This window comes from Bacillus sp. RC251 (genome assembly GCF_044908765.1).
Classification (GTDB): domain Bacteria; phylum Bacillota; class Bacilli; order Bacillales; family Bacillaceae_G; genus Bacillus_A; species Bacillus_A wiedmannii.
In genome coordinates this window covers 1-56,967 of the sequence record NZ_JBIYDP010000006.1, presented here as the reverse complement: position 1 = coordinate 56,967, position 56,967 = coordinate 1, and the positions used below count along the sequence as shown (strand labels likewise).

Below are 56,967 nucleotides of genomic sequence, written 5' to 3'. Positions count from 1 at the left end.
ATCTTTGTACTAAAGAAAAAGGAGGCTCGTTTTTGAATAGCCTCCTTTTATTTATAGCTTGCTATTATTGTCGGTTTCTGTCGGTAAGTCGATATATTTTGATAATCGCTGATATATTTCAAGAATCGCTGATATATTTTAATAACCGCCGATATATTTCAAAAATCGCTGATATATTTTATTTCATAATTAAATGGTCCAACTTTTATGAGAAAAGGTCGTTATATTATGTGGACACAACAAATAATCAACACGAAACGTGGCACATTTGAAATCTTTACAAAAGGAAGTGGCGAACCGCTTTGCATTACACATCACTATTCACAATTTAATGAAACTGGTGATTACTTTGCGAATGTTTTCACTGCTACGCATCGTGTATTGCTCATTAATTTACGAAACGCTGGTAACTCTGCAAAAGCCAAGGCAGAAAACGAATTAAGTATGATTGAAACAGTTCACGACTTAGAAGCAATACGGGAAGCTTTACAACTCCCAACATGGCATTTCGCTGGCCACTCAACAGGCGGTATGCTTGGACTTTTATATACGATTACATATCCAAATTCCTTACAATCATTAGTCATCGTCGGAGCCGCAGCAAGCAACTACACCGAAACACCTTTTTGTATTTATCCATCCAGAACATCCACAATTTCATTATATGCAACATCTCATCGAAAATTTAAAAAGCCCTCACCTTACAAGTGAAGAACGGAAAGAACTATCTACTGAGAGAACAAAATTATCATTGTATAAACCTGAAAACTACAACTCTTATTTTTGTAAACCAATCAAAAAAACAATGTCTGCTAGCCGGATGAACGCTTTCTCTCACGAATATCCAACATTTAATTTACGAGAACATTTACCTTCTATGAAAACAAAGACGCTTATTATATGCGGAAGACACGATGTGCAGTGCCCGATTCAGTATTCTATCGAGATGCATGAGGGCATACGCAATTCTATTTTTGTGACATTTGAAGAGAGTAACCATTATCCCTTTTTGGAAGAAGCTGCTCAGTTTACTTCTACTACTCGAACATTTTATAAATTGCTACATTAGTACCGTTATTATTAAGGAAAGCTCACAGTCTCTATAAGACTATGAGCTTTTTTCAAAAGAAGTATTTCACACTAGAAACAACAAGAAGAACAAAAAAATCATCAAACCTACATCAATGAATATCGACTTTTTATCTCCTTCTTTTATACTCATCATAAAATTAGAAATTATTTTAATTCCAAAAAAGACCATTATAAATAACCCACCGAAATGATCATTTGTATAATCTTTATCATAAAACATTTGTACTGCACCTATTAGTAATAAAACAAGTATGATATTAGTTCCAACCTTTAAAGCCTTGTTTGATTTATTATCCTTTAATTCAGCCCCAAAAATCTAGCACTCCCTCTCAAACTATCGTGCGTTTTGACACAGACGCTTTATCAATTTTTATATTTTAACATAAATTACCTTATATATCTTTTTTACAGATTCCGATATGCATGACAATAATGATGTTCCCTCCATTGCAACATGCTCATAACTTTAAAGAGATAGAAAAGATTTTGCTAGAAGGATATAAGTAAAAGCTAATTTTTGCCATCCTCCCCCGCTCTATGCTACATTTAACCCGTTATATCAATATGAATAGGGTGGGAATACATATGAATAAACCTAAAATTGGGATGATTGGACTTGGAAGTATTGCGCAAAAGGCCTATCTTCCAACACTTACAAAAGAAACAGATTGGAATTTTGTAGGGGTGTTTACACCTAACGCGGAGAAAAGGAAACAAGTTTGCCAACAATACCGCATTCAAGACTTTCATTCTATTGAAACGTTAGCTTCAGAATGTGATGCAATCTTCGTCCATAGTTCAACTGCTACACATTATGAAATCGTTTCTGAACTTCTGAAAAAAGGAATTGACGTTTATGTTGATAAGCCGCTAGCAGCTACAGTGGAACAAGCTGAGCAACTAGTCGAGTTGAGCGAAAAGCATAACAGAAAGTTAATGGTCGGATTTAATCGCCGATTCGTTCCTATGTATGTTGCTGCAAAAGAGCAAGCTCATAATATTTCATGGGTTCGAATTGAAAAACACCGCACAAATAAAGTGGGGCCATATACGTATGACTTTACTATGTTAGATGATTACTTACATATTGTAGATACTGCTCGCTGGTTAGCTAATGATGATCTTAACGTCGTTCATAATATGATGCAAATAAATGAAAAGAATGAACTTCTTTACGGACATCACACATATACAACGCCAAGTGGACTGTTACTTTCTACCGCAATGCATCGCCACGCCGGTACAAATTTAGAACAAATTGAACTTGTAACGACAGGTAAAATCATTCGCGTAAAAAATATGAACACATTTGAAGTTGAGCAGGAAAATGCAGTTTCTCAGATTGGTTCACAATCATGGGATACGACGTTAAAACAACGTGGTTTTGAAGATGCTGTTCATCATTTTATTGAATGTGTACAAGGAGATACAAAGCCTGTTGTAGATGGATTAGAAGGATTAAAAACGCAGCAACTGCTGCAATCTCTATTGGAGAATGTAAACAAAAATTAAAACGGATACATTTTTCAGAATTTACTTTCATTCCCATTTCCCCTTTATTTCTCTCACAAATTTCTATAGAATATGTTGATAGGAATTATAAATTTCATATTGAATCGTGGAAAGGATGGGATTAACACATGTGGAACGAGTTTAAAAAGTTCGCATTCAAAGGGAATGTAATCGATTTAGCTGTCGGGGTTGTAATCGGTGCTGCATTTGGTAAAATCGTTAGTTCTTTAGTAAAAGATATTATCACACCATTACTTGGTATGGTATTAGGTGGCGTTAACTTTACAGATTTACATTTTGGATATGGTAAATCTGCTGTTATGTATGGTAACTTCATCCAAACTATTTTTGATTTCTTAATTATTGCAGCTTCTATCTTTATGTTCGTTAAAGTGTTCAACAAGCTAACATCTAAAAGAGAAGAAGAAGAAAAGACAGAAGAAATTCCAGAACCAACAAAAGAAGAAGTTCTTCTTAGCGAAATTCGCGACTTATTAAAACAACAAAATTCTTCTAAAGATAGAGCATAATTGAACGGATAAAAAGGCATGCCCCTCGGGACATGCCTTTTCTATATGCTATAACGTTTCCGAATTCATATGAATAAATAAAATAATACCTGCAACCATAAGTACCATAATACTACCTGCAAATAGTGTAATACCCATGAACATTAAACTTGTGCTCATGTCCACTGATACACTTTCAATAAAAATAGAAATTACATACGTGATAAGGGCAATTCCTGCAAGAATACTTCCTGGAACAAATCGCTTTAAGCCATTTTGTTTTAGCGTCATATATGCAAAAATAGCAGTCATACAAAGCGTAATTATCCAAAGAACGATCATCTCTTCTCCCCCCTCACAAGCCTTTTCTTTCTATTATACATGACATTGCACTATAATAGTTAAATTTGCACTTATGTGACATATAACAAGGAACAATGGCATTTTGGAAGGGAAATTGACCACTAGAAACAAATGGATATTTTTCGTATAAATTGATAGAATTACCATATATAAATATTCTTTATAAGGGAGTGTTCATATGATTTGGATTTCACTAATCGTATTAGCCTATTTCATCATTCTCGTCCCAATACAGTATAACTATATTAAGATGCTCAAGACAAGACAGAAAAAAATGAACATGTCACAAAACGAACTATATGACAACATGTCTTATGAAGAATCCCAAATACACTATCACTATCAAAGTAACGTATTTACAATACCTGCTTCGCTTGTCGCAAGTATTATTTATAGAGTGAAACATGCAGCATAATATGTATGCTGTAAAATTATTGTTTGAATCTGTTCATTCTGGTGAGCCTAATCCTACAAAAATGGATGAGCATTATGAAGGAAATCACGATACACTTTTTGAAGAAAGTATTATTCTTGTTAAAGCAAACAGTTTAGAAGAAGCACACAATCTAGGTGGAAAAATCGCTATGCAATCTGAGGATACGTACGATAACATGTATGATGAGCAAGTGAAATGGACATTTCGAAAAGTGTTGCATGTGTTTGAATTAGACGATACACCATTTGAAACTGGAAAAGAATTATACGCAAGATTTTTACACGTTAAGAAAAATGAAACGGTAGATACAGTCGTACAAAAATACTATCCCGAATACGAATAAAAGCTCACAGCGAATGCTGTGAGCTTTTTTATACTTACTTCGTTGAATCTCTAAATTGGATGCGGTGAGGTAAGATAACAGTGTGATCTTCCACTTTTTCTTTGTTCATATACTTTGTTAATAGACGCATTGCTACTGCACCGATATCATACATTGGTTGTACAACTGTTGAAAGTTGCGGACGAACCATTAATGCAAGGCGTGTATTATCGAAACCAAGTACTTCTACATCAGTTGGTACGTTTAATCCAGCGTCTTGTGCTGCATGGATTACACCTAGTGCCATTTCGTCAGAAGATACGAAGATTGCTGTTGGCTTTTCATCACTGCTCCAAAGCTTTTCGAATGCTTCGATACCTGAATCATATGTGTAATCTCCATCGATTATAAGATTTTCATCATATGAAATACCTGCTTCTTCTAAAGCTTTTTTATAACCTTGTAACTTCTTCGCGCTTCCCGCTTTATTAATGAAAGGACCAGAGACGAAACCGATACGCGTATGCCCTTGCTCAATAAAGTGCTTCATTGCGTCGTAAGCTGCTTGCGTATAATCAATATTTACTGATGGCGTTTCATTTTGCTCATCAAATGACGCTGCTAATACGATCGGTACTGGAGACTTTTTGAATTCTTCAATGTGAATGTCTGTAATATCTTCACCCATGAAAACAATTCCGTCCACTTGTTTTCCAAGCATCGTATTTAATAAATGGAACTCTTTCTCTTTGTTTTGGTCAGAGTTACTTAAAATGATGTTATATTTGTACATTGTTGCGATATCTTCAATTCCACGAGCAAGTTCTGCATAAAACGTATTTGAGATATCAGGAATAATAACACCTACTGTAGTTGTCTTCTTACTTGCTAGTCCACGTGCTACCGCATTTGGGCGGTACCCTAAACGATCAATTGCTTCTAATACTTTCTTTCTTGTTGTAGGCTTTACATTTGGATTACCGTTCACAACGCGTGATACGGTAGCCATTGAAACGTTTGCTTCACGCGCTACATCATAAATTGTTACGTTCATCTCATCGCACACTCCTTCTATTTTTGTTATCTATTTTTATGTATCGGTTACTTGAATGAAAAAAAGACATCAACTCTATTTGCAGATGCCACCAATCGTCCCGAGTTCTTCCTTTTACTAATGATACGATAAAAACGCAGGCTCATACAATATTTTCCCGCAAAAGTTTCGAAAAAATTCGCTTCTTTTCTCGTATTTTCGTATTTTTTATGAAAAAAAGGGCATTTTTTGTAAAAAAATAGATATCTCATGAGTACAAACTGTATATTAAGCCGTACGTTAGTAAATGAAATTTATATCGGCGATTTATATATATCGACTTACCGACAGAAACCGACAATGATATTCATTTGATACGCGCTGGATCTGGGCTGGCAATAGAAGGTCACATCACCCTGTAGAATGCGTTATATCGACAACGACAGGTAAATATGCTTCTTTCTTTAAAATCGGCACAGCAGAAACATGAAGCGTATTACGCGTCGCTCTTTCCCCTCGTACATTTTCACTTACAATAAAAAAAGACAGTTTAAACACTGTCTTTTTTTATAAGAAGGAAACAAACGGTTTTTCGCTGTTTTTCTCTTTTATAATAATTGCCTCGATTTTACTCTCAGACTTTATCTGCAATTGTACTTTCGCATCTTTAGGTAATTTTTCTAACATACTTTGAGCAGCCAGCTGGGTAAGAGCCATTAATTCTGTTTTACCGTTATATTTAATAACAATATTCATATTTAATGTATCCATTTGATTTTTCTTATAAGAAACCTTAGCATTTACTGGGATAAAGTCTCCAGTAGAAAAACCTTTCATCGCATCAGCAAAGTCAGTTATTTTTGTATTATCTTCTCCATGTGCTTGTTTAAATTCATCAGAAGGATATGAATACGCTTGTTCATCGATCGTACTCCAATTTCCAAGGTTCGTATCATTCTTTTGAACGGTAGCACTAGCAATATACGTTCCATTTTTTAAAGAACTTGTACTTTCTTGCTTAAAGATAGCAAACGTAATTGGAGACTTATTATACTTGTCATTTTTATTAATCGCTTCAATAAGTTGCTTGGCAACTTCAGTACCCTTAGACATAGCTTCTTCATTCGATACACTTGAAGACATGGCTAAACCGATCATAACACCAGATAAACTTAGTTCGTTTGAATTCTGTTTTCCGAAATAGTCTTGTTCTATAATATTCGTCAAAACTGGCGCTTCTACTTTTGCGACTAATTCATCAACTAACTTCTCTGGAATATATTGATTTAATTGCAGTACATGACTTTCTGTATCAAATTGCTCTTTTGCAATATTCATTAAACCATTTTCATACTCTGCTAAATCTAATTTAGAATTTGTTTTTATATTAGCTGTATTTATAACCTTTTGTTCTTTTAAAGGAATTACAGTTCTATAATAATCTTTCGAAACAGCAGTTCTCGGGATCATGCTTTTTTCTTTCGTATCCTTCTGTATAACTTCATCCTTCTTACTAATCGTATTATTACTACAAGCTCCCAGTAATAAACTTACGACCGCGAAGGATAATGCCATTTTCTTCATTACTTAAAACCTACTTTCAACAATCTAGTTATTTAATTTGAACTATTAACAGTGTACCATTAAATATATTTCAACAAAAACAAAAAAAAGAAGCAAGCACCTTTAGCTTGCTTCTTTTTACTTAATATTCTCTTCTAAAGCGTCTTTTTTAATGTTCCAATGAGACGTATTCCATACTACCATCCCATCTTTTATGTATAACACTTGCGGAGATTCATGTTTAATGCTGTACTGTTCTGCAACACGATTCGAAACATCTCTCGCATCTTGTACGTATAAGTAATACGCTGGCACTGCCCTTTCTTCACTACAATACGCTTGAAATTCTGTATATGCACCGTGACTAATCGGGCATGTCGTACTATGTTTAAAAAGAACATAAGGTTCGTTTTTTTCTACTAATACTTCAAGCTCTTCAATTGTTTCAACTTTTGTCATATTCATCACGATTCACCTCTCATACGAAGTCTAGAGCGCTTCTCTTTCTTTTCAGATTTTTTCTCAAGTCTTTCTAATTTACGCTCTTCTTTTTCAACCTTTTTCTCTTGTCTTGTCGCACGATAATGATTGTATACTTCAATTGCTGCGCTACTCCACTGTACAACTTGCGCTACTTTATCGGCATTATTTTCAATTTCGTCCGTAACAGAATCTGATACATTACGAAGTTTCGTATTTAAAGAATGGATTGTCGTTCCAATTCCATCTACACCCGATACTACTTTATTTAATGATTGTGACTTCTGTTGAATGTCATCAGCTAACGCATTTGTTTTATGTAATAATTGCTCCGTCTCTACGCTAATCCCTTGCATTTGCTTTTCTAAACCTTCTAACGTGCTTGCAACGTTTTCTAACGTCTTTTGAACCGATAACAACGTTCTGCATACATATACTACTAATACAGCGAAAGCAACCGCGATAATAGCCGCACTTACATATAAAAGAACTTGCATTTCATCACTTCCTTTATCTTTTTCATACTTTCTCCTATTATACAATCATTTTCCGTTTCGTTCTAATCCCTATCTTTTCATTAGAATTTTCATACTTATTCGTTAACTTTAACATAAATGATTCAACAAATTCCACTAAGTAGGTTACAATAGGAGAGGATACATAATTAGTAGGGAGGCTTTACATATGAAAGATCCACGCATTGAAAAGTTAGCATACAATTTAATTAACTACTCTATTCGCTTACAAAAAGGCGAAAAAGTATTAATTGAAAACTTTGGCTTACAAAAAGAACTTGTAACTGCACTTGTAAAAGAAGCATATGCAGCTGGTGGTTTCCCATTCGTTTCTTTAAAAGATCATCAAGTAGATCGCTCTTTATTAATGGGTGCTACTGAAGAACATTTTGAACAAATCGCTGCATATGAAGCAAGCGTAATGAAAGATATGGACGCTTATATCGGTCTTCGCTCTGGCGATAACATTAACGAACAAGCTGACGTGCCAAGTGAAAGAATGCAAATTCACGGTCAAACAGTTGGTAAGAAAGTTCATAGAGACATCCGCGTTCCGAAAACGCGCTGGGTTGTTCTTCGCTACCCAAATGCTTCTATGGCGCAGCTTGCTAAAATGAGCACAGAAGCTTTCGAAGACTTCTACTTCGAAGTTTGTAACTTAGACTACGGTAAAATGGATAAGGCGATGGATAGCCTTGTTACATTAATGAATAAAACAGATAAAGTTCGCCTAACTGGTCCTGGAACTGACTTAACATTCTCTATTAAAGACATTCCAGCTATTAAATGCTCTGGTCATTTAAACATTCCAGACGGTGAAGTATACTCTGCACCAGTTCGCGATTCTGTTAACGGTACAGTTTCTTACAACACACCATCTCCTTACAACGGTTATACATTTGAAAATGTACAACTTAAATTTGAGAACGGTCAAATCGTTGAAGCAACTGCAAACGATACAGAGCGCATTAACAAAATCTTCGATACAGACGAAGGCGCGCGTTTCGTTGGTGAGTTCGCAATCGGCGTAAACCCATACATCTTACATCCAATGGGAGATATCCTATTCGATGAAAAAATCGATGGTAGCTTCCACTTCACTCCTGGACAAGCTTACGACGATGCATGGAACGGCAACAACTCGAACATTCACTGGGATTTAGTATGTATCCAACGCCCTGAATACGGCGGCGGCGAAATTTACTTCGACGACGTACTAATACGTAAAGACGGACGCTTCGTTGTACCTGAATTAGAAGCTTTAAACCCAGAGAACTTAAAATAATAATAAAAACGCTCGGGATTTTTCCGAGCGTTTTTTTAATACTTTAATAAGTCTTTCGCCACATCTTCTGGCACTTTAAAACTCATCTTCTTATTTTTCATTTCAACTTCAACATAAGGGACATCTTTATATACTATCATCGTACCTATTTCATGTAATTCCTTTTTATCTTTACTCGACTCCGATAATTTTGTTGTATCCTCTTGGTACATTTTAAATGTTTTCCCTTGCGGAGTATCTAAAGGAGCCGACTGCATTTCCCACTTATCCATTTTCATGACTTCAAACAGCTTTTCAATTTCTTTCTTATCGGTAATTACTTTTTTATCATTTGAATCTGTAAGCGATTCAATCTCAACCTTTTGTGCCTTTTCAAAGTTCATATCAGCCTTTTCCTTCTTCGCACTACACCCTATTAAAAGAACGGATGCGGTTAGCAGAAGTAAAAATAACGTAAGGACTTTTTTCATTTCTAATCCTCCTAACTACATAGAGCTACTTTTTTCGTTTTTTGTTTGCTGAAAATGAAAATAATATAACAGCGCCACTGCGATAGTACCTATTAATATCGGTTCATATAAGGGCAGATCCCATTTCATATATACTCTAGTACAAATAGCAAGCACCAGCAAAATTTCCAAACAAAACAAAGGTTTTACATATTTCATTCCTTACCTACCATTTCTATTTTCACATGTGGATTTTCTTTCTCGATAAGCGCCAAGAATTCATTCATATGTTGCGGCATCGCAACCATATGTACTTTGTATGCGTTCGTCGTAATTTCAAGATACTTTCCAACTTGACGAACAACTCTAATATCTTTTAATACAACATCATCATTTAAAATGCCGTACTTCAATACACCATTTTCTACTTTATGCTTTTTAATAAATACTTCCCAAACGAGTGGCACATTTACAAGGAAGCATAAACCCATTCCAATTAACGCTGACATCCACTGCTCTTTATTTGCGAAAAGCATGACAAGTGGATATACGAACATAAAAACTAACGTGAGACAAACGAAAATTACTACCGACTTACTTCTTTGAATCGGAATGTTCATACACGCACCCCCTAACCTAAATTATACCACTTTTTCCATTTTAGTTCATAAAAAAAGGCCATTTTTACATGACCTTCCTAAACAATATATCTATAAAATTTCTTATCCACCTGCAACACCGGAAAACTTTTTGGCAACTCGTCTATACTCACACTTTTGAAATTATTCTTTTCATAAAAACGATGCGCTGCTAAAAATTTCACTGTCGTTCCTAAGTAAATATCTTTCAGCTTTTTATTCTCAGCCCACGAAATTGCTGTTTGGAGCAACTTATGTGATGCGCCCCATTCTTTTCCGCGAAATTCTTTTTTTACGAACATTTTTCTTAGCGCTACTTGATCGTTCCCAATATCTAATAAAGCTACTGTTCCAACTACTTTCCCATCATAAGTTGCAACCCAAAAGTTTCCATAATTCCTTTGATAAAATGTTTCTATTTCAAGTAGGTCTGGCTGCTCTTCTTTCGTAATGGGGACATTGTACTCTTTTTGCTGAATATGCACGATAAGATCTACTACTTCATCTTGAAACGTACTTTCATACGGAATAATACGTATCTTCTCGTTCATCGAATCTCCTTCCACTCTGAAGCTAGTAAACTATATACAGCGATATCGTGAAAATGATCATATAGCCATTCATCATCTCTTAAAATACCATCTAACTTAAAACCTAAACGCTCTGGAATAGCGCGGCTTTTCACATTTTCAACACCGCATCTAATTTCCATTTTATTTAATTTTAAATCCTCAAATGCATAGTGAAGTACAGCTTTCACGCTACGCGTCATAATACCTTTCCCACCAGCATCCTCTGCCAGATAATATCCGAGACTTGCCGCTTTCTTCCCCCAACTTACTGGATGAATACCTACCATCCCAACTAGCTTTCCTTTATAACGTATACCACTTTCAAAACCGTCCCCCTCCGCAAACTTCTTTAACCACATCGGACAAATTTCATCATACGCATCAGCAGATTTCGTCCCATCTACCCAAGGAAGCCATCTTCGTAAATGATTACGGTTTTGGTCTATTAATTGATATAGTTCCTCTTTATGATGCTTCTCTAATAACTGTAATTCGATTTCGTCATCTACTCGAAGTGTGAACATGCTTTTTAGCCCCTTTTAGTTTTCTTATTATTCTAACACTTATAGATACAAAATGTTAAATATTCACACTTTTTTCGATTTGATATAAGAACAACAACTATATATGATTGATATCTAGATATGAATCATATATAGTTAAAGTATGGAAAAAAATGATAATTTTATAATTCAATTACGTAAAGGTGTTTTTGATCTCGCTATTTTGTCTTTAATAAGTAAACAACCTATGTACGGATACGAAATTACAAGTGCCTTACAAGATATCCCTGTGTTTCATATCCCGAACGGTTCGATTTACCCTATATTAAATCGAATCACGAAAAACAATTGGGCTATTTCCTATTGGGAAGAGTCCGGTGATGGCCCAAAAAGAAAATACTATCGCATTACAGACGAAGGGAGAGAAATTTTACATAGTCGCTTACATGATTATGATGCGGTATATCAAGCTCTAATGTTACTAGCTAAAGAAGAGGATAAAAAATGAATAAAGAACAATTCTTTTCAAATGAACTCATTGCTTCTTTCTTACACAATCTTCATAAAGGTTTAATGAACCTACCTACGTCAGCAAGAGAACAACATGTGCTAGAGATCAAATCGGATTTATATGAAAATGCATTATGTAAAGAAAGTGGAGGGATACCATTAGCGAGCATTCCTTCACAAGTGATTGAAGAATTTCTTCCTCCAAAAGAATTAGCAAAGGAAATTGCAGGAGAATATACAGATGTTATTCAAGATGCACAGCAATCTACAAATACATTTATTAAATATTATTCCGGCCTATCTATCGGTCCACTCGGCGCTTTATCAGTGCCTATTGTACTCGGTTTTATAAATTTTTCTGCTAATTTACCATTTTTACTAGCCTTTATTGCAAGCAACATTTGGTTTATCTTTAGAGAAAACCATTGGAATATAGATTTATTAAAATACTTTAAAACAATTATTTTCATCAGTTCAAGACTGCTAATTGCTCTCCCATTCAGCTTTTTCGCTATTCGAATTATGATAACAAAACAATTCGATATGTTTTCATTCTATTATTTAATCGGATATGTACTTTTCAGTTCAATTTATATCGTTTTATTAAAACAACTATACCAAAAAAATAAACAATACCAACATATCAACGCTTTTTAAAATATATCGAACACAACAAAAAAGACGCACAGCCACCGCTATGCGTCTTTTTTCTTACTTCTCTGCAATTTGAACTTCTTTTACGTAAGCTGCTTCGAATTTTTGGATGTCTCCTGCGCCCATGAAAATGAGAACGCCGTTTTTATGTTTCTTTAATACATCCGTTGTTGTATCTGTAATTAGTTCTGCACCGTCAATACGCTTTTGCAGATCTTCGATTGTTAATTCACCTTTGTTTTCGCGCGCTGATCCAAAAATATCACATAAGTATACTTGGTCAGCTTTGCTTAAGCTTTCAGCGAACTCATCTAAGAACTTTTCTGTACGTGAGAATGTATGCGGCTGGAATACAGCGACAACTTCACGCTCTGGATGTTTTTGACGAGCTGCTTCAATCGTTGCATTAATTTCTGTCGGATGGTGTGCGTAGTCATCGATAATAACTTGCTCTCCCATTGGCTTTTCATTAAAGCGACGTTTTACGCCTTCAAAAGTTGTTAACTGATGCTTAACTGCTTCTACATCAACGTTTTCATAATGGCAAAGCGCGATTACTGCTAATGCATTTAATACGCTGTGGTTGCCGTATCCTGTAATTTTGAACGTGTCATAGTACGTATTACGAACGAATACATCGAAAATAGTACCATCTGTTCTCTTTTGAATGTTACGTGCTTGGAAATCATTATCTTCTCCAAATCCATAGAAAATAACAGGTACTTTCGCTTGAATTTTTTGAAGTTCTTCATCATCTCCACATGCAATAATACCTTTTTTCACTTGCAATGCCATCTCTTGGAATGCATTGAATACATCATTGATATCTGAGAAATAATCTGGATGATCAAAATCAATGTTTGTCATAATTGCATAGTCTGGATTGTAAGACAAGAAATGACGACGATACTCACAAGCTTCAAATACAAAATACTTACTATTTTCTACCCCATGCCCCGTTCCATCTCCAATGAGGTAAGATGTAGGGTGTGCACCTTGCATTACATGGGCTAACAAACCAGTTGTTGATGTTTTTCCATGTGCACCAGTTACAGCAACACTTGTGTATTGGTTCATAAGATCGCCTAAGAAGTGATGGTAACGATGTACTGGGATGTTTAATTCTTTTGCTACTACGATTTCTTCATGCGTATCAGGAAATGCATTTCCTGCAATAATCACTTGTCCTTCTTTTACATTATTTTTATCAAAAGGAAGGATCGAGATATTACGCTTTTCCAACGCTGTTTGTGTAAAGAAACGCTTTTCATAATCAGACCCTTGAACAGTATGCTTCATGTCATGAAGAATTTGAGCTAATGAACTCATTCCTGTTCCTTTAATTCCTACAAAATGGTAAACTGTCATCTTAAAGAACCTCCAACATTTCGAACTAATACAACGGCCTATCTATAAGACAGTATATGAATCTTTTCTTATTTTGGTAATCATCATACATTTTTGATGTAGTGAAGTTATTCTTTCCCTTCACTTATCAGGATAAACTCGTACGTACTTCTTTTTTATGTCCATAACAAATCCATTATAGCAAAAAAGAAGCCGCTATACTATGATAACAGAAAAACTGATAGGGTCAATCACCTATCAGTTTTTCTCTCTTTTACATATCTTCTCTTTTTTCTAATTGAACACGCTCTAGACGTGGGTTTGGACGATATTTACGACCAGCTTTCGCTTCTGGTTTTCCATTTAATTCTACGTTATCACCAGTAAAGCCAATATTCATTTTTAATAAGCTACTTCCTACTCCGTATATATCAACAGGTACGTTTTGAGCTTCAAATTCACGAATACGCTTCTCATCAAATCCACCAGTTACAACGATGTCTACATGCTGGAATCCTTCTTCATCAAGTGCTTTACGAAGTGCGAATACAAGCGATGGGTTTACACCACGTGGATCGAATGTTCCAAGTACTTCTGGGTGGCGAATGAAGTATTGATCAATCATCGTGCGCGACGTATCTACACGTACACCTTTTAATGTTGATCCAAATTCACGCGCTACGCGAAGTGCATCTGTAATGACATCATTATTGTAATCAATTAATACAACTAATTCATCTTCTGGGAATTTCTTATGATATGCTTTTGCCGCTTCCACAACATCACCATTAAACATTTGAATTAATGCGTGAGGCATTGTCCCCATACCACTTCTACCCCACCATTCATTCATCGCATGCGTCGCTTGTGCGCTCATACCTCCGATGTATGCTGCATAACCGTCACCAGCTTGTTGCGTATAATGATCGTCACGATCTCCCATGAAAATAACTGGTTTTTCTTTATCTACACTACGCGCAGCTTGGACAACGTTATATACGTTTGTCGCAACTGATGTACGACGGGCTAAAATCCCATCAATGACACCTTCTAAAAATCCGAAATTTTCATAAGGACCATGAATTGTTAACACTGTTTCAAACGGACTAATATTATCGCCATCTTTTAAAGAGTTAATTTCAAGTTCCTCAGGATTTTTGGCGAATGTTTGTAGCAACGCAATCACTTCATCTGTTCCGCAAAGAACTGCATTTTCCTTTTGGAAAAATTGCATCGTCACAACACTTTTCGGGCGAAATTCTTCAATGATTTCTCTAGTCTTTAAAAAGTAAACGGCAGAGAACCAACCTTCTCCAACACGTTCGTCAAATTTAAATGTTCTATTTGTTAGTCTATTTATTTCACCTTTTAATTTTAATTCAATTTCTTTCATGTCGCTTTACTCCCTACTTTACTATCCAACATTTTCTATTAGTATACAGCAAAACCGTTTACTATACATTTGTTTCCTGCATAGCAGCGAATTCATCCTCAGAAATAAGGACATCTCTCGGTTTCGTTCCTCTTCCTTCAGAAATAATCCCTTGCGATTCCATCTCTTCAATGAGACGTGCCGCGCGATTATAACCGATGCGGAATTTTCGCTGTACAGAAGATGTGGACGCTCCCCCTTGTTCTACAACAAATTGACATGCATCAAAGAACAATTCGTCTTCCGATTCAGCTTGTTCTGTTTTCGCTAATAAATCCTCTTGCTTAAATAAGTAATTCGGCTTCATTTGCTTTCTCACATGATCAACTGTTTTCTCAATCTCATCATCCGATACATATACACCTTGTACACGAACTGGTTTAGACGTACCGTTTCCTAAAAATAGCATATCACCACGGCCAAGTAATTTCTCCGCGCCCCCAATATCAATAATCGTACGCGAATCAACTTGAGATGATACAGTAAACGCAATACGCGTTGGAATGTTTGACTTAATTAAACCTGTAATAACATCTACAGACGGACGCTGCGTTGCTACTAATAAATGAATACCACAAGCACGTGCTTTTTGCGCAATACGACAAATCGCTTCCTCAACATCACCAGGTGCTACCATCATTAAATCGGCTAACTCGTCAATGACAATAACGATATAAGGTAATGTCTCTCCTGGAATTTCTCGCCCACTTACAATCGTATTATAACGAGTTAAATCACGAGCACCAGCGTGCGCAAACAATTCATAACGACGCTCCATTTCTTCAACCGCCCACTTTAATGCAGCTGTCGCTGCTTTTACATCCGTAATAACAGGTGCTACAAGATGCGGAACAGAATTGTATGGTGCAAGCTCAACCATCTTCGGATCGATTAACATTAACTTCACTTCATGCGGTTTCGCTTTATATAAAATGCTCGTTAAAATTGCGTTAATGCACACACTTTTACCAGAACCCGTTGCACCCGCAATAAGTCCATGTGGCATTTTTCGAATATCCGTTACAATTGGATCGCCTGAAATATCAAGTCCTAGCGCAACTGTAAGCGGTGATTCGCTCTTTGTAAACACAGGACTTCTTAAAATTTCACGAAGGAATACTGGCTTACTTTCTTTATTTGGAACTTCGATTCCAATCGCACTCTTCCCTGGAATCGGTGCTTCAATACGAATATCTTTCGCTGCTAAACTCAGTTTAATATCATCACTTAAGTTTGTAATTTTATTTACTTTCACACCTGGATCTGGCTGTACTTCAAAACGAGTTACCGCTGGACCTTGCGATACGTTAATAACATGTGCACCAACGTGGAAATTATTAAATGTTGTATCTAATAATTCTTTCTGTTCATCCAACCATTCCGTATTATCTAACGCTGCCTGCTGCGGAATTGACAACAATGTTAATGGCGGAATTGCATATGTCGGTGGTGTTTGCAATACATTTCGCATATCGTTCTCTCTTTGATTTACAACATATGCTTTCTCTTGTACTTCCGTACTTGAAGTTGGCTTTTGTACTTGCTCTACCACCACTTGTTGCACTGGACGTTCTTCCACTTGTGATTCCACCACTACTTGCTGCATTGGTTTCTCTTCCACTTGTGGTTCTACTACTACTTGCTGCATTGGTTTCTCTTCCACTTGTGGTTCTACTGCCACTTGCTGCATTGGTTTCTCTTCCACTTGTGGTTCTACTGCCACTTGTTGCATTGGTCTTTCTTCCACTTGTGGTTCCACTACTACTTGCTGCATTGGCTTTTCTTCCACTTGTTGGACAGGCTTATTCTCTACTCGTTCACTCATAGAAGGTTGCATTGCATTTACTCTAGCCGCATGTCTTTCCATTAATCGCGTTCTGTCTTGTTTCAACATAACAACATTAAATGGGACATGGCGCTTTTTCTGACGTTTTGGTTCTTCTTTTTGTACAATTGGTTGCTCTTCTAAGACCGGTGTTTCCTCTACAACTTGTCGTTCTTCTGCAATCAGTGCTTCTTCTACAACTCGTTGTTCTTCCGCAATCGGCGCTTCTTCTACAACTCGTTGTTCTTCCGCAATCGGCGCTTCTTCTACAACTCGTTGCTCTTCCGCAATCAGTGCTTCTTCTACAACTTGTTTTTCTTCTGCAATCAGTGCTTCTTCTACAACTCGTTGTTCTTCCGCAATCGGCGCTTCTTCTACAACCTGTTTTTCTTCTGCAATCAGTGCTTCTTCTACAACTGGCTGCTCTTCCGCAATCAGTGCTTCTTCTACAACTTGTTGTCCTTCTGCAATCGATGCTTCCTCTACAACTCGTTGCTCTTCTGCAATCGGCGCTTCTTCTACAACTGACTGCTCTTCCGCAATCGGCGCTTCTTCTACAACTGACTGCTCTTCCGCAATCGGCGCTTCTTCTACAACTGACTGCTCTTCCGCAATCCGTGCTTCTTCTACAACTCGTTGTTCTTCTGCAATTAAAACATTTGCAAAGCTTTGAACATCTTTTTTCGTTTGTTCATCAGCCTCAGCAACATGTATGAATTCATTCGTTTGTTCAATCGCTTCATTTAAAACCATTTCTTGCTGTGTTTCCTCAAGCGCTACAGGTTCTGCTTCTTCTGGCGCTTCTGCAATTACTTCCACTTCTTCTAGCTCTTCTGCTTCTACAATTACTTCCACTTCTTCTAGCTCTTCCGTTTCCGTAATTACTTCTACTTCTTCTAGCTCTTCCGTTTCCGTAATTACTTCTACTTCTTCTAGCTCTTCTGCTTCTGCAATTACTTCCACTTCTTCTAGCTCTTCTGCTTCCGCAATTACTTCTACTTCTTCTAGCTCTTCTGCTTCCGCAATTACTTCTACTTCTTCTAGCTCTTCTGCTTCCGCAATTACTTCCACTTCTTCTAGCTCTTCTGCTTCCGCAATTACTTCCACTTCTTCTGACTCTTCTGTTTTTGCAATTACTTCCACTTCTTCTGGTATTTCCACGATGATTGTTTCTTCAAGTTTTTCTTCTGCTTTGACAATCACTGATTCTTCTGGAGCTTGCTTTTCTACTTCAATAGTAGGTTGTTCTATTTCTGTATTACGTTTAGTTTCTTCTGATAATATTGTATCCTCGTGCTCTACTTTAGAATCTACTAATTCTGTTTGTAGAATGTTTTTGACCACTACATCACTTTCTTGCTTAGCATCTTCCATACGCTCAGCAATTGTTTGATGAGGTACTTCACCCGCTGGAACTGCCTGCTGTGCACTAATTTCTTGAACCACTTCTTTTTCTTCTACTATAGGCTCTTGGCGTTCAATTTCATAACCGTTTTTCTCTAGCCATTGATCGACAACTGACTTTTCTTCCTTTTTACTTTGTTGATCTCGCTGATCAACACCTTCATGACTGGAAGAATTCGTTGCTTGTCCTTCTGAGAAATCAGATAATGTATATCCTTTTTTCTCTAACCATGCATCAACGACTGATTTGCCCTCTACAGATATTTCAAGATCTTCTCTTTCCTTTTTTTCCTCCTGCTTTTCTACCTTTTTCTCTACAGAAGGACGATTATATCCGTAAATTGGCGAGATCATTTCTGTTGGACGAAATGGTCTACGGTTACTTTCTTGCGAAGGTACAGATGCTTTCTTTACGACAGGCTCTCTCTCCGGTTCATATTGCATTTCCGGCTCTTCATATGTAGAAACTACCTTTTCCACATACTGTCGTCTACTTCTTTCCACTTTGACCCCTCTTTGAGTAGGCTGATTTTCATATGTTACAACTTGAACAGGTTGTTCTTCAAAATGCCCTGTTGCTATAACATCCTCTTCATCGAACCCATTATCCGGTACTAATGGAAAACGGCATTTACCTGCATTCCGACTTGCCATTTGTGCTTCTCTTGCTTCAGTGTAGTGGTTTACACGAGGGATCTTCGGCTGACTTTCGATTTGCTTTGGTACTTCTTTATTTATCGCTGTTTGTTCTTCCTCTTTGTTAAACAGCTTTTTCATCCAATCTAACATGCTTACCACTCTTTCTACTAAATAGTAACATCCTTTATTGTATCAGCATTCGGCAAAAAGTGCAGGTAAAATTAAGCATGTCATATTTATCCATAACATTCTAATTTACGAGTGTTTTCATACGGAAAAACGCAGCCTTCCATGTAAGACTGCGTTTAAGCTTTACTCTTCCGATACTCATCTACACTATCCGTTACACTTTGCAATAAAGAATTTACATACTGTGGGTCAGATAATTTTTTATCTTCTTCAGAATTTGACATAAATCCAAGTTCTAATAGTACGCCAGGAACCTTTGCCCAATTAAATCCAGAAAGGTCATCCCTGAATTTAATTCCATTTACTTTCACTTGATGATTCTCTCTCATTTTATTTACAATCGTTTGAGAGATTTGAAGACTTTCAGCATAAATCTCTTTCGTGTACGGACTTCCTTCTGCCGGCGTTAATACAGCAAATCCACTTTGATTCGGATTTTCAGAGCCATCTACATGAAGACGTAAAAATAAATTCGCCTTATGATCATTCGCGAATGTCGCGCGTTCTTTATTACTTATATCCACATCTTGTGACGTTCTCGTCATTAATACTTGTATTCCCTTTGCTTCTAACTTTTCTTTTAATACGGAAGCCATTTCTAATACAAGAACAGCCTCTCTTTTTTTCGTCACAACACCAGTTGTACCATCTGTCACTTTATATTTTTGCGTCGTTGCTCCTGGCCCGATCGGCTCCAAATTTAAATTTGCTTTTTGTTGATGCCCTGGATCAATAACAACAAGAAACTTTCCTTGTTTTTCATTACTCTGTACTTTTTGTTCATTATTTTGCCGCGGTTGCTCAGTTGGCTGTACTGGCGTAGCTTCCTCTTTCTTTTCCTCGGCCGGCACTTCCTCCTGCTTATGCTCCACTTGCTCATTCGTTTGAACTTCTTTCTTTTCTTGTTCTTCTTGCTGCTTTTCTACCGGTGCGTCTTCCTTGTTATCTTGTTTTTTTTCCTGCATAGAAGATGTTACTTCTTTTTTCGGCTCTTCTTGCGAACAACCTCCCATATATATTCCAATGAATACAATCATGCTCATTATTTTTATATACTTCATGTGTTTCTCCCATCACTTTGCACCGGTCTCAAAGTTTTTTATAATTGTTTTATAATCTCATCCATATTTCCAATATGAACGGGTTGCCATGTTTCTGTACCACGCTCTGCCGTATAAACTAAATACGCACCATCAGCCACATTTACGAAAATCGGATCCCCCATATCTGTTTCGTATCCGATAACAATCCATTCTTCTTTCCATTTTCCATGTTCTTCACTTATTAATGAATTTTTATGTTTATCATATCGATAACCGATTTGCCCTTTTTCTAATTCATTTTCGCTAAACAAATATATTTCATAGGAACCTAGTTCGATATCTTGCTGTTTTGAAGTTTCAATTCGTTTCAGAAGTTCTGCAATTTTTAGTTGTTGTTTCATACGTCTATCCCCTTCTATTTTTCTAAATTTTAACTAGTTTGTTTATAAAATACAATATAGTTTTTGAGAAAAAAGGTGACATCCTTATCATATGAACGATTTTTTGAATATATCTGTCACAACTCGCAATATATGAATGATTCAACAGAAAAGAGAGGCTGTCCAAAAGGACAACCTCTCTTTTCTTACATCAATTAAAATTTGAACTCTTGTCCAACTTCAAAGCTATCTTCTAATACAAGAATACCTTTTTCTTGTGGAGCATCTGGAAGCTCTAATTCACGCGCTGAGCAAATCATTCCAGAAGAAGGAACACCGCGAAGTTCAGCTGGTTTAATTAACATACCGCTTGGCATTACAGCACCGATTTTTGCAACGACAACTTTTTGTCCTGCATCAACGTTCGGTGCGCCACATACGATTTGTAATGTTTCTGTACCGATTTCTACTTTACAAATGTTTAGCTTATCAGCATTTGGATGCTTCTCTTTTTCAGCTACATAGCCTACAACAAATTTTGGAGAAAGATCTGCTTCTACTTTTTCTTCAAAGCCGTTCTTCGCTAAAATCCCGTTGATTTTTTCTACAAATTCTTTCGTTAATGTTAGGTTACCTGTTTCTTTTACTTCTAAGTAAGAAGACGCATTAAAGATGTTGAATCCTGCTGTTACATTGCTTTCACGATCGTATACGCGTGCAACATCTCCTTTGCGATCAAAAGTACGGTTCTCTAAAGTAATATCTTGTAAGGCAACAATTAGAGTGTCACCAATTCCTTCAAGGTTGTAAAAAACGTTCACTTCGTTCATCCTTTCTCTTTTCCATCTGTCTTCTTCCGATTCTTCGCTAAAATAAAGATTGGCTCGAAGTCTCCATCTTCATATACGAATGAAAGTGATGTAATCGGAACATGCCCTTCGGCAAAAAATTTCATTGTCATTTGTGCAATAATATCATAACCGATTTCGTTGACGATATCAGCAATAATTAATACATCTTGGTGAGGAACAGCAACAACCATGTCACCAGAAATCTTTTCACGCATCGATTGTAGTAACGATTCGTTTAAAATACGCGTCGCATCATACCCATCATTTGTGTTTAAAAAGTAGAATGTATTCCCTGCTACTGTTTCTTGTTTAAATTCATATCCTAATGAGCGAGCGTTGAATAATGCCATCTCACGCACTTGTTGCTCTGTAAGTTCTAATTTTTGTAATAGACGCTCATCAATGAGTCGATACGTTTTATTCGAATCTAACGCGTAGTAAATACGTGTTTCCGCCGTATGATCCGTCATAATAAACGGATTTCCTTCTTCTGCTTGTTTCGGGAAAGAAGTAGAGCGAATAACAGGTAAAATTTTCGCTGCGCTATTTTCTTCTTTATGCATCGCAATTAACGCTTCTTGTACGTAATAAGCAACCTCTTCAATTGCTTTTTCTTTATTCACTTCCCATTTTGCCACAACTCCTGGAAGCGATACGTTAATACCTTTTTTCGAGTCTTTCTGTTCTATACGTAGAACTTCTTTCTCGCTATCATACTGAAAGTCCCATTCTGGGCGAGATAATTTCTTCATTAACTCGTCTTTCATCTTTTTACTTGTCATCTTCATCTCTTTTTCCTCCCTTCCAAAAAAATAACCTCCCCCGCGAAGGTAGAGGTTGTTTTACAATTCAATTGGCAAATTGCCTTATTTTAAACCTTCAATGAACTCTTCGATTTGCTCTTGTGTTTTACGATCTTTGTTTACATAGCGACCTGTTTCTTCACCCTTATTGTACGCTACAAAGCTTGGAATGCCAAATACGTCTAATTTTACGCATAGATCAATAAACTCATCACGATCTACATAGTAAAATGAGAAATCACTATATTTCTCTTCTACTTCTGGCATAAACGGGTCTACAAAACGGCAGTCTGGGCACCATTCTGCTGAGAACATAAAGACTACATTCTCTTCATTTTTCAATTGTTGGAATTGCTCCATGCTTTCTAATGATTTCATCTATATTTCCTCCTCTAACGAGTGCATTTTTTCATGTTATAATCTTTCTTTTATACTACCATACATCGCGCATGGTGCAAGGTTTATGCTTGCTTTTCGTCATACTTATATTGCCCAACAAGTAACTTAACAACGTGTACAAATAATTCCGTGCGGTCGACATAATCATCTGTAAAAATACCGATAGCACCTTCGTGACTACGAATATCTTTTCTCTGTACAAACTCTTCCATCACTTCACTTAACTCCTTGCCATCTTCAAGAGGTGCTAAAAAATCGTCTGGTAACTTAATACGCGCCCCGCCTGCAACGAATGTTTTACCGTCACTTGTTGCTAGCGCGCCCCAGTTACACATAAATAAACCGTGCTCCGTTTTCATTACGCCACCTTCTAATCCAATACCAATTTGAGCTTCTCCTTCTTGTAGCGCTTGCTTCGCTCTATTAACCGCTCCTTGCATCGTCTCTTCATCTGTAAACGGCTGATTTGCTACCCCTGAAGGAACAGAAAGAGATGTAATTATAGCATCCTTCCAAACCTTCTCCACAGCACCAACTTTCGTTTTATTCTTCGATCCAACTACTACTTTCATTTCGTTCACCTCTATATACATTCATCATCTTACCTTAATCAAATTACTCTTTATACATGGGAGCACGGCCACCACTCATCGATAGGGTATCTCTCCCACCTAAAAAAAGAAAGGCTCTTCAGCCCTTCTTCTCTACGCGTTATTCTTAATTGTCTCTAACGTCGTTTTATCCGTTGCTCTTACAAGCTTCGTAATGAGTTCTTTTGCTGCCGCATAATCATCAACATGTAAAATAGAAGCATGTGTATGAATATAACGTGCGCAAACACCAATTACTGCTGATGGGATACCTGAGTTACTTGTATGTACACGGCCCGCATCTGTACCACCTTGTGAAATAAAGTATTGGTACGGAATGTTGTGTGTTTCTGCTGTATCTAAAATGAATTCGCGCATTCCTCTATGCGTTACCATCGTACGATCATAAATACGAAGAAGAGCACCTTTTCCTAATTGACCGAACTGTGTTTTGTCACCAGATGCATCGTTTGCTGGACTTGCATCAAGCGCATAGAAAATGTCTGGTTGAATCATATTTGCAGCAGTTTGTGCACCGCGAAGACCAACTTCTTCTTGTACAGTCGCACCAGAGTATAATGTGTTTGGTAATGTTTCGTCTTTTAATTCTTTTAGTAATTCGATTGCAAGGCCACATCCGTAACGGTTGTCCCAAGCTTTCGCCATAATTTTCTTTTCATTTGCCATCGGCGTAAACGGACAGATTGGCACGATTTGTTGCCCTGGTTTTACACCAATCTCAATCGCATCTTCGTAGCTATCTGCACCTATATCAATTAACATATTTTTTATATCCATCGGTTTTGCACGTTGCGCGTCACTTAATAAATGAGGAGGAATAGAACCAACAACCCCAATAACAGGACCATTCTTCGTCATAACTTGTACACGTTGCGCTAATAACACTTGACTCCACCAGCCGCCTAACGTTTGAAAACGAAGCATCCCATTTTTCGTAATTTGCGTAACCATGAAACCTACTTCATCCATATGACCTGCTACAAGAACACGTGGGCCAGTTTCGTCCCCTTTTTTCAGACCAAATACGCTACCTAAACCGTCTTGCACAATTTCATCCGCATATTTGCTTAACTCTTGCTTCATAAAACGGCGTACATCATGTTCGAAACCTGATGCACCTTGTAATTCTGTTAACGTACGAAATAATTGTAATGTCTCTTTATTCACGAAGTCCCCTTCTTTCAAACCTTAGTAGAATACCTCTTTTATTGTAACGAAATTTTCGAAATGTTTCTAGTTTCTTCTTTTTTAACTGTATTTGCTTTATAATTATTATTGGTACACTATTTTTATTTTATAGAATTGAGGTGAATATATGAGCTGGAAAGGTTTAGTAGCAGGTCTTGGCGTTGGGTTCGCAGCTGGTTATCTTGTTGCAAACAAAGTACAAGAACAATCCCATATTTCTTCAGAAAAAGCATTGAAAATGGTGAAACAAGCATTAAGTCATAAAGGTGAAATTACTGGCTCTTGGGTACATATGGTTCCAGAGGCATTTGAAAAATATGATGTCGCATACGAAGTTTATCGTGGCGGTCTTACAACAATGTTAGATGATATACAAGAACGATTTGAATTTTTAGTTGATGCTAAAACAGGTACTGTTTTAGAGGTTATAGCAGCATAAAAAGGAGGGTTCCCATTAGGTGAACCTCTTATTTTTTAATTGTGAAAGAAATAAAAGGAGTATCGATGTTAGATGATATTAGAAACCGAATACTTATGCCTAAAGGAAATGCGACAAGATGATTTTGATGATTTAAAAATGATGTTGCAAGATCCAGATGTAATGTATGCTTATGATCACAATTTTTCTGATGCTGATGTCCAATCCTGGTTAGATAGAAATATAAAACGATATAAAGATTTTGGCTTTGGCTTATGGGGGATATATCTAAAAGAAACTGATGAATTTATAGGAAATGCCGGTTTAAGTATGCAGTATACTGATGTTGAACAGGTCATAGAAATTGGCTATTTGCTAAAAAAAGAATTTTGGCATAAAGGTTACGCAAGTGAAATTACTAAAAGCATTAAAGAATATGCTTTTAATAAATTAGGACTGTCAAAAGTCTATTCAATTATTAAACATGACAATATTGCTTCACAAAAAGTTGCTAAGAAGCTTGGTATGATTAAAGAAAAAGAATTCATGACTAAATATTATACTGGAGATATGCTTCATTATTTATATAGCATATCTAAATAGGAGGCTGCTCCAGCAAATATTCTGGAACAACCTCCTATTTTTATGCTTCTACACTCGTTTTCCGCTCTATCTTTTCTACAATATGTCCTTCCTTATTCCACTTTACTGCACGGTAATACGCGTCATGATAAAACGTAAACCAAGCATCGTTTTCAGCGCCGTATTCCATCCACTTTTTCTTATTTTCAATTGATGTCATTGGATAATCATCGTAGGCCATCACCCATAGTACATTTTGATGTGCGTGCGTCGGCAATAGGTCTGCTAAATGAATCATCGTTTCACCTTTGCTTTCTAAAGCAATGACTGCATGTCCATCACTATGACCACCTGTATGCGCCATTTTTATTTCATCCGTAATTTCTATTTCTTGCTGGAATGTAACAACTTGATCTACAATCGGCTCCCAATTTTCCTTCCAATATGTATTACGCGACCTGAGATTTGGGTTCCTCATTTCATTCCATTCTGTTTCGCTTACGTAAACTTTCGCATTCGGAAACGATGGTACAAGGTGATCACCTTCCCATTTCGTTAAACCAGATGCATGATCAAAATGCAGGTGTGTCATTAAGACGTACTGAATATCTTCAGGTTTTAAATCTAGTTTTTCTAATGATTTATAAACCGATGACTCTTCTGTTACACCTTGATTTCGCTTCATCTTCTCATTCAATTTACCGTTTCCTATTCCGGAATCAATGAGCATATTACCGTCTTTCGTTTGCAAAAGTAACGGATCTGTTCGTAAATAAATATGATTTGTATCATTATGTTTATATTTACGTGACCAAAGCACTTTCGGTACAACACCAAACATTGCTCCCCCGTCTAAATGTGTGTTCCCGCCTTTTAGCCACGTCACTTTTATATCTCCAATTTGTAACTGTTCCATTTTTCATCCCCCTTTCCTTTCAATATTAACATAAAATTCCGATTATTTTAGTTACAAAAAAAACCTATGCATTACTGCATAGGCTCTGTGCGATATTTTGCTTCAACTCGGTAAATACGATGACCTTTACTTGAGAATTTCTCTTCGTATTCCGTCATAATGTTTCCTTCATAATCACTATTATGAAGATCTAGGCTCAGGTAAGTTAATAACATACCATACTCAGCCATACTCATTAGAGAGTATTCAAATAAACCTTGGTTATCTGTTTTGAAATGAATTTCTCCGCCTTCTACTAACACTTCTTCATAATTGCGTAAAAATGTTTTATACGTTAAACGACGCTTCGTATGACGATTCTTCGGCCATGGATCTGAGAAGTTTAAATAAACGCGGTCAATCTCACCTTTTGCAAAGAAAACTGTTAAATCTTCAGCATCTTTATTAATTAACTTTAAGTTCGGCACTTCTTCTTCAATTAATTTATCAAGTGCATCTACAACAACACTTGTGAATTTTTCAATTCCAATATAATTAATATGTGGGTTTGCTTTTGCCATATCGTACATAAAGCGGCCACGACCTGTACCTACTTCAATATGAATTGGTTGCTCATTTCCAAATACTTCTTTCCAGTTACCAGCGCGCTCCTCTGGGTTTCCAATTACGATATGTGAATACTCATTAATTCGATCCATTGCATATGGTTTATGTCTTAAACGCATAGATGTCTCCCTCTCTTTACATAGCTATTTTAAAGGAATAATTCCTTCTCTCTGTTTTAATCAATCTCCCAAACAAAAAACCAAGTACGTACGAGCACTCGGTCCGTTTCTTTCAAGTATAAGATGTACCATTTTGATAAAAACTACATACAGCATTAAACATTCCATGACGAAACAGCTTTTTCTCGTACATTTGAAGAGAAAAACAATCGAAAGGATGATCCGTTCATGCCAATTAATCAACAACATCAGTTAGAAGTGCTGAAAGATATTTTAGTCAATCACCAAAGTGATTGTTGCGGGACAGTTTCTGAATGCGAGCAATTAGAGCGTCTCATTCAATCGTTACTCGCAAACGATAGTATAAGTAGTGACGCTAAAGCAATGCTAAACGATGTATATTCTTATAGTCAATCGGGTAAATCTTCCTCTAATTTGGACAACCACATTTCCAATAATCAAGAACAACTTACTCAGTGGATTGCTGGAATGGACAATTTTTCTTAAGTATTACTCTGAAGCAAGTAGTTGCTGTAAATATTGATGCCAATATTCAGCTTCTGCTTGCTGTTTTTTTGTTGTGTGCCATTGCATAGACAAAATCGTTTGTGCTATTACATACCATCTCATACGCCTAAGCAGCGATTCATCCATTTCAATATCATAATATTCGAGCCACTCGCTCCATTCATGGCGCGGAATGTACCAATATAATAACATACCGAGGTCTAGAGCTGGGTCAGCAATTACAGCTCCATCCCAATCAATTAAAAACAACTCATCTTCATCCGACAATAGCCAGTTGTTATGGTTCACATCACAATGGCATACAACGAATTCATTGTATTCAATATCTTTTAATGAATCCATTAAATATTGAAGGCCTTGCTGAATTGTTTCATCATCCCTTATATCTCCTCTTAAAACCAGTTGCAGTTGTTGTAATAACTCTTGTGCGTGGAGCGGCTGCTTCCCAAGTCTTTGAATCATCTGTACAAGCGCTTTAGAAGAGTGTATTTTCTTCAAAAGTTTCGCAACACGTTCTAGTTTCATATCCTCTGGCTCTAGCTTCTGTCCCGGAAGCCATTTTTGAGCAGAAATTACATCACCGTTCGTTACCCTTCTTGTCCAAAGTAATTTTGGAACAATTCCTTCTGCTGACAATACCGCTAAAAAGGGCGATGTATTCCGCTTTAAAAATAACTTCTGTTGTCCGTTTTGCGCAATATACGCATCGCCCGTTACTCCACCAGCCGGTACAAGACTCCACTCTTTTCCTAATAATTGTTCCAACCATTCCATATTCATTACCCGTTAACAAATCCTTATCTTTTATAGTTATGAAAAGAAAAACCGCAACATTTCTACATATGTTGTGGATTCATATATTTTACTGTAAATGAAAAGAAAACTTGGCATAAGCCAAAAACTCTCTATTTTATTTTACAAAACCTGTCATAGAATGACAACTTATCAAAATCGTCACCTTTGTCAATTCTACATTTATTACATTCTCATCGTCAAGTAGCGATTTGTCACATTATCGTCAATATATACGTGCTAATCGGAGCGAGCCTAAGTTCCTTTCCTCTAAATGAAGAAATTGGCTCTATTTTCGCTTGCTTTTCGTTTACTAACACATGCCACGTTTCTTCTTTCGGAAGTTGCACCGTTTTAGCTTCTAAACCGCTATTAAATAAAACTATAATCTCTTTCCACGGTCCAAATGATTCTGCATGCTCTAGGTGATATGCAAGTACTTCTGGAGATGTTTGCAAAAAAGTCATGTGCTTTTTTATAAGGTCTGCGTTTTGTAATCGGAATGCTCTGTGCTCTTTGCGAATCGCAATTAAACCTTTTATATAGTTAACGGTCTCTATCTCTTCCTCTTTTTGATCCCAATCTAATTGATTAATTTCATCATTTGCATTATAACTATTTTCATTTCCTTGCTTCGTACGATAAAACTCTTGCCCAGCATGTAAGAAAGGAATGCCTTGCGAAAGAATCACCATTGCGCTCGCTAGAAGGTGACGTTTTTTCAAAATCTCTTCTGGTTCTTCATTACTCCGCATTAGTTTATCCCACATCGTCATATTGTCATGACATTCTACATAGTTAATGCTTTGCACAGGCTCTAGAAACAGACCTGTTTCTTTCATACTCAAAAGACTTCCCGATGCTATATACTGCAAATGATTACAGTCTACATGCCCACCAAATGCAAAACCACGCTTATTTATATGAAAGGTACTCCCTTTTATCCCATCACGAAATTGATCATTAAATTGCGCAATATGCGGCATTTTCTTTGCGTTATTTAACGTTGCTTTTTCCTCTAGAGGAAGTGGTGTTTGTAGCTCCCACCCTTCTCCTAATAACAATGCATCTCGCTTTATGTTTCGTACTTCTTTTTCTATTATATTCATTGTATCAACATCTAAAATTCCCATTAAGTCGAATCGGAATCCATCAACATTGTATTCAGTAAGCCAATATAAAATAGACTCTACAATAAATTTCCTCATCATTTTTCGTTCAGATGCTATATCATTCCCGACTCCCGTCCCATTAGAAGGCATACCATCTTCACCATGACGAAAATAATATCCTGGGACAAGCTTTTCAAATGATGATAGCTCTCTTTCATACACATGATTGTATACAACATCTATAATCACCCTAATGCCGTGCTCATGAAATGTTTCAATTAGTTGCTTACACTCTACTACCCTGTTATACGGATCAGAAGGATTTGTAGCATAAAATCCCGTAGGCGCATTATAATATAATGGATTGTAACCCCAATTATATGCAGAAGAAGGATTCGCCTCATCTACACCACCGAAACAATATAAAGGCAATAATTCAACATGTGTAACACCCAAATCTTTTATATGAGACAAGCCTGTTAACGTCCCATTTCGCCCTGTTGTCCCTTCTTCCATTAGCCCTTTATATGTTCCTTTTTTACTCACTCCACTGCCCTGATGAATAGTGGCATCACGAATATGCAGTTCATACAGTATGGCATCTGTCATTGCGTGTAATGGTGGTAATTGCTCTCGTCTTGTTACATTTGTCTTTTCCAAATCGATAACAACGCCGTACTTCCCATTTACAGTCACTGACTTTGCGTAAGGATCCACTGCTTCATTCCATATTAAATTAATACAAACAAGAAATGTATACTTTTCTCCAGCTAAATTACCTTGTAATGTATGAGTCCAAACCCCACTTTCTCCTCTATACATTTCATGATCGGTATATTCTTTATCACTTTTATAAATCCTTACTTTCGCAAGCCTCGCAGTTGGAGCCCATACTTTAAATGTCGTTGCTTCTTTTTGATAAACAGCCCCTAAATCTGTACCCTCGTAATAATACTTTTCATCGAAAATCGCTGTTCTTATGACAGCACCTATTTGTAAATCTGTTTCTTCATTCCGTTCATCTCGTACTGTATAATACTTCCCCACATCTAGCGGCTCTTCTATAAAGCACTCATACTTCGTTGCATCCGGAAGCGCAATTGTATGAGCAATCGGTAAATCTTTCACGTTACTTCCTTCTTGCAAACGAAATGTCCGGCTTGTTCCATACGCATGTGGGAGCAAAATTGTAATTTTATTCATTTCATCTAAATAGGCATCAAATGGACGTTTTACTTTCAACATAAAAAAATCACCATCATTCTTAAAGTTAAAATAAAGTGAGACTTTAATCAGCGGGAAAGCTTTCCCCCACTGATTATTAGCCTTCACCAATTGGGCCTTTATGGGCAGTTGATATCCCACCTAACTTCTTTGCTTGATCCTAATTTTGGGGTAGGAGTCTTACTGCCCGCAAATAGAGGGATGAAACGAGCTGCAAATGATAAGACTTTTCTTATCATCGAAGCCCTATACAGTAACTCATTATTCTCTATAGTATATTCACCTGTATAAAAAACGTTTTCATACATTCTATTTTTGTAATTTTATTTCAGCAATCGCTTTATACTTCGGTGTCTCCTTCACGTGAGATTCGTATAAAGTAATCGTATCCGCTTGAAATGATATTTCAGGCACTTCCTTTATATGTTCTAAATCGAACTTCTCTTCTCCTACCCATTTACGAGCAACTGTAATATGCGGATGATACGGGCGCGCTTCTAAAGAAAATCCATTCCCTTCACACATAGCGTGCACTTGCTTTTGTAATTGAAGCAAATCGTAATTCTCGCTTACCTTCGACCAAAAAATACGCGGCCTATCTTCCATACCGAACGTAGAAAATCCTTGTAATGTGAACGATAGTTCTTTCATTTCTGTAATTGTTTGTAATCCATTCTTTATTCCTTCTAATTGTTCCTCTGTTGCACTACCTAAAAATGAAAGGGTAATATGGTAGTCTTCTTTATGTACCCATGAACGAAATGGTAATTCCTCCTGCATTTCCTCTTTATAGTTAGACAGCACTTCTTTTATATGATTCGGTAACGTAATCGCGACAAAATAATGCGGCTCCATGTACATCTTCTCCTTCTTTCTATTGTTGCTTTTCTTTCTTATCTCATTCAATTAATAAGAATCAAACTTCCCTACAAGTCTAACCAAGTTAGGGTCGCGTTAATAAAGTGAAACTTTAATCAGTGGGGGTTTTGTCCATCCCCTACTGATTATCAGCCCTCACCAATCGGGCTTTTACGGGCATTTGATCCCCACCTAACTTCTTCGCTTTCGCTAAATTTTAAGGTAGGGTCTTACTGCCCGTTAATGCGGGATAAATGAAATTATATCGAAATCTCGACAAGGAATATCGACTTAACAACTAAATACGATAAGAAAAGCAACCTATACGTAACAGAAAACCGTCCCAAAATATGTATCGGGACGGCCTCTTCTTATTTATATATCCATTACTTCGCTAATTCATGAATTGCTTGCGCGTAAATTGCTGTTGCTTTTAATAAGTCTTCAATTTCAATGTATTCGTCTTTTTGATGCGCAAGTTCTTCTTTTCCAGGGAACAACGGACCAAACGCAACGCCAGCTTTCAATGAACGAGCGTAAGTACCACCGCCGATTGCTAATAGTTCTGCTTTTTCTCCTGTTTGTTCTTCATATACGCGCTGCAACGTACGAATTAACACGTGGTCTTTATCAACATGATGCGGGCGAGAGTTTGAATAATCCGCCACTTTAAATCCATGATTACCAACGTATTCTTTTAACTTTGCAATCATTTCGTCAAAGTTAGTCGTAACTGGGTAACGTACATTTAATCCTAAATTACCACCATTCTCTTTCGTATAAGAAAGGCGACCAACATTCACAGTTAACGGTCCGCTAATATCGTCTTTATAAGAAATACCTGCTTTCTCTCCTAAAATATCTCCTGTAAATGTTTCTGTTACAAACGATGCAAATGAAGACCCTTTTCCATCAAGAGCAACTGTAGTTAAGAAGTTTGCCAGTAATAAACCTGCATTCTCACCCTTCTCTGGAGTAGATCCGTGAGCTGAAATCCCTTTAATTTGCAACGTCACCGTATTACCTTCTACAATTGCTTCGCCTATTTTTTTAGCAGTTTGTAAATACTCTTCATATGCTACTGTAAGTGCATTTACATCTTCTCCTGTAATAATCGCTTCTGCAAAATCAGGAACCATATTTAAACGGCGACCTGATTCAAATGAAACAAGTTCATATGTACCTTTCTTTTCTTCACTACCACTTTGCACAACTTGTATATCAGAAATTCCTTTTTCTGCATTAATAATTGGAAAATCTGCGTCTGGCGCAAAACCGATTGTTGGCATTTCTTCGTTTTTAAAGTAGTGATCTACACATTTCCAATTGCTTTCCTCATCTGTTCCTAAAATCATGCGAACGCGTTTTGAAAGAGGCAAACCTAATTCTTTCACAATTTTCATCGCATAATAAGCTGCCATCGTTGGGCCTTTATCGTCAATTGCACCACGTGCAAAAATCTTTCCATCGCGAATATCTGCACTATATGCGGGAGTCGTCCAGCCATCTCCTTCTGGTACAACATCAACGTGACAAAGAATACCTACTAACTCTTCTCCTTGTCCCATTTCAAGATGACCTGCATACCCTTCTAAATTTTTAGAAGCAAAACCTTCCGTTTCTCCTTTATGTAACATGAAAGATAAAGCTTTTTCTACACCTTCACCGAATGGTGCGCCCTCTTTCGCTGATTCTTCTTCCCATACACTTTTAATTTGTAAAAATTGTTGTGTATCACGAATTAAATCATCTTTTCGTTTTGCAACTTCTTCTGTCCAATTAATCGCTGACATCACGCATCCATCCTTCACTATATTGTTTCTTTCATCATAACAAACCGAAATCTCTTATGCCATATACGAAACTCAAATACCTAACAATTGTAATATTTCAGATATTTCTTATTAGTTTTTCTTTTATTTTTCTAAAAAAATTTGCAGGAATTTGGCGTTTTACGTAGAATTTTATGTGTTAGTTGACTGACCATATATACAATGTCAACTACCAATATTTTTCTATATGAATATTTGTTAAATTTCTGTAAAATTTAAGTAGATTAAAGCATGAATTTTATCATGTAGAGTACAATGGTAGTAACGACCTTCTTTCCTGAATGGGGTCAAAAAAACTAGTAGAGGAGTGGTTTTCTCTTGAAACCTACAACTACTCGTATGCTAACACGCATTAAATCAATTTATATGTACATCAATGAAAACGGAACGGTAACGACGAAAGACCTTGTAGATGAGTTCGGGATCACACCGCGAACGATACAACGTGATCTAAATGTGTTGCAGTTTAATGAACTCGTGTATAGCCCTTGCCGCGGTAAGTGGACAACAACAGGAAAGAAAGTGAGAATGACCTCATAACGAAAAATAATTGTATGTAAATAAATACATACCCCTTTCTAACTCATTAGAAAGGGGTCTTTTCTGCGCCAAAAACAGCACTATTTCTCAGTATCTACTTGATATGTTTTTAACATTTCTACTTCTTCATCTGATAGCTCTCGGTATTGTCCAAGTTCTAGCTCTTCATCTAATACTAATGGTCCCATCTCTGTTCTCTTTAGGTAGACTACTTTTTTCCCTACCGCTTCAAACATACGCTTCACTTGATGGAACTTTCCCTCTGTAATTACAAGCTCGATTTCAGAAATCTCATCGCTTTTTAATATTGTAAGTGCACCTGGCTTTGTTTCATAGCCATCATCTAAAATAACACCTTTAGCAAACTCTTTTACATCCTCTTCTGTTACTACTCCTGCAATGTGTGCATAATATTTTTTCGGCACATGCTTTTTCGGAGATAACAATTGATGTGATAACTTCCCGTCATTTGTTATCAATAAGAAACCTTCCGTATCAATATCAAGTCGTCCAACTGGGAACGGATCAAAGATTGCATCTTCTAACTCTAATAAATCTATTACCGTTTCATGATTATCATCTTCTGTCGCTGAAATAACGCCTTGTGGTTTATGCAACATTAAATAAACAAACTCTTTATATTCCACAACTTCTCCGTGAATCATAACTTCTTGCTCTTCTACATTTACATGAACCTTCGCATCTTTCACTGGCGTTCCATCAATTTTTACAACGCCGTCTTTCAATAATTTCTTTACTTCTTTTCTACTTCCATATCCCATATTTGCTAATAATTTATCTAATCTCACGTTTTTCACCTTCTTTGTTTATCATAGAAAAGGGGACGTAATTACGCCCCTTTTGATTTCAACTTTATTTTGAATCTATTGCCAAGTTTACGTTGGATTTTCTCTAACGCTTCTCCGCCAAATACTCGTTCAAGTACTCCTGTGCGAATTGCTAACAATCCATACACAAGACCACCAATACCTGCACAAACCACAACTGTAATAAGAGCACCCATTCGGCCATCAGGTGAGATCATGAAGGACAGAGTCCATTGTGATAACTTTACAGCAATGACCATTACAAGTGTTAATACTGCAATTTGGAAAGTTCTCTTATATACAACACCAAATGAATAGTGTACATGTTTTTTGATTTGTCGATTCGTATACCATACGGAAGCTAAGAATCCGACTGCAGTTGCTAAAATCGCTCCAACTGTACCGAAATAACGAATAAAGATTACGTTACATACGAATTTCAAAATAACACCCATAATAAGCGCGACAATCGCATGTTTTTGTTGATTGATTCCTTGCAGAATTGCTGCTGTTACTGTAAATAAAGCGAATAACAACGCAACCGGTGCATACCACATTAATACTTGTCCACCTAGTGGATCTGAGTCATAGAACGCAGTATAAATTGGATACGCAAGTGTTGAAATACCGACAACTGCTGGCAATGTTAAGAACATATTTGCCTGGAATGTTTGTGTAATTTGTAACTTTAAATAACGGTATTGTTTTTCAGTAAATGATTTTGTAATCGCTGGTACAAGCGTTAAACTAAACGCTGTTGCAAGCGATACAGGAATCATAATTAATTTATGCGTCCACATTGTGAAAATACCAAGCGCTCGCTCTGCGATATCCCCTTGGCCAATCGCTTGCATAATTGAGTTAAATGTCAATGTATCAATTTGTTGATATAAAGGAATTGTTAACCCAATTACAACGTAAGGAATCGCATATGCAAATAATTCTTTAAATAATTGAACCGTACTCACTGTCGATTCTGGTACAGTTTGTTCAATTAAATATTGATCCAAATGTTTTTTACGTTTTAGCCAGTACCAAATGAGTACACCGAGCGCTCCAACTGCTGAAACGAACGCAGCAAATGTCGCTACCCCAACTGCTGTTGCAACTGTACCGCCAAGTACTTTAATAACGATAAAACTACCCGCTAATAAAAAGACGATACGAATAATTTGTTCAATAATTTGCGAAACAGTAGTCGGTCCCATCGATTGGTGACCTTGGAAATAACCACGAATTAAACTCGCTGCCGGTACAACAATAAGTGCAAAACTTACAAGACGAATAATCGTCGTAACTTCTTCTACATTACTGTGTATACTTTGTTTACCAAGCATTGCTTCTGCAAACAGTGGCGCTGTCATGTATAGAACTAGGAACGAAAGAACTCCTGTTACTATCATCATAACCATTCCCGAGCGGAACATTCTCCGGCTCGTTTTATAATCGCCAAGCGCATTATATTTGGAAACAAATTTGGAAACAGCAAGCGGCACCCCTGCCGTTGCAATACTTAAAAAGATCGTATATGGAATGTATCCATATGTATAGAGCGTTCCGCCTTCTGTACCTACTAATGCATGAAACGGAAAGACGTAAATCATGCCTAAGAACTTTACTAAAAATGTCCCTAACGTAACAATAAGCGTTCCGCGCAGAAATTTCGAATCGGACATACAAAAATCCTCCTACATCTACATAAAGTGAAACTATAATTAATTGAACTATTCGAGCATTCGAGAACTATTAGACTTCCCCTAACTCTTAAGGTTTTAGTCCTATGGCCCACAAATAGCAGGATAGTGCTGAACTCTAACTTTTGTATTGTACCACAATTCTCTCCTTAAGCAGTACTTCACTCTATTTTTCTTTTAAGGGAAAACATGCTATTCTTTTAGGCAGGAAATGTAGAAAATGAGGTCGATATATTATGCATTATGATGTTATTGTCATCGGTGGCGGGCCTTCTGGGCTAATGGCTGCAATCGGTGCTGCAGAAGAAGGCGCAAGTGTCTTACTTCTTGATAAAGGAAATAAACTAGGGCGTAAACTTGCGATTTCTGGTGGTGGTCGTTGTAACGTAACGAACCGTCTACCACTTGATGAGATCGTTAAACATATACCAGGAAACGGTCGCTTCTTATACAGCGCTTTTTCTATTTTCAATAATGAAGATATTATTACATTCTTCGAAAAGCTTGGCGTGCAACTAAAAGAAGAAGATCATGGTCGCATGTTCCCTGTATCAAATAAAGCACAATCAGTAGTAGACGCACTTTTAACACGATTAAAAGACTTAGGTGTAAAAATCCGTACGAATACACCGGTTGAAACAATTGAATATGAGAACGGTCAAACGAAAGCAGTCGTACTGCAAACTGGCGAAGTGTTAGAAACGAATCATGTCGTTATCGCTGTTGGCGGAAAATCCGTTCCTCAAACTGGCTCTACTGGAGACGGATACGCTTGGGCTGAAAAAGCTGGGCATACAATTACAGAGCTATTCCCAACAGAAGTACCCATCCTTTCAAACGAACCATTTATTCGTGATCGCTCCTTACAAGGTCTTGCTTTACGCGATGTTAACTTAAGCGTATTAAACCCGAAAGGAAAAGCTATCATTTCTCACAAAATGGACATGCTCTTCACTCATTTCGGCCTATCTGGTCCTGCCGCTCTTCGTTGTAGCCAATTCGTCGTGAAAGCACTGAAAAAGTTTAAAACGAATACGATTCAAATGAGTATCGATGCATTGCCAGAAGAAAATAGTGAACAACTATTCCAGCGCATACTGAAACAAATGAAAGAAGATCCGAAAAAAGGAATTAAAAATGTATTAAAAGGTTATGTTCCTGAACGTTACTTCCTATTCTTATTAGAAAAGAATGAAATTGATGGCAGCGAACAAGCTGGACAAGTTTCTCACGAGAAGATTCGTGCACTTGTGAAAGACTTTAAAGAGTTTACTGTGAATGTAAATGGTACGCAGTCAATTGAAAAAGCATTCGTTACTGGCGGCGGTGTATCCGTTAAAGAAATTAACCCGAAAGAAATGTCTTCTAAATTCATGAACGGCGTATATTTCTGCGGAGAAGTTCTTGATATTCACGGTTATACTGGCGGCTATAATATTACATCTGCTCTCGTTACTGGTAGAATTGCCGGAACAACAGCTGGAGAAAACGCAAAAATGCAATATTAAAAAAAGAAACAGGGGCTTCCTGTTTCTTTTTTTATAGGTATATGAAATTATATCGGCGTTTTCTTAAATATATCGACTTACCGACAAGGAACGATAAATATACGCTCCTCCTGACTTCCCATTGCTTTTTTGTTGCTTTATATACCTTAGTACCTTTATATTTTATATTGTTGAATATTTAAAAAAGGGTAAGGGGAAAAAATATGAGAAAAAAAGTCATGATGTCTTTAATGCTAATGACGTTTCTTTCTGCGGTAGAAGGAACGATTGTTAGTACAGCGATCCCTCGTATAACGAGTGATTTGTCAGGCGTCGAACTTGTTAGTTGGGTATATGCAATTTATATGCTTGCAACAGCTGTTTCGACTCCAATATACGGAAAGTTAGCTGATTTATTCGGCCGTAAAAAAGTTTTACTCATCGGAGCTACAATCTTCTTAATCGGTTCTGCGCTTTGCGGAGTCGTTACATCAATGGAACAATTAATCTTCTTCCGTGCTCTTCAAGGTATAGGTGCTGGTGCTGTTATGCCGATCACAATGACGATTATTGGAGACTTATATAGCGAAGCGAGAGACCGCGCGAAAGCACAAGGTTGGATGAGTGCCGTTTGGGGTGTATCGGGTGTTATCGGACCGTTAGTCGGTGGATTTTTAGTTGATTCTCTATCTTGGCGTTATATTTTCTTCTTAAACGTCCCATTTGGAATTATCGCTTGCTTAATGATCGCCATTTACTACAAAGAATCTATTAAGCCCGCTAAACACCATATCGACTATCTTGGTGCAACAGTCTTCTCATTAAGTACGATCGCTCTACTATATGCATTATTAACAGGTAGCAGTAAGCAAAACTGGGGCGACATAACAATTATCGGCCTATTAATCTTTGCCGTCGTTTCATTCATTATTTTCTTATTCATTGAGAAAAAATCTCCGGAACCATTAATTCCGCTAGCACTTTTCTCTAACCGTACATTATCTACAATAAACATATTAACGCTCATTGCTGGCGCAATGATCATTAGTATTACAATGTACCTTCCAATTTGGAGCCAAGGTGTATTAGGAAAAAATGCGACAGAAGCCGGACTTATTTTAATGCCAATCCCTGTTATGTGGACATTTGGCGCTATTTTCTCTGGTAACTTAGTAGGCAAATTAAAAACGAAACAAATCATTTTACTTGGAGCTAGCATTTTATCAGTCGCTACGTTCTTATTATTTACATTATCAACAAATTCACCATCGTTCCTTATTTATGTAGCAGTCGGATTATTCGGATTAGGAATGGGGCTTGTGACACCTATTTATATGGTAACAATTCAAGCAGCTGTACCAGCTCATACACGCGGAACAGCCGTTGGTTTAAACACATTTATTAATACATTTAGTCAAACGTTAGGTGCTGCAATCTTTGGCACAATCTTTAATACGATGATTCATGCACGCGGTATTCAAAACCTTGATCTTGTATCTGGCGGCGGACACGGAGGAACTACAGCAAACGTAGTAACCGAATCGCAATCCGCATTAGCATCAAGTGTACACGTCATTTATATGAGTACTTTCGTATTAGCAGTATTTACACTAATTATCGCTTGGATTTTATTAAAACCAGCTACTCAAACAAGTGAGCAATAATAAAGAGGATGACCATTTTGGTCATCCTCTTTTTACTCTTCATTCTCCACAATATGTTTCAGCATAGATAATTTATTATCCCAAAAACGTTCATAATATGAGAGCCACTGTTGTAATTCCTCTAATGGTTCTGGATGCAAACGATATATCTTCTCTCTTCCGCTTTTTCTTCCGCTTACTAAATTCGCTTCCGAAAGAATATGAAGGTGCTTTACAACCGCAGTACGACTCATCGGAAAATGATCCGTTATTTTGGAAATCGGTAACTCTTTATCACTTAATAACCGTATTACTTCTCGGCGGGTTGGATCAGCAATTGCTTGAAATACATCATATTTCGCTGCTGATGAAGACACTTAGCCTTCAACAACCTTTTTCAGTTTTTCATTTACAATCGCTACCCAGCCGCCACTCATTCTATCGCGAATAATAGAGCTCTTCGCACTCGCTTTCGGAAGAATTTCATCAGGATGTTTCCAGCCGCCGTGAATTAACGTAAATTCTGTTTTATTATCTCCTAGGTCTTTCAGATTAAATGAAACGACCCAGCCATCTGTATCCCATGAGAAAGATAGATGGTTTGGTTCATCAATTTCTAACACTTTACATGGTGATGGGCCAAATGGTGATTGCACACGAAATTCATGTCCTACCTCTAATACAAAATCATTCGGCATAAACCATGACGCAATCCCTTCTGCAGTTGATACTACATTCCATACTTTTTGAATAGACGCGTTAAAAACGATCGTTTGTTTAATATCAGTTAATGTATTTTGTTGTTCCATTTTCATTCTCCTTTATTCGGCAATTAAATATAACACCTTTTGGTTACACTTTGATAATATAACACCTTTTAGTTTCATGTCAACGCTAGTTATTTTTTATTATTGAGAAATTCTCAACATTTTTTCAACAGGACAAACACCCTCTGAGCATTCCCTCATAATATACTCACAAAGGCAACAAAAAATAAAAACTTCTCTCAACATGAAACTCCATCATTCATCTTGAAAGAAGTGCCTTACGTATATCATGCGTATTTCGTCTCTCCTCCTTCCCTCAGGGACACTACGCGAGATATGAAAAATCAGAAGGAATATGCCCACCATTTGAGTAGGTAGTTATTTCTCTTCTCCTCAACATTTCCTTAGGAGCGAAATGACTACCAACTCACTTTTTTCAAACAAAAATAAAAAGGGGATGAAAGCTATGTTCTATTGCATTAATTGCTCTGACATTCACCATGAAAAACATCCGAATGATAAAGTATTCAAAAACGGTTTTTATATCGATCCATTTTTAGGTGATCGTTATCACCTTGGTATGTGTACAGATGCCCAAAACCATGAAACAGGGGAGCCTCTTTTAGCGAAAAAGAAATTAGGCAAAACTCAATCTATTATGAACGTATTACCGACACATGTTGTCCCAACATAAAGCATAAAAAAGAGCTGGCTCACCCAGCTCTTTTTTATGCTTTATAAACGATCATTGCTGAAAAACAATAAATTTGGTTTTCGTCATCATTAATAGAAACACCGACTTGGTACTTAATATCTACAAAATTACTATCATCAATCTTTTTCAAAAAAACATTTACAGCGTCTTCTAAGTCTTTTTCGTGACTTTCATCAAACACTTTTACACGAATCATGTTAACACCATCCTAGATCGCAGCCCTCCGCCGCTTGATTATTGCCACGGTGCGTATCTATGATGCGATAAAATTTTCCGTCTTCATATATATATCCGTCTTCTAACACATATTGTTTACCTTCAGTATAGACATAAAACTTACCTATCATAAATTTACTCGTATATAATTCCAAATAATCCGGTCTAAATTTAGCTACAACTTTATTTGTAATATCAATTCTTATTGTGCGCCCCACCTTCTCTCCCTCCCTTGCAAAGAACGGATTTAGGTATATTGTATTAGCGATTTTACATTTTATGCTTAAAAATAAGTGGATATGCCTTCTTTCTTCGCCTGTACTATTTTTCAAAAAAATCATCAATAAGTAAGAGCAAAAAATATATATAAAAAAGAGCTTTTACTTATTGACTATAATATTAACATTATGGTATTATATAAAATTTGACATTTTTGTTTACTTGTGCTATCATTAAAAGTGGTTACCACATATGGAGGTGGATGATTTGTTTCAAATTGGCGATAAAATCGTTTATCCAATGAACGGCGCAGGAGTCATCGAAGCCATTGAAGAGAAAGAAATATTAGGAACAACACGTCAATATTGTGTGATACGTATCATTAGTAAAGACATGCAAATAATGCTTCCTATGGATCAATTACAAAAATCAGGTATTCGTTATATCGTAGATAAAGGTACGTTAGATGTTATACTTCTTGAATTTCAAAACGGGGAATCAGACACATCACTTTCCTGGAAACAGAGATATACAATGAATATGGAAAAAATGAAAAACGGCAATCTGCAAGATAGCGCAGAAGTTGTTCGCGATTTACTTCGCCGTAATAAAGAGAGAGCATTAAATGCGAGCGAAAAACAAATGCTAGATAATGCACGCAAAATGATGATTAGCGAAGTTGCACTTGTGCAAAATGTTTCTGAACATCAAGCAACAGAATTTCTTCAAGATACAATTAATCATTAAATTTAAAATAGCCGACCGCTATTTTTTTTGCAGAAAAAAGGACAAAGAGATAAACCTCTTTGTCCTTTTATATTACCCGCGACCTGCTTGAAACGACGGGTATAAAGTCATTCCACCATCTGCAAATAACGTAATTCCAGTTACGTAACTCGCTTCTGATGAAGCGAGCCACGTTGCGACTGCTGCAATTTCTTCCGGCTTTCCAATGTAGCCCATCGGTATCATACTTTCTACGTCAGCACGTTTTTTAGGATCAGCAAACTTTTCTGCATTAATTGGCGTATTTATTGCACCTGGCCCAATATTATTTACTCGAATACCTTTTGGTGCATATTCTAGCGCTAACGTTTCTGTCATCAGTTTAATACCACCCTTACTCGCCGCATAGTGCACGAATAGTGGCCACGGAATTTTCTCATGAACACTTGACATATTAATAACAGAACCTTTAATATCATGTTCTACAAAATATTTAATCGCTTCACGGCTTCCTAAAAAAGCACCTGTTAAATTTGTATTGATTACTTTATTCCAATCCTCTAACGGCATTTCATGCGACGGGACCGCGTTTTCTATCCCTGCATTATTAATCATAACGTCAAGCGTACCAAACTCTTTCACAGCAGATTGAATGAGGTTCACGACATCAGATTCAACTGTCACATCACCTTTTACAGCAATCGCTTCTCCGCCTACTTTTTTAATTTCTTCTAATACATCATGCGCTTCTGACTCTCGTGAGCGATAGTTAATTACTACTTTTGCTTTCTCCTTAGCAAACCGTACTCCCATCGCTCTTCCAAGACCAGTTGCTGATCCTGTAATAACGACAACTTTTCCTGCTAAATCACTATACATTTCAATACCCCCTTTAACTTTTTGCAACACCTAACATTATTCCGGCTGCGATAATAAAAACGATACCTACAACAATCCCCGTTAATTGGCGTTTCGTTTTTCTTTCACCTAATATAAGAATCCCGCCAAGCGTTGAAATAATAATTCCCATTTGCGATAGCGAAAAACTTGTTGCCACTCCAACACGCGGCTGCGAAATGAATAAAAACATATTTCCAGCTGCCCAAATTAATCCTGGGATAATATTTCGTAGTGCATATTTATTAAATGGATGATGTTTAAACGTAAGCAAAACGCCCCCTAACACCATACCAACTGCTTGTGGCAATAAAGCTGACCAACCATCTACGTTAAATAGCCTAATCACTACTACGTAAACTAAATAACCGACTGTTGAAATCAATAAAATGATAATGCCCCTTTTAAAATTCCCCGCCTGCTCTGCACTCTTTTCTTCTTCACTTTGAAGTGATGTTAAAATAACACCGATAATAATACAAACAAGAGCCAAAACGCCAAGGACGACCGATATAGTCGTGGACCACTCATGAAATACGATGACTCCAAATAAAGTCGTCGCAACTAATTGCAGTCCTGTTGAAATGGGCATCGTTCTCGAAACGCCCATTAAATCAATACTTTTTAATTGATTCGCCTGACCAAGTGCCCAAAATAAACCTGACACAATTCCAACTCCAATAACAGTAGGAGTTAATACTGGCTTCATAAAAATATAAACAACAATTGAGAAAATAAGTGCCCCAAACGTTGTACCGAGCGTTTGACTATACGGTCCCCCGCCCAGTTTCACGTTAAATAGCACAATACTTCCCCAAAATATAGCCGGTAAAATCGCTAAAAGTATGTCCATCGCTCATTACCTTTCTTTACTAAATGTCATAAGTTATCACTCTGAATCATTAGAGTGAGCTTTTATTTTTTCTTTTTCCCGTTCACAAACTTTTTCTGCAATAGCACCAGAAACATTCTTTTCTCGCTCCACCTTCTTTATTTTTACGTGATCTAAATAATCTTCCAAAATAAGTGTAACTTTATCATTCGGCGGATTATGTGCACCTTGGAACGTAAGAAATTGTAGCGTAATTTCAAATCTAGGAACGAACTCACCGTTCTTACCGAGACGTTTTATATTTATAACGGAAGCACATTCATACTGATCTTCTGTCACTTGTCTAATAATTGAATAGTACCTATTTGATAATGCACTCTCTAACAGCTGCTCCCTCGATTCTTTCGCAAAAGAATCACTTGGAGAAGAGAAAAAGATTGCACATAGCATTGTAATAACTACACATATTTTTTTCATAACACCCTCCTTGTTCTATAAGTTAGTGTTCGCAAAACTTCCATAAAAAAACGACTTCCCTATGTAGGAAAGTCGTTTTAATGAATCCAATATTAACCACCGCTCACTGGTGGGATTAGTGCAACAACATCACCATCTCGGATCGTATCATCTTCATTTGCGTATTCTTCATTAATCGCAACCATAGTTGATGCTGCCACTGGTACATTATATTCTTTAGCAACAACATCTTTTAACTCTGCAACCGTAATATTTTCTTTCTCTATTTGTAATTCACTTGTTCCTGCTTCTTCTTGCAAGTGCGCAAATAATAATACTCGAATCATACTTATAGCTCCTTCCCAGGCTCTCCCGCCGGATATGGTGTTTTTTCTAATTGATCACCAATCCATGAGTCTCCATCTTCCCAAAACTCCTTTTTCCAAATCGGAACAATTTGTTTTATGCGTTCCATAATGTATTCATTCGCCTCATAGGCCGCTTTACGATGCGGCGTTGAAACAGCAACAACAACCGCGATATCAGAAATTTGCAGTGTACCGATGCGATGTGTAATCGCAACGTGTGTACCTGGCCACTTCTCTTTCACTTCTGAGCCAATTTTCTCTAGCATCTTTTCTGCCATCGTTTTATAAGCGACATATTCTAAGTATAATGTACGACGCCCTTTCGTAAACTCCCTAACCGTTCCAATAAATGTTGTAACAGCACCACATTCGCGGCGAATAACCTTCTTCGCTACCTCTTCAATCGAGATTTCTGTATCAATTACTTCATAATACGTATTTGTCATTTCGTACTCCTTACCGTTTGTATAAACCAGTCTATATACAACTCTTCTTCTGTTATATGAAATACTTTATATTCTTCTCGTAAGTTTGCAGGTGCATCATGCCACGTAATAACCGCTACTATATTTTCTACTTTATGTAAAAGTTCAACGTCTTCCGCAGAACGAAGTAATACTACTTTCGGATAGCTCTCTTTTTTATAGCCCTCTATTAAAATTGTATCCACTTCAAAAAACTCATATAAGCGAATAATTTCTTGCAAGGACCATTCCTCTCTTAATGACGACAGTGAAAGTAATCCATCGCCTTCTACACTACTGACAACAGCACCAGCTTTTCGGTGCCTTTCACTATCTTTTTGCGCTACTTCTGGAAAACCTCCGTGCCCGTGATGTTTAATTGTAGAAACTTTCATGTTTCGTTCAGCTAATGCATATACAATTTTCTCAATAAGCGTTGTTTTTCCGCTATTTTGATATCCTACTATTTGTAAGATTGAAGGGGCTTTGCCCATGGCCAATCACATCCCTCGTCGTGCTCTAACAATAATACAGATACTTTCATCCCTGCTTCAAATCCTCTCGTTCCTCCAGGCAACACAATAAAAGCATTCGCATCGGCGAGTGAAGAGACCGCACTCGATTTATCTAAACCGACCGGCATCGCTTGTAATGCCCCGTCTACGATTGTCACGTTTGCTCTTACAAAACGAGTAAACGGATTTGGCTTCGGAAAATCTTTTTGTAAAATAGCATCCGCTCTATATACGTGGGGTTCTTTCGCATACAAATATGTTTTTATAACCGGATGCACAAATAGCTCAAAGCCTACGTAGCAAGCTGACGGATTTCCTGATAAACCGAAAAGTAACTTTCCATCAACTTCAGCTACTGTCGTTACACTTCCTGGTCTCATCGCTATTTTATTAAAGAGTACATTCGCCTGTAATCTTTCATAAATAGCTGGCAAGTAGTCATAATCTCCTACCGACACACCGCCTGTCGTAATTAAAATATCAACCTCATCCATCGCCGATCGAACAGCTGCAAAACATGCATCTAACTCGTCAGCAAGTTGGCCATAATAACGCACTTTCCCTCCGGCTTTCATAATTTGAGCTGCAATCATATACGAGTTACTATTTCTAATTTTCCCCGGTTGTAACGACTCGTGTACTTCTAACAATTCGCTTCCTGTCGTCAGGATACCAACAATAGGCTGTTTTACAACTTTCACAGTACTATATCCAAACGTTGCTAATAAGGCGGCAATACCTGGATTGATTGCAACACCTTTCTTAACGAGAACTTGATTTCGTTTTATATCTTCCCCTTTAAACGACACATTGTCACCACTATTAAAAGGACGCTTTACCTTCATATATGTTTTTCCATTCTTCTCAAAACCTTCCGTCAGCTCTAGCATTACGACTGCATTACACCCCTCTGGAATAGCTGCTCCTGTCATAATACGAACCGCCTGAAAAGGTCCTACTTCTTCTATAAAAACAGATCCTGCCCCGATTTCTCCTATTACTTCAAACTCAATCGCATTCTCTTGATTTGCTTCTTTCGTATCTTCTGCTCGAATCGCGAAACCATCGTAAGGAGAACGATCGAAATGAGGAACGTCATGATCAGAGATAACATCCTCCCCAAGAATTCTCCCGTAACTTTCCGTAATAGAAACCTCTTCTACTTCACCATTTTTCGCATATTCCATTACTCTCTCTACTGCCTCAGCAACTTGAATTGGAATTCGTTTTTCTATCATCGTTTCTCACCTCATATTTGCAATTTTTTTTATCTCGATTAAACTTTATATATTAAATAGAAATTACTTCAAGGAGGAATTCCATGTCTTCATTCACACACTTTAATGACCAAGGACGCGCGAAGATGGTTGATATAAGTGACAAAAAAGCAACCGTCCGAACAGCAATTGCGTGCTCTAGCATTGTCGTTACAAAAGAAATTTACGATAAAATCTCTCACAATGAAATTGGGAAAGGTGACGTATTAGCAGTTGCACAAATCGCAGGTATTATGGCTGCGAAACGCACTTCTGATATTATCCCAATGTGCCATCCTTTATTATTAAAAGGTGTTGACGTTTCTTTCGATTGGAAACAATTCGAAGAACAATATCGATTACTTATTGAAGTAAAAGTTAAAACAGAAGGTAGCACCGGTGTTGAAATGGAAGCTTTAACAGCCGCTTCCGCTACAGCTCTTACTGTGTACGATATGTGCAAAGCTGTTGATAAAGGTATGATTATTGGCGAAACTTACTTATTTGAAAAAACAGGTGGAAAAAGTGGAGATTATACGAGAAAGTCTTAATCTTCTCTCCGTTGAACCTAAAGGGCTCCCTTTAGGTTCAACCTATATATCTTGCATATAAGCGTTTTGCTATATTTATATCATTCGTCCCATGAATAAACGCCCTGCCATCTGTAAATAAAACAAACCGAAATTCCTCCACCGGAAATGATAATAAATACGGAGTAGCTTTTACATCCACACTTCTTTGTAAGCGCTTTTTAATTTCTTCTAAATTAAATTCATTCCGCACACCTGGACGGATTTGTACTGTATTTCGGCCACATAACACTTCTGTTTTCGTTTGTGCTTCAAATGTTAAACTCGGATATGTACGTAATCTTCCGCAAGATAAACATGTGTCTTTTTTCTGCCTATTCACTTTAAATGCCATCTGTTGATTATTCCAAAGATCAAACGATAACATCGTTTCGCGAAGTGCCCCATAGTCTTCTACTAATATTTTCAGCGCTTCCGTTATTTGATGCGCAACTACTAATTGTACTGCCGGCTGTATAATACCAGCCGTATCACATGTTGCCCCGCTCGCTGGATGTTCCATTAAACAGCGGAAACACGGTGTTTTTCCTGGTAAAATTGTATACGTTACTCCGTAGCTTCCGACACAACCACCATATATCCACGGAATATTATACTTTTGTGAAATATCATTAATAAGAAGACGCGTTTCAAAATTATCTGTCGCATCTAATATTAAATCTACATCATTCACTAGCTCTTCCATTTCTTGCACCGTTACATCAGTCACAACCGGATTTATTTTCACCTCAGAATTAATCGCTTGTAAATGCTCTGCTGCTGCTACCGCCTTTGGTTTATATTGCTTTGCATCTTCTTCTGTATATAATTGTTGCCTTTGTAAATTACTCCATTCTACATAATCACGATCCGCAATTGTTATTTTGCCAACACCTGCTCTAACAATTGCTTCTGCATTCGCTGCCCCGAGAGCACCAGCGCCGATAATAAGCACATGCTTCTCTCTAATTTTTCTCTGACCTTCTTCTCCAACACCAGAAAATAATATTTGTCTTGAATATCGCTCCTGCATACGATAGCCCCCTTTCTTATCCTCCTATATAAGACATTTCAATTTTCGGACGATTCTTTGCACTTTCTTCTGTCCGTTCATCCGAATACCTGTCTTTTCTATTCATCCATACATCTTGTATAACGCTTACTAACTCATCATCCGAAAGATTTCCTCTAAGAAGTTCCCTTACATCCAATCCTTCTGTCGCAAATAAGCAAGTATAAAACTTTCCATCTGCCGAAATTCTTGCTCTCGTACAAGAAGAACAAAATGATTCTGAAACAGAAGTAATAAAACCGACTTCGATATTTGTTCCAACGTAACGATATCGCTTCGCAACTTCACCGAAATAATGCGCTTCAGCTGGCTCAAGTGGATACACACTATGAATCATTTCAATTAATTCTTGCTTTGTAACGACTTGATCAAAGTTCCATCCATTTGTACTACCAACATCCATAAACTCAATAAACCTAAGTGTGATTCCTTGCTCTTTAAAATAAGCAGCCATCGGAAGTACTTGATGTTCATTCATCCCTTTTTTCACAACCATATTTACCTTTACATCAAGCCCGGCCTCTTTTGCAGCCATAATTCCCTTTATAACAGGTTTTGTATTGATATTCCGGCCATTAATGTCCTTAAATACATCGTCATCTATTGCATCCAAACTAACATTTACTCTATGTAATCCAGCTTCTTTTAATGCTTTTGCTTGTTTCGTTAAATGAATTGCATTTGTCGTTAACCCTATATCTACTAACCCTTCAATTTTCACGAGACGAGCAATAAGTTTTGTTAAATCTTTACGCAGTAGTGGCTCGCCACCAGTAAGTCTAATTTTTCGTACACCGATGCTAACAAATAGTTTTGCCAAACGTTCAATTTCATCAAACGTCAGTAAAAACTCATCTTTCAAAAAAGCATAATCTGGCCCAAAAACTTCCGCTGGCATACAATATGTACATCTAAAATTGCAACGATCAATGACAGATATGCGCAAATCTTGAAGTGGGCGCCCCAAAAAATCTGTAACCATCTCCTGCATCGCCACCCTCCCTTTCTGCCAAATTTCTCTCTTTTCATTCTATTATAATATATTTTCGAACTGCGATGTTTTTGCTCAAGTGAATAAAGTGAAACTTTCCTAACCAATTAGACTACCTACAAATAACTAGATAAAGTGAAACTTTAATCAGCCCTCACCAATCGGGCTTTTACGGGCAATTAATGCGAGATAAAAAACCTTGAAGCATAAAAGCCCCAAGGTTTTCTCCCTATTAACTTAACCTAATAATAGTTAGCGTAGCTCCTGGTGTTGTCGTAGATAATGTAGCTATTGCAAGTAATCCAAATAACTGCAGACTAATAGCGGCTCCAGCAGGCAAATTAGCAATGATTGTCGCATTAAATGAACCTGTAGCTATTGCTGGTGAATTTATTGTTCCTGCAAGCGGACTGCCATTTACAGTTATACGCGAACTTACAAGTAAAGAGGCTGTTAAATTTATTGTATAAGCTATATAGTAATTCCCCGCATTCGCAACCGTAAATACGGTATTTCCTCCGCTAACGGTAATTCCTGGTCCAATATTTTGATTGTTCGGTAATGGTACATTTGTACCACCTAATAAAACGGAAATAGCGGTTCCTGATGTATTATTCGCAAATGCATACGTTGCAGTTGTACTAACTCCAGTCGCCCCGGTCGCCCCAGTGGCTCCGGCTCCGGTTGGACCTTGTGAACCGGTTGCTCCTGTTGCCCCCGTTGGACCTTGGATTCCTTGCGGGCCTTGAATTCCTTGCGGGCCTTGAATTCCTTGGGGACCTGCCGCTCCGGTTGCTCCTGTAGCTCCCGTTGGACCTTGAATTCCTTGCGGGCCTTGAATTCCTTGTGGGCCTTGAATTCCTTGGGGACCTGTCGCTCCGGTTGCTCCTGTAGCTCCCGTTGGACCTTGAATTCCTTGCGGGCCTTGAATTCCTTGGATTCCAGTTGGGCCTTGTGGGCCGGTCGGACCTATGTCACCTTGCGGACCTTGGATTCCCTGTGGGCCTTGTGCTCCTGTTACCCCCGTCGCTCCTTGGATTCCTTGAGGACCTTGTGGACCTTGAATTCCTTGTGGGCCGGTTGGACCTATGTCGCCTTGTGGGCCTTGAATTCCTTGTGGACCTTGTGCTCCTGTTGCCCCCGTTACTCCTTGGATTCCTTGTGGACCTTGAATACCCTGTGGACCAGTTGGACCTATCTCTCCTTGAACACCTTGGATTCCTTGCGGACCCTGTAAACCCGTCACTCCGGTTGCTCCCGTTTCTCCTGTCCCTCCTGTCAATCCAGTTGAGCCTGTCGCCCCGGTATCTCCTGTTACTCCTGTCGCACCTGTTGCTCCTGTCGGGCCAGGTGGTCCACCAGATGGACCTGTTACTCCCGCCGGACCTGATGGCCCCGTTGGGCCGGTCGGTCCTGCTGGTCCTCCAGATGGGCCTGTTACCCCTGTTGGACCGGTTACTCCTGTTGGGCCTGTAGTCCCTTCCCCTGTCGCACCTGTTGCTCCCGTATCTCCTGTTGCCCCCGTCGGACCTTGGATTCCTTGAATTCCTTGTGGACCTTGCACTCCTTGTGCGCCCGTCGCTCCTTGAATTCCTTGTACTCCTTGCACTCCTTGTGGCCCCATCGGACCGGTTGGACCTATCTCTCCTTGTACACCTTGCATTCCTTGGGGGCCCTCTGGACCTGTTGCTCCTATTTCCCCTTGTATCCCTTGAATTCCAGTTGCTCCTTGTGCTCCAGTTGCTCCCGTTATCCCTTGCACACCTTGTATTCCCTGAATTCCTTGTGGACCTTGTGGGCCTGTTGCTCCTACCGGTCCTTGAATGCCTTGTATCCCCTGAGGACCCTCTGGACCCGTTGCTCCAACTGGCCCTTGAACACCTTGTATTCCTTGCGGGCCCTGAAGTCCCTCTGGGCCTTCTGGACCGGTTGGACCTATCTCTCCTTGTATCCCTTGGATTCCAGTTGCTCCTTGTGGCCCAGTCGGACCTATGTCACCTTGCGGACCTTGGATTCCCTGTGGGCCTTGTGCTCCTGTTCCCCCTGTCGCTCCTTGGATTCCTTGAGAACCTTGTGGGCCTTGAATTCCTTGTGGGCCGGTTGGACCTATGTCGCCTTGTGGGCCTTGAATCCCTTGCGGACCTTGATCTCCAGTGGCCCCCGTTACTCCTTGAATTCCTTGCGGACCTTGAACACCTTGGGGACCCGTCGGACCTATCTCTCCTTGCACTCCTTGGATTCCTTGCGGACCTTGTAAACCCGTCACTCCGGTTGCTCCCGTTTCTCCTGTCGCTCCTGTCACTCCAGTTGAGCCTGTCGCCCCAGTATCTCCTATTACTCCTGTCGCCCCGGTTGCTCCTGTCGGGCCAGGTGGTCCACCAGATGGACCTGTTACTCCCGCCGGACCTGATGGCCCCGTTGGGCCGGTCGGTCCTGCTGGTCCTCCAGATGGGCCTGTTACCCCTGTTGGACCGGTTACCCCTGTTGGGCCTGTAGTGCCTTCTCCTGTCGCCCCAGTTGCTCCCGTTTCTCCTGTTGCCCCCGTCGGACCTTGGATTCCTTGAATTCCCTGCGGCCCCTGCACTCCTTGCGCTCCCGTCGGACCTTGAATTCCTTGAACTCCTTGTACTCCCTGTGCTCCCATTGGACCTGTTGGACCTATCGCCCCTTGAGCACCTTGCACTCCTTGAGGCCCCTCTGGACCCGTTGCTCCTATTTCCCCTTGTATCCCTTGAATTCCAGTTGCTCCTTGTACTCCAGTTGCTCCCGTTATCCCTTGCACACCTTGTATTCCCTGAATTCCTTGTGGACCTTGTGGGCCTGTTGTTCCTACCGGTCCTTGAATACCTTGTATCCCCTGGGGACCCTCTGGACCCGTTGCTCCAACTGGCCCTGGCACACCTTGTATTCCTTGCGGGCCCTGAAGTCCCTCTGGGCCTTCTGGACCTGTTGGTCCTATATCACCCATCGGACCTTGGATCCCTTGAACTCCTTGTGGTCCCGTTTCTCCTGTTGGACCCGGTACTCCTTGTATACCTTGTGGACCTTGATCTCCTGTCGCCCCTGTTACACCTTGAGGCCCTATAGCTCCCTGTATACCTTGTGGACCTTGATCCCCTGTTGCTCCCGTTGCCCCTTGAATACCCTGAACTCCTTGGATTCCTTGTTCACCAGTTACTCCCGTCGGACCAGGAATACCTTGAATACCCTGCGGACCTTCTGGACCTGTTGGTCCAATTGGCCCTTGAACCCCTTGTATTCCTTGCAAGCCCTGTGCTCCCGTGCTTCCAGTCGGACCTGTACTTCCCGTTGCTCCTGTTACCCCTGTACTTCCTGTAGCCCCAGTATTTCCCGTTACTCCGGTTGCTCCTGTACTTCCACTCGGTCCACCACCCGGACCTGTCGCACCAGTCGGCCCGGTCGGACCAGGAGGTCCTCCTGATGGGCCAGTGATCCCTGTTGGACCGGTTACTCCCATCGGACCTGTTATCCCCTGACCAGTCGCTCCCGTTGCTCCTGTATTTCCACTTGGTCCTTGTGATCCTTGTATCCCTTGTGCCCCTTGTATTCCTTGTGGACCTGTTGCACCTGGTACCCCTTGCACACCTTGAATTCCTTGAGGTCCCTCAGGTCCAGTCGCTCCAATCGGACCTTGTAACCCCTGTATCCCTTGTATACCTTGTGCCCCAGTCGCTCCGGTTGGACCAATCGGACCTTGTAACCCTTGCACTCCTTCTGGTCCTGTCGCTCCAGTTGCTCCTTGTGCTCCCCTCAATCCTTGCGGCCCCTGCTGTCCTTCTGGTCCTGTTGCACCTATTGGTCCAACTGGTCCTTGTATCCCTTGCACACCTTGAGGTCCTGTAGGGCCCATCTCCCCCATTGGACCTTGTAATCCTCTTGGTCCTTGAGGGCCAGTCGGACCTTGTGGACCGGTTGGGCCAGTAATCCCAATGCCAGTAAATCCCGTTGGAACGGGTGGAAAGGTAGGACCAATAAGATTTGGTGAAATTCTGAAATTAGAGTTTAATGAATGTTTTTTATCGCGCTCTCTCACACTTTCACCACCTGCACACCATCTTTTTTACATTAAACAAACCTCTTCTTCTTAATATGTATTTACAAAAACAAACTCAAAGACTATTTTTATTTGAAATAATAAAAACTCCCTTAAATCCTTAAGGGAGTCCAGCAATTGAATCCATATTATCTGTATTAGGGACAGCTTGTGCTATACTCGATGCATTTACACTTTGCCCCATATTTGTTCCTGTTACAGTACCGGCAGGAGTACCTCTTGTATATGTTGTCGTCACCGAATCACCCGGCTGTAAACAAAGCTTCGTCTCCGTCCCTATTACTGTAACAACGTCGATCCAAGTGCACCCCATTGAGCCACTATAGGATTTCGTAGCAGTAAATGACGTATCACTCAAATTATCACCAGTAAATATATTCCCAGTGTTATTCACAATAACAAACTCTTTTATATGAGCAGGCATAATTACACTCTACCTTTCCTCTACGAACCTAATGTACGTGTACTCGTTGCTAATGGCGGAAGAAATACTGATGTTCGAATCACCGCTTCTGGCTGCCTTTTCCCATTTAAAAAAACAGCCGCACTCGATCCTCCAGCACCTGCATATATTTTTGCTACAGCTAAAGGTGAGATATCATAACAGTCACCGACATTAACAGCCCCTGTATTATTAATAATTTTTACTTTCCGCAAGTTAATCCCCATTTACCTATCCCCCTTTTGTACACTGTATGCAAAAGAAAAAAACTTGAAACAAACACGTTTCAAGTTTTTTTAGCTACTTATTTCGTTTCACCTTCATATTGAAGCATACCGCCAACCATGTTCATTGTTTTAAATCCTTGCTCATTTAAATAATGACATACATTTTCACTGCGCATTCCCGAGCGACAAATAAAGATATATTCATTCTCTTTATCAAAGAAATCTACTTTATTTGGGATATCACCCATTTTAATATGTACAGCTTCTGGAATTTTCCCTGCCGCTACTTCTTCATCTTCCCTTACGTCTACTAAAAATAGCGTTTCTCCATTTTCTAAACGCTCTTGCACTTCTTCTGTAGTAATTGTTTTAACTTCTGTCATATGTCGTTCCTCCTTATATACAATAAAACCTTTAGTCTCTTCCTTAAACAAGCATATCTAGTCAATTTTAGCATGCGAAAGAAAGAACGCAAAGAATGGAAATTTTATTTCTCAATTTTCTCGCAAAACTTATTCTTTACAAATATAACTCGTGCATTGTATCCTCAATATACTTGTTTTATGAAAGGAGCCAATGAAAATGACACTTTTTCTTTTCATTACGGGCATCATTTTCTTAATCGCCGCAATTATTGCACTTAGTATGAAGAATAATAAAAAGATAAAATCACCACAAGAAATGTCATTCTTATTTCTATTGCTTAGTATCGCATTCTTCGGTATAGCAATTGCCACATATATTTTCCGTCTACAAATCATGTAAAAAAAGGTGCCTACTACATATATCGCACCTTTTTCACACCATTTATTTTCTACACCAAACTAGATACTCTCCGATTTAAAAATTCATAAACTTTCTTTTCAAATAAATGAATATCAAATGCTCCTGCCATATGCCCATTTATACTTTCTATCTCATACACTTCCGCATACTTCCCTTGTTTTTGCAAAATGTCTACCATTTTATAATTATAACGTGACGGCTGAAGCAAATCTTGTTTGCACGGAATCATAAGTACATTTGCTTCTATGTTAGAAAGCGCCTCTTCTAAAGACAAAAATCCATGCGCAATATCATGTAATAAAACTGCTTTCGCAGTGTATATCCACGAATTTGCATCTACTAACTCTATACTTCTATATGTCACTTTATTTATTTCTTTCTCAAATGATGTTAATGCAGCAAATGTTTCATAAGGTTCTTTCTCTACACTATTACGAGGGAATGTCGTTTCATAAAAATGCTCATCAAATGCGTTCATAAACATCATTCTATTTGCTAAATGAAGTCCCTTCATTGGCTGCTCTTCTCCATATTTTCCGCCCTTCCAACTTGGATCCAGTTGAATAGCCTCAATTGCATTTTGTGCTACATTTACCGACGTAATAATTGGATTTTGCGGGTTCGTAATAACACCAATCATCCGCTCTACCATATGAGGATAATGAACAGCCCATTGCTGCGCAATCATCCCACCAGCTGACGGTCCCATTACAGCATGTAACCTTGAGATTCCCATATCTTTTATTAACTCATATTGCATACGAGCTACATCAAGAAATGTAAAAACCGGAAAATCCATCGCATATTCATCTCCAGTTTTCGGATGAATCGATTTCGGTCCCGTTGTAAACACATAAGGGTTCTTCACCTGCACATTACAAAGATTATCAGTGCATATAACAAAATATTTATTTGTATCAATTGCTTTTCCCGGCCCAATTAAACCATCCCACCAACCAGACTCCCCATCATGCGCTGTATATTTTCCTGCCGCGTGACTCGTTGCACTAAAATAATGGCATACCAAAATTGCATTTGACCTTTCTCTATTTAAAGTACCATACGTCTCATACCCCATTTGAACAGGAATTCCCCTACCATTTTCAAACGTAAACTCTCTTAAAACAAATTTTTCTTTTTTTACAAATTGCACAGACTCGCCCTCTTCCCGTCATAGTATGAACTGCTTACTAAAGGATTTTTTCTATGCAAACCATTCTCCTCCTTCTTTTCATAAATAAATGAATAATATACAAAATTAGCCACAAAATAGCACTATATTACACAATCAAAGAGGGCATACATATGATCTGGAATTGGCTACGTAAGAAAAAAAAATCAAATACGACAGAGAAAAACGAAACAGATAACTCGGAGCAACAGCCTAACAATCAAGAGGATGATAACAAAGAACAGACTAGAAGTATGAAACATAATAAAGATAGCAATAGCGAACAAAAAAAAGAGGAACACAAAGAGCCTTCTCAGGATCCGCAGCAACAACAAAATTCTAAACAAGACGACTCAGATCAGAATCAACAACAACACTCTAAGCAAAACGACCCGGATCAGAATCAACAACAACACTCTAAGCAAAACGGCTCGGATCAGAATCAACAACAAAATTCTAAACAAGACGACTCGAATCA

The 56,967-nt window shown here is 38.2% G+C and carries 65 protein-coding genes and 3 pseudogenes (1 of these 68 only partly in view); 20 read left to right on the top strand and 48 right to left on the bottom strand.

The genetic code is table 11. The annotated features are described in order from the left end of the window. A protein-coding gene (gene acuC / locus ABH961_RS19255; RefSeq protein ID WP_098048111.1) for an acetoin utilization protein AcuC crosses the window boundary here: on the top strand, positions 1-13 show its 3' portion. The gene continues 1,154 nt to the left of window position 1, outside the view; only the last 13 of its 1,167 coding nucleotides appear in the window; its start codon lies beyond the left edge, outside the window; its stop codon occupies positions 11-13. Between the two features lie 194 nt (positions 14-207). Next, positions 208-1,069 (top strand): annotated as a pseudogene (locus tag ABH961_RS19250) (alpha/beta fold hydrolase). A 66-nt stretch (positions 1,070-1,135) separates the two neighbouring features. On the opposite strand, the gene ABH961_RS19245 reads toward ABH961_RS19250, so the two are convergent. Next, a complete protein-coding gene (locus ABH961_RS19245; RefSeq protein ID WP_098076391.1) occupies positions 1,136-1,408 on the bottom strand; it encodes a hypothetical protein in 273 nt (90 codons plus the stop codon). A gap of 269 nt (positions 1,409-1,677) precedes the next feature. On the opposite strand from ABH961_RS19245, the gene ABH961_RS19240 reads away from it, so the two are divergent. Next, positions 1,678-2,604: a Gfo/Idh/MocA family protein gene (locus ABH961_RS19240; RefSeq protein ID WP_404519822.1), complete on the top strand. Its 927-nt coding sequence runs from the start codon at positions 1,678-1,680 to the stop codon at positions 2,602-2,604. A gap of 128 nt (positions 2,605-2,732) precedes the next feature. Next, positions 2,733-3,134 (top strand): large conductance mechanosensitive channel protein MscL, encoded by a 402-nt coding sequence (mscL, locus tag ABH961_RS19235; protein WP_000267007.1) that lies wholly within the window; start codon positions 2,733-2,735, stop codon positions 3,132-3,134. A 48-nt stretch (positions 3,135-3,182) separates the two neighbouring features. Here mscL and ABH961_RS19230 read toward each other — a convergent pair whose 3' ends face one another. Beyond that, complete coding sequence (locus ABH961_RS19230) at positions 3,183-3,455, bottom strand: DUF3917 domain-containing protein (RefSeq protein WP_000636592.1); 273 nt, start codon at positions 3,453-3,455, stop codon at positions 3,183-3,185. A gap of 199 nt (positions 3,456-3,654) precedes the next feature. On the opposite strand from ABH961_RS19230, the gene ABH961_RS19225 reads away from it, so the two are divergent. Together ABH961_RS19225 and ABH961_RS19220 are read left to right on the top strand one after the other, a co-directional pair. Then, on the top strand, positions 3,655-3,891 hold the full coding sequence (locus ABH961_RS19225) for a DUF3949 domain-containing protein (RefSeq protein ID WP_404519820.1): 237 nt from the start codon (positions 3,655-3,657) through the stop codon (positions 3,889-3,891). Position 3,892: 1 nt separating this feature from the next. After that, positions 3,893-4,255 (top strand): DUF4288 domain-containing protein, encoded by a 363-nt coding sequence (locus tag ABH961_RS19220; RefSeq protein ID WP_141500208.1) that lies wholly within the window; start codon positions 3,893-3,895, stop codon positions 4,253-4,255. 34 nt (positions 4,256-4,289) lie between these two features. Here the strand turns inward: ABH961_RS19220 and ccpA are convergent, their stop codons facing one another. The 5 genes and pseudogenes from ccpA to ABH961_RS19195 all read right to left on the bottom strand — a co-directional run bounded on the left by ccpA (position 4,290) and on the right by ABH961_RS19195 (position 7,807). Continuing rightward, entirely contained in the window at positions 4,290-5,288 is a 999-nt protein-coding gene (gene ccpA / locus ABH961_RS19215; protein ID WP_001103309.1) for a catabolite control protein A, read from the bottom strand. Between the two features lie 393 nt (positions 5,289-5,681). Further along, positions 5,682-5,780: pseudogene (locus tag ABH961_RS19210) on the bottom strand (hypothetical protein); the annotation flags it as partial. A gap of 54 nt (positions 5,781-5,834) precedes the next feature. After that, the gene (locus ABH961_RS19205) at positions 5,835-6,851 is read right to left on the bottom strand and encodes a CamS family sex pheromone protein (RefSeq protein WP_098642621.1); all 1,017 of its coding nucleotides are present in this window, start codon (positions 6,849-6,851) and stop codon (positions 5,835-5,837) included. A gap of 117 nt (positions 6,852-6,968) precedes the next feature. Beyond that, complete coding sequence (gene ytxJ / locus ABH961_RS19200; RefSeq protein ID WP_001057490.1) at positions 6,969-7,295, bottom strand: bacillithiol system redox-active protein YtxJ; 327 nt, start codon at positions 7,293-7,295, stop codon at positions 6,969-6,971. Then, positions 7,295-7,807: a DUF948 domain-containing protein gene (locus ABH961_RS19195; protein ID WP_098642620.1), complete on the bottom strand. Its 513-nt coding sequence runs from the start codon at positions 7,805-7,807 to the stop codon at positions 7,295-7,297. The genes ytxJ and ABH961_RS19195 overlap by 1 nt, the downstream gene beginning before the upstream one ends. A 187-nt stretch (positions 7,808-7,994) precedes the next feature. Here ABH961_RS19195 and ABH961_RS19190 point away from each other — a divergent pair, with 187 nt between their 5' ends. Then, positions 7,995-9,110, top strand: a complete 1,116-nt coding sequence (locus tag ABH961_RS19190) for an aminopeptidase (RefSeq protein ID WP_048544494.1) — start codon at positions 7,995-7,997, stop codon at positions 9,108-9,110. Between the two features lie 35 nt (positions 9,111-9,145). Here ABH961_RS19190 and ABH961_RS19185 read toward each other — a convergent pair whose 3' ends face one another. From ABH961_RS19185 to ABH961_RS19165, 5 genes are all read right to left on the bottom strand, one after another. Beyond that, positions 9,146-9,580 carry a hypothetical protein gene (locus tag ABH961_RS19185; protein ID WP_048544496.1) on the bottom strand — a complete coding sequence of 145 codons (435 nt, stop codon included), beginning with the start codon at positions 9,578-9,580 and terminating at the stop codon, positions 9,146-9,148. A gap of 15 nt (positions 9,581-9,595) precedes the next feature. Next, positions 9,596-9,778 carry a hypothetical protein gene (locus ABH961_RS19180; RefSeq protein WP_048544498.1) on the bottom strand — a complete coding sequence of 61 codons (183 nt, stop codon included), beginning with the start codon at positions 9,776-9,778 and terminating at the stop codon, positions 9,596-9,598. After that, entirely contained in the window at positions 9,775-10,179 is a 405-nt protein-coding gene (locus ABH961_RS19175; RefSeq protein WP_098642618.1) for a PH domain-containing protein, read from the bottom strand. The genes ABH961_RS19180 and ABH961_RS19175 overlap by 4 nt, the downstream gene beginning before the upstream one ends. A 77-nt stretch (positions 10,180-10,256) precedes the next feature. After that, complete coding sequence (locus ABH961_RS19170; RefSeq protein ID WP_048544501.1) at positions 10,257-10,748, bottom strand: GNAT family N-acetyltransferase; 492 nt, start codon at positions 10,746-10,748, stop codon at positions 10,257-10,259. Further along, positions 10,745-11,293: a GNAT family N-acetyltransferase gene (locus tag ABH961_RS19165; RefSeq protein WP_107134913.1), complete on the bottom strand. Its 549-nt coding sequence runs from the start codon at positions 11,291-11,293 to the stop codon at positions 10,745-10,747. Before ABH961_RS19165 ends, ABH961_RS19170 begins: the two co-directional genes overlap by 4 nt. Positions 11,294-11,435: 142 nt before the next feature. Between ABH961_RS19165 and ABH961_RS19160 the strand changes: the two genes are divergently transcribed. Next, the gene (locus ABH961_RS19160; RefSeq protein ID WP_404519817.1) at positions 11,436-11,780 is read left to right on the top strand and encodes a PadR family transcriptional regulator; all 345 of its coding nucleotides are present in this window, start codon (positions 11,436-11,438) and stop codon (positions 11,778-11,780) included. Continuing rightward, the gene (locus ABH961_RS19155; RefSeq protein ID WP_404519815.1) at positions 11,777-12,439 is read left to right on the top strand and encodes a hypothetical protein; all 663 of its coding nucleotides are present in this window, start codon (positions 11,777-11,779) and stop codon (positions 12,437-12,439) included. The genes ABH961_RS19160 and ABH961_RS19155 overlap by 4 nt, the downstream gene beginning before the upstream one ends. A 54-nt stretch (positions 12,440-12,493) precedes the next feature. On the opposite strand, the gene murC is transcribed toward ABH961_RS19155, so the two are convergent. From murC to ABH961_RS19105, 10 genes are all read right to left on the bottom strand, one after another. Beyond that, positions 12,494-13,804, bottom strand: a complete 1,311-nt coding sequence (gene murC, locus ABH961_RS19150; RefSeq protein ID WP_098068777.1) for a UDP-N-acetylmuramate--L-alanine ligase — start codon at positions 13,802-13,804, stop codon at positions 12,494-12,496. Positions 13,805-14,057: 253 nt separating this feature from the next. Then, positions 14,058-15,176, bottom strand: a complete 1,119-nt coding sequence (locus ABH961_RS19145) for a nicotinate phosphoribosyltransferase (RefSeq protein ID WP_000658380.1) — start codon at positions 15,174-15,176, stop codon at positions 14,058-14,060. A 61-nt stretch (positions 15,177-15,237) separates the two neighbouring features. After that, positions 15,238-19,233 carry a DNA translocase FtsK gene (locus ABH961_RS19140; protein ID WP_404519813.1) on the bottom strand — a complete coding sequence of 1,332 codons (3,996 nt, stop codon included), beginning with the start codon at positions 19,231-19,233 and terminating at the stop codon, positions 15,238-15,240. Between the two features lie 155 nt (positions 19,234-19,388). Further along, positions 19,389-20,333 (bottom strand): N-acetylmuramoyl-L-alanine amidase, encoded by a 945-nt coding sequence (locus ABH961_RS19135; RefSeq protein WP_404519811.1) that lies wholly within the window; start codon positions 20,331-20,333, stop codon positions 19,389-19,391. Between the two features lie 38 nt (positions 20,334-20,371). Next, a complete protein-coding gene (locus ABH961_RS19130; protein WP_098048123.1) occupies positions 20,372-20,716 on the bottom strand; it encodes a thiamine transporter in 345 nt (114 codons plus the stop codon). 194 nt (positions 20,717-20,910) lie between these two features. Further along, a complete protein-coding gene (ytpR, locus tag ABH961_RS19125; RefSeq protein WP_048540736.1) occupies positions 20,911-21,525 on the bottom strand; it encodes a YtpR family tRNA-binding protein in 615 nt (204 codons plus the stop codon). Next, on the bottom strand, positions 21,522-22,334 hold the full coding sequence (locus ABH961_RS19120) for a DUF1444 domain-containing protein (RefSeq protein ID WP_000784602.1): 813 nt from the start codon (positions 22,332-22,334) through the stop codon (positions 21,522-21,524). Before ABH961_RS19120 ends, ytpR begins: the two co-directional genes overlap by 4 nt. A 78-nt stretch (positions 22,335-22,412) precedes the next feature. Beyond that, complete coding sequence (locus tag ABH961_RS19115) at positions 22,413-22,727, bottom strand: thioredoxin family protein (RefSeq protein ID WP_000838193.1); 315 nt, start codon at positions 22,725-22,727, stop codon at positions 22,413-22,415. A gap of 83 nt (positions 22,728-22,810) precedes the next feature. Then, complete coding sequence (locus tag ABH961_RS19110; protein WP_404519809.1) at positions 22,811-23,320, bottom strand: DUF84 family protein; 510 nt, start codon at positions 23,318-23,320, stop codon at positions 22,811-22,813. A gap of 132 nt (positions 23,321-23,452) precedes the next feature. Beyond that, positions 23,453-24,526 (bottom strand): M42 family metallopeptidase, encoded by a 1,074-nt coding sequence (locus ABH961_RS19105; protein WP_001031515.1) that lies wholly within the window; start codon positions 24,524-24,526, stop codon positions 23,453-23,455. Positions 24,527-24,674: 148 nt separating this feature from the next. On the opposite strand from ABH961_RS19105, the gene ABH961_RS19100 reads away from it, so the two are divergent. Further along, a complete protein-coding gene (locus ABH961_RS19100) occupies positions 24,675-24,986 on the top strand; it encodes a PepSY domain-containing protein (RefSeq protein ID WP_048540743.1) in 312 nt (103 codons plus the stop codon). 72 nt (positions 24,987-25,058) lie between these two features. Next, on the top strand, positions 25,059-25,568 hold the full coding sequence (locus ABH961_RS19095; protein ID WP_098077504.1) for a GNAT family N-acetyltransferase: 510 nt from the start codon (positions 25,059-25,061) through the stop codon (positions 25,566-25,568). A 40-nt stretch (positions 25,569-25,608) separates the two neighbouring features. On the opposite strand, the gene ABH961_RS19090 is transcribed toward ABH961_RS19095, so the two are convergent. Beyond that, complete coding sequence (locus ABH961_RS19090; protein ID WP_048540746.1) at positions 25,609-26,463, bottom strand: YtnP family quorum-quenching lactonase; 855 nt, start codon at positions 26,461-26,463, stop codon at positions 25,609-25,611. A gap of 71 nt (positions 26,464-26,534) precedes the next feature. Then, a complete protein-coding gene (gene trmB, locus ABH961_RS19085) occupies positions 26,535-27,188 on the bottom strand; it encodes a tRNA (guanosine(46)-N7)-methyltransferase TrmB (RefSeq protein ID WP_001239384.1) in 654 nt (217 codons plus the stop codon). A gap of 228 nt (positions 27,189-27,416) precedes the next feature. Between trmB and ABH961_RS19080 the strand changes: the two genes are divergently transcribed. After that, positions 27,417-27,695, top strand: coding sequence for a YtzH-like family protein (locus ABH961_RS19080; protein ID WP_001122236.1), 279 nt, complete (start codon positions 27,417-27,419; stop codon positions 27,693-27,695). Positions 27,696-27,698: 3 nt separating this feature from the next. On the opposite strand, the gene ABH961_RS19075 is transcribed toward ABH961_RS19080, so the two are convergent. The 4 genes from ABH961_RS19075 to pepV form a co-directional block, all read right to left on the bottom strand. Then, positions 27,699-28,496 carry a phosphotransferase family protein gene (locus tag ABH961_RS19075; RefSeq protein ID WP_002096266.1) on the bottom strand — a complete coding sequence of 266 codons (798 nt, stop codon included), beginning with the start codon at positions 28,494-28,496 and terminating at the stop codon, positions 27,699-27,701. A 227-nt stretch (positions 28,497-28,723) separates the two neighbouring features. After that, positions 28,724-30,865, bottom strand: a complete 2,142-nt coding sequence (gene pulA / locus ABH961_RS19070; protein ID WP_098847307.1) for a type I pullulanase — start codon at positions 30,863-30,865, stop codon at positions 28,724-28,726. A gap of 288 nt (positions 30,866-31,153) precedes the next feature. Continuing rightward, positions 31,154-31,699 carry an RNA 2',3'-cyclic phosphodiesterase gene (gene thpR, locus ABH961_RS19065; protein WP_048540749.1) on the bottom strand — a complete coding sequence of 182 codons (546 nt, stop codon included), beginning with the start codon at positions 31,697-31,699 and terminating at the stop codon, positions 31,154-31,156. A 389-nt stretch (positions 31,700-32,088) separates the two neighbouring features. Beyond that, positions 32,089-33,495 (bottom strand): dipeptidase PepV, encoded by a 1,407-nt coding sequence (gene pepV / locus ABH961_RS19060; RefSeq protein ID WP_048540750.1) that lies wholly within the window; start codon positions 33,493-33,495, stop codon positions 32,089-32,091. A 357-nt stretch (positions 33,496-33,852) separates the two neighbouring features. Between pepV and ABH961_RS19055 the strand changes: the two genes are divergently transcribed. Further along, complete coding sequence (locus tag ABH961_RS19055) at positions 33,853-34,074, top strand: DeoR family transcriptional regulator (protein ID WP_000805512.1); 222 nt, start codon at positions 33,853-33,855, stop codon at positions 34,072-34,074. Between the two features lie 80 nt (positions 34,075-34,154). On the opposite strand, the gene ABH961_RS19050 is transcribed toward ABH961_RS19055, so the two are convergent. Beyond that, positions 34,155-34,883, bottom strand: a complete 729-nt coding sequence (locus tag ABH961_RS19050; RefSeq protein ID WP_048540752.1) for a pseudouridine synthase — start codon at positions 34,881-34,883, stop codon at positions 34,155-34,157. Positions 34,884-34,924: 41 nt separating this feature from the next. Then, positions 34,925-36,577, bottom strand: a complete 1,653-nt coding sequence (locus ABH961_RS19045; protein ID WP_001284033.1) for a putative polysaccharide biosynthesis protein — start codon at positions 36,575-36,577, stop codon at positions 34,925-34,927. Positions 36,578-36,831: 254 nt separating this feature from the next. Here ABH961_RS19045 and ABH961_RS19040 point away from each other — a divergent pair, with 254 nt between their 5' ends. Both ABH961_RS19040 and ABH961_RS19035 read left to right on the top strand, forming a co-directional pair. After that, complete coding sequence (locus tag ABH961_RS19040) at positions 36,832-38,103, top strand: BaiN/RdsA family NAD(P)/FAD-dependent oxidoreductase (RefSeq protein WP_404519805.1); 1,272 nt, start codon at positions 36,832-36,834, stop codon at positions 38,101-38,103. A gap of 203 nt (positions 38,104-38,306) precedes the next feature. Further along, a complete protein-coding gene (locus tag ABH961_RS19035) occupies positions 38,307-39,746 on the top strand; it encodes an MDR family MFS transporter (protein WP_075311134.1) in 1,440 nt (479 codons plus the stop codon). Positions 39,747-39,778: 32 nt separating this feature from the next. On the opposite strand, the gene ABH961_RS19030 is transcribed toward ABH961_RS19035, so the two are convergent. Both ABH961_RS19030 and ABH961_RS19025 read right to left on the bottom strand, forming a co-directional pair. After that, entirely contained in the window at positions 39,779-40,102 is a 324-nt protein-coding gene (locus ABH961_RS19030) for an ArsR/SmtB family transcription factor (protein WP_000098837.1), read from the bottom strand. Continuing rightward, positions 40,103-40,534: an SRPBCC family protein gene (locus ABH961_RS19025; protein WP_098080041.1), complete on the bottom strand. Its 432-nt coding sequence runs from the start codon at positions 40,532-40,534 to the stop codon at positions 40,103-40,105. Between the two features lie 424 nt (positions 40,535-40,958). On the opposite strand from ABH961_RS19025, the gene ABH961_RS19020 reads away from it, so the two are divergent. Continuing rightward, positions 40,959-41,186, top strand: a complete 228-nt coding sequence (locus ABH961_RS19020) for a DUF3973 domain-containing protein (RefSeq protein WP_141520065.1) — start codon at positions 40,959-40,961, stop codon at positions 41,184-41,186. A gap of 34 nt (positions 41,187-41,220) precedes the next feature. Here ABH961_RS19020 and ABH961_RS19015 read toward each other — a convergent pair whose 3' ends face one another. Further along, positions 41,221-41,403, bottom strand: coding sequence for a sporulation protein Cse60 (locus ABH961_RS19015; RefSeq protein ID WP_000621751.1), 183 nt, complete (start codon positions 41,401-41,403; stop codon positions 41,221-41,223). A gap of 1 nt (position 41,404) precedes the next feature. After that, positions 41,405-41,641 (bottom strand): DUF2553 family protein, encoded by a 237-nt coding sequence (locus ABH961_RS19010; protein WP_000533808.1) that lies wholly within the window; start codon positions 41,639-41,641, stop codon positions 41,405-41,407. Positions 41,642-41,894: 253 nt separating this feature from the next. On the opposite strand from ABH961_RS19010, the gene ABH961_RS19005 reads away from it, so the two are divergent. Further along, complete coding sequence (locus ABH961_RS19005; protein WP_000451450.1) at positions 41,895-42,389, top strand: CarD family transcriptional regulator; 495 nt, start codon at positions 41,895-41,897, stop codon at positions 42,387-42,389. A gap of 72 nt (positions 42,390-42,461) precedes the next feature. Here the strand turns inward: ABH961_RS19005 and ABH961_RS19000 are convergent, their stop codons facing one another. The 7 genes from ABH961_RS19000 to moeA all read right to left on the bottom strand — a co-directional run bounded on the left by ABH961_RS19000 (position 42,462) and on the right by moeA (position 47,138). After that, positions 42,462-43,247, bottom strand: a complete 786-nt coding sequence (locus ABH961_RS19000) for a glucose 1-dehydrogenase (protein WP_000286669.1) — start codon at positions 43,245-43,247, stop codon at positions 42,462-42,464. 13 nt (positions 43,248-43,260) lie between these two features. Continuing rightward, positions 43,261-44,118: a glucose uptake protein GlcU gene (gene glcU, locus ABH961_RS18995; RefSeq protein WP_048540762.1), complete on the bottom strand. Its 858-nt coding sequence runs from the start codon at positions 44,116-44,118 to the stop codon at positions 43,261-43,263. A 36-nt stretch (positions 44,119-44,154) separates the two neighbouring features. Further along, positions 44,155-44,574 carry a DUF3888 domain-containing protein gene (locus tag ABH961_RS18990; RefSeq protein WP_098080045.1) on the bottom strand — a complete coding sequence of 140 codons (420 nt, stop codon included), beginning with the start codon at positions 44,572-44,574 and terminating at the stop codon, positions 44,155-44,157. 92 nt (positions 44,575-44,666) lie between these two features. Continuing rightward, positions 44,667-44,900 (bottom strand): molybdopterin converting factor subunit 1, encoded by a 234-nt coding sequence (moaD, locus tag ABH961_RS18985; protein ID WP_098077517.1) that lies wholly within the window; start codon positions 44,898-44,900, stop codon positions 44,667-44,669. Positions 44,901-44,902: 2 nt separating this feature from the next. Then, complete coding sequence (gene moaE / locus ABH961_RS18980; RefSeq protein ID WP_000185929.1) at positions 44,903-45,367, bottom strand: molybdopterin synthase catalytic subunit MoaE; 465 nt, start codon at positions 45,365-45,367, stop codon at positions 44,903-44,905. Further along, on the bottom strand, positions 45,364-45,879 hold the full coding sequence (gene mobB, locus ABH961_RS18975; protein ID WP_048540769.1) for a molybdopterin-guanine dinucleotide biosynthesis protein B: 516 nt from the start codon (positions 45,877-45,879) through the stop codon (positions 45,364-45,366). The genes moaE and mobB overlap by 4 nt, the downstream gene beginning before the upstream one ends. Further along, positions 45,849-47,138 (bottom strand): molybdopterin molybdotransferase MoeA, encoded by a 1,290-nt coding sequence (moeA, locus tag ABH961_RS18970; protein WP_098080047.1) that lies wholly within the window; start codon positions 47,136-47,138, stop codon positions 45,849-45,851. The genes mobB and moeA overlap by 31 nt, the downstream gene beginning before the upstream one ends. Before the next feature lie 83 nt (positions 47,139-47,221). On the opposite strand from moeA, the gene moaC reads away from it, so the two are divergent. Beyond that, entirely contained in the window at positions 47,222-47,707 is a 486-nt protein-coding gene (gene moaC, locus ABH961_RS18965) for a cyclic pyranopterin monophosphate synthase MoaC (protein ID WP_048540774.1), read from the top strand. A 37-nt stretch (positions 47,708-47,744) separates the two neighbouring features. Here moaC and ABH961_RS18960 read toward each other — a convergent pair whose 3' ends face one another. The 6 genes from ABH961_RS18960 to ABH961_RS18935 form a co-directional block, all read right to left on the bottom strand. Next, positions 47,745-48,758, bottom strand: a complete 1,014-nt coding sequence (locus ABH961_RS18960; protein ID WP_048540776.1) for a molybdopterin-synthase adenylyltransferase MoeB — start codon at positions 48,756-48,758, stop codon at positions 47,745-47,747. A gap of 16 nt (positions 48,759-48,774) precedes the next feature. Further along, entirely contained in the window at positions 48,775-49,788 is a 1,014-nt protein-coding gene (gene moaA, locus ABH961_RS18955) for a GTP 3',8-cyclase MoaA (RefSeq protein WP_098080049.1), read from the bottom strand. 232 nt (positions 49,789-50,020) lie between these two features. Continuing rightward, on the bottom strand, positions 50,021-53,842 hold the full coding sequence (locus ABH961_RS18950; protein ID WP_404519797.1) for a BclA-related collagen-like exosporium protein: 3,822 nt from the start codon (positions 53,840-53,842) through the stop codon (positions 50,021-50,023). A gap of 121 nt (positions 53,843-53,963) precedes the next feature. Beyond that, a complete protein-coding gene (locus tag ABH961_RS18945; protein WP_001110863.1) occupies positions 53,964-54,287 on the bottom strand; it encodes a hypothetical protein in 324 nt (107 codons plus the stop codon). A gap of 20 nt (positions 54,288-54,307) precedes the next feature. After that, entirely contained in the window at positions 54,308-54,532 is a 225-nt protein-coding gene (locus ABH961_RS18940; protein WP_000512462.1) for a spore germination protein, read from the bottom strand. Between the two features lie 77 nt (positions 54,533-54,609). Continuing rightward, complete coding sequence (locus ABH961_RS18935; RefSeq protein ID WP_000141210.1) at positions 54,610-54,915, bottom strand: rhodanese-like domain-containing protein; 306 nt, start codon at positions 54,913-54,915, stop codon at positions 54,610-54,612. A 199-nt stretch (positions 54,916-55,114) separates the two neighbouring features. On the opposite strand from ABH961_RS18935, the gene ABH961_RS18930 reads away from it, so the two are divergent. Beyond that, entirely contained in the window at positions 55,115-55,297 is a 183-nt protein-coding gene (locus ABH961_RS18930; RefSeq protein ID WP_000171896.1) for a hypothetical protein, read from the top strand. 49 nt (positions 55,298-55,346) lie between these two features. On the opposite strand, the gene ABH961_RS18925 is transcribed toward ABH961_RS18930, so the two are convergent. Then, a complete protein-coding gene (locus ABH961_RS18925) occupies positions 55,347-56,471 on the bottom strand; it encodes a homoserine O-acetyltransferase family protein (RefSeq protein ID WP_098080053.1) in 1,125 nt (374 codons plus the stop codon). Between the two features lie 152 nt (positions 56,472-56,623). Between ABH961_RS18925 and ABH961_RS18920 the strand changes: the two are divergent. Beyond that, positions 56,624-56,967 (top strand): annotated as a pseudogene (locus ABH961_RS18920) (spore germination protein); the annotation flags it as partial.

Bases quoted from the DNA above. Each gene is read 5' to 3' on its own strand.
- ABH961_RS19240 (WP_404519822.1), top strand. From the start codon at position 1,678: ATGAATAAACCTAAAATTGGGATGATTGGACTTGGAAGTATTGCGCAA.
- mscL (WP_000267007.1), top strand. From the start codon at position 2,733: ATGTGGAACGAGTTTAAAAAGTTCGCATTCAAAGGGAATGTAATCGAT.
- ABH961_RS19230 (WP_000636592.1), bottom strand. From the start codon at position 3,455: ATGATCGTTCTTTGGATAATTACGCTTTGTATGACTGCTATTTTTGCA.
- ABH961_RS19225 (WP_404519820.1), top strand. From the start codon at position 3,655: ATGATTTGGATTTCACTAATCGTATTAGCCTATTTCATCATTCTCGTC.
- ABH961_RS19220 (WP_141500208.1), top strand. From the start codon at position 3,893: ATGTATGCTGTAAAATTATTGTTTGAATCTGTTCATTCTGGTGAGCCT.
- ccpA (WP_001103309.1), bottom strand. From the start codon at position 5,288: ATGAACGTAACAATTTATGATGTAGCGCGTGAAGCAAACGTTTCAATG.
- ABH961_RS19205 (WP_098642621.1), bottom strand. From the start codon at position 6,851: ATGAAGAAAATGGCATTATCCTTCGCGGTCGTAAGTTTATTACTGGGA.
- ytxJ (WP_001057490.1), bottom strand. From the start codon at position 7,295: ATGAATATGACAAAAGTTGAAACAATTGAAGAGCTTGAAGTATTAGTA.
- ABH961_RS19195 (WP_098642620.1), bottom strand. From the start codon at position 7,807: ATGCAAGTTCTTTTATATGTAAGTGCGGCTATTATCGCGGTTGCTTTC.
- ABH961_RS19190 (WP_048544494.1), top strand. From the start codon at position 7,995: ATGAAAGATCCACGCATTGAAAAGTTAGCATACAATTTAATTAACTAC.
- ABH961_RS19185 (WP_048544496.1), bottom strand. From the start codon at position 9,580: ATGAAAAAAGTCCTTACGTTATTTTTACTTCTGCTAACCGCATCCGTT.
- ABH961_RS19180 (WP_048544498.1), bottom strand. From the start codon at position 9,778: ATGAAATATGTAAAACCTTTGTTTTGTTTGGAAATTTTGCTGGTGCTT.
- ABH961_RS19175 (WP_098642618.1), bottom strand. From the start codon at position 10,179: ATGAACATTCCGATTCAAAGAAGTAAGTCGGTAGTAATTTTCGTTTGT.
- ABH961_RS19170 (WP_048544501.1), bottom strand. From the start codon at position 10,748: ATGAACGAGAAGATACGTATTATTCCGTATGAAAGTACGTTTCAAGAT.
- ABH961_RS19165 (WP_107134913.1), bottom strand. From the start codon at position 11,293: ATGTTCACACTTCGAGTAGATGACGAAATCGAATTACAGTTATTAGAG.
- ABH961_RS19160 (WP_404519817.1), top strand. From the start codon at position 11,436: ATGGAAAAAAATGATAATTTTATAATTCAATTACGTAAAGGTGTTTTT.
- ABH961_RS19155 (WP_404519815.1), top strand. From the start codon at position 11,777: ATGAATAAAGAACAATTCTTTTCAAATGAACTCATTGCTTCTTTCTTA.
- murC (WP_098068777.1), bottom strand. From the start codon at position 13,804: ATGACAGTTTACCATTTTGTAGGAATTAAAGGAACAGGAATGAGTTCA.
- ABH961_RS19145 (WP_000658380.1), bottom strand. From the start codon at position 15,176: ATGAAAGAAATTGAATTAAAATTAAAAGGTGAAATAAATAGACTAACA.
- ABH961_RS19140 (WP_404519813.1), bottom strand. From the start codon at position 19,233: ATGTTAGATTGGATGAAAAAGCTGTTTAACAAAGAGGAAGAACAAACA.
- ABH961_RS19135 (WP_404519811.1), bottom strand. From the start codon at position 20,333: ATGAAGTATATAAAAATAATGAGCATGATTGTATTCATTGGAATATAT.
- ABH961_RS19130 (WP_098048123.1), bottom strand. From the start codon at position 20,716: ATGAAACAACAACTAAAAATTGCAGAACTTCTGAAACGAATTGAAACT.
- ytpR (WP_048540736.1), bottom strand. From the start codon at position 21,525: ATGAACGAAGTGAACGTTTTTTACAACCTTGAAGGAATTGGTGACACT.
- ABH961_RS19120 (WP_000784602.1), bottom strand. From the start codon at position 22,334: ATGAAGATGACAAGTAAAAAGATGAAAGACGAGTTAATGAAGAAATTA.
- ABH961_RS19115 (WP_000838193.1), bottom strand. From the start codon at position 22,727: ATGAAATCATTAGAAAGCATGGAGCAATTCCAACAATTGAAAAATGAA.
- ABH961_RS19110 (WP_404519809.1), bottom strand. From the start codon at position 23,320: ATGAAAGTAGTAGTTGGATCGAAGAATAAAACGAAAGTTGGTGCTGTG.
- ABH961_RS19100 (WP_048540743.1), top strand. From the start codon at position 24,675: ATGAGCTGGAAAGGTTTAGTAGCAGGTCTTGGCGTTGGGTTCGCAGCT.
- ABH961_RS19095 (WP_098077504.1), top strand. From the start codon at position 25,059: ATGATATTAGAAACCGAATACTTATGCCTAAAGGAAATGCGACAAGAT.
- ABH961_RS19090 (WP_048540746.1), bottom strand. From the start codon at position 26,463: ATGGAACAGTTACAAATTGGAGATATAAAAGTGACGTGGCTAAAAGGC.
- trmB (WP_001239384.1), bottom strand. From the start codon at position 27,188: ATGCGTTTAAGACATAAACCATATGCAATGGATCGAATTAATGAGTAT.
- ABH961_RS19080 (WP_001122236.1), top strand. From the start codon at position 27,417: ATGCCAATTAATCAACAACATCAGTTAGAAGTGCTGAAAGATATTTTA.
- ABH961_RS19075 (WP_002096266.1), bottom strand. From the start codon at position 28,496: ATGAATATGGAATGGTTGGAACAATTATTAGGAAAAGAGTGGAGTCTT.
- pulA (WP_098847307.1), bottom strand. From the start codon at position 30,865: ATGTTGAAAGTAAAACGTCCATTTGATGCCTATTTAGATGAAATGAAT.
- thpR (WP_048540749.1), bottom strand. From the start codon at position 31,699: ATGGAGCCGCATTATTTTGTCGCGATTACGTTACCGAATCATATAAAA.
- pepV (WP_048540750.1), bottom strand. From the start codon at position 33,495: ATGTCAGCGATTAATTGGACAGAAGAAGTTGCAAAACGAAAAGATGAT.
- ABH961_RS19045 (WP_001284033.1), bottom strand. From the start codon at position 36,577: ATGTCCGATTCGAAATTTCTGCGCGGAACGCTTATTGTTACGTTAGGG.
- ABH961_RS19040 (WP_404519805.1), top strand. From the start codon at position 36,832: ATGCATTATGATGTTATTGTCATCGGTGGCGGGCCTTCTGGGCTAATG.
- ABH961_RS19035 (WP_075311134.1), top strand. From the start codon at position 38,307: ATGAGAAAAAAAGTCATGATGTCTTTAATGCTAATGACGTTTCTTTCT.
- ABH961_RS19025 (WP_098080041.1), bottom strand. From the start codon at position 40,534: ATGGAACAACAAAATACATTAACTGATATTAAACAAACGATCGTTTTT.
- ABH961_RS19020 (WP_141520065.1), top strand. From the start codon at position 40,959: ATGTTCTATTGCATTAATTGCTCTGACATTCACCATGAAAAACATCCG.
- ABH961_RS19015 (WP_000621751.1), bottom strand. From the start codon at position 41,403: ATGATTCGTGTAAAAGTGTTTGATGAAAGTCACGAAAAAGACTTAGAA.
- ABH961_RS19005 (WP_000451450.1), top strand. From the start codon at position 41,895: ATGGAGGTGGATGATTTGTTTCAAATTGGCGATAAAATCGTTTATCCA.
- ABH961_RS19000 (WP_000286669.1), bottom strand. From the start codon at position 43,247: ATGTATAGTGATTTAGCAGGAAAAGTTGTCGTTATTACAGGATCAGCA.
- glcU (WP_048540762.1), bottom strand. From the start codon at position 44,118: ATGGACATACTTTTAGCGATTTTACCGGCTATATTTTGGGGAAGTATT.
- ABH961_RS18990 (WP_098080045.1), bottom strand. From the start codon at position 44,574: ATGAAAAAAATATGTGTAGTTATTACAATGCTATGTGCAATCTTTTTC.
- moaD (WP_098077517.1), bottom strand. From the start codon at position 44,900: ATGATTCGAGTATTATTATTTGCGCACTTGCAAGAAGAAGCAGGAACA.
- moaE (WP_000185929.1), bottom strand. From the start codon at position 45,367: ATGACAAATACGTATTATGAAGTAATTGATACAGAAATCTCGATTGAA.
- mobB (WP_048540769.1), bottom strand. From the start codon at position 45,879: ATGGGCAAAGCCCCTTCAATCTTACAAATAGTAGGATATCAAAATAGC.
- moeA (WP_098080047.1), bottom strand. From the start codon at position 47,138: ATGATAGAAAAACGAATTCCAATTCAAGTTGCTGAGGCAGTAGAGAGA.
- moaC (WP_048540774.1), top strand. From the start codon at position 47,222: ATGTCTTCATTCACACACTTTAATGACCAAGGACGCGCGAAGATGGTT.
- ABH961_RS18960 (WP_048540776.1), bottom strand. From the start codon at position 48,758: ATGCAGGAGCGATATTCAAGACAAATATTATTTTCTGGTGTTGGAGAA.
- moaA (WP_098080049.1), bottom strand. From the start codon at position 49,788: ATGCAGGAGATGGTTACAGATTTTTTGGGGCGCCCACTTCAAGATTTG.
- ABH961_RS18945 (WP_001110863.1), bottom strand. From the start codon at position 54,287: ATGCCTGCTCATATAAAAGAGTTTGTTATTGTGAATAACACTGGGAAT.
- ABH961_RS18940 (WP_000512462.1), bottom strand. From the start codon at position 54,532: ATGGGGATTAACTTGCGGAAAGTAAAAATTATTAATAATACAGGGGCT.
- ABH961_RS18935 (WP_000141210.1), bottom strand. From the start codon at position 54,915: ATGACAGAAGTTAAAACAATTACTACAGAAGAAGTGCAAGAGCGTTTA.
- ABH961_RS18930 (WP_000171896.1), top strand. From the start codon at position 55,115: ATGACACTTTTTCTTTTCATTACGGGCATCATTTTCTTAATCGCCGCA.